The sequence below is a fragment of the Klebsiella sp. GG_Kp173 genome (genome assembly GCF_040062415.1).
GTDB classification, from domain to species: domain Bacteria; phylum Pseudomonadota; class Gammaproteobacteria; order Enterobacterales; family Enterobacteriaceae; genus Klebsiella; species Klebsiella quasipneumoniae.
The window spans coordinates 57,055-114,725 of the sequence record NZ_JBEAFZ010000087.1; the positions used below are offsets into that span (position 1 = coordinate 57,055).

Below are 57,671 nucleotides of genomic sequence, written 5' to 3' on the forward strand. Positions count from 1 at the left end.
GCAGGCGCCGCGTACGGCGTCGCATGGCCCTTGGCTTCGCTCAGGAACAGCTCCGGGTGCGCCACGGCGCGATTAATATCGCCGAGGAAAACCTGTTTGCCGTTCAGCGCGCTGTCAGTGGGCAGCGCCGACCCGAGAACAATCACCAGTTCGGCGTCGTTGGGGTTATCAATCAGTTCAAGGTGCGCTTTTGGCGCGGCGGCGCCCAGCAGGGTTTTCGCCATATAGGCGCGCGCCTGTCCGAGTCCGGCATCAATAATCAGCAGCGTTTTCATTATGCCTCTCCTGCTGTCAATTAAAGGGTTGTAAGTCGACGCGCGCCATCATCGCGGCCAACTGGGTACGGTCGGTGATCCCTACATTGCTCTGGCTGACGGCCAGGGCAGCGACAGCGGTCGCCAGGCGCAGGGTATGCTCGCTGGATTCACGCATCAGCAGGCCGTAAATCAGGCCGCCGACCATCGAATCGCCGGCGCCAACGGTGCTGACCACTTCGACTGAAGGCGGCTTGGCAATCCACTCGCCGGAGGCGTTCACCCACAGCGCGCCCTCTTCGCCCAGGGAAATCACTACGTGAGCGATCCCCTGCTCGCGCAGCGCATGGGCGGCGTCGATAACGTCTTTCATCTCCGGCAGCTTACGGCCAGCCCAGATTTCCAGCTCGCGACGGTTCGGTTTCACCAGCCACGGCGCCGCTTTCAGTCCGGCAACCAGCGCTTCGCGGCTGCTGTCGAAAATGATGCACGGGCACTGGCTGCGCAAACGGGTCATCCAGTCGGTAAAGGCCTCCGGGCTGACGCCGGACGGCAGACTGCCGCTGACGCAGACCATATCGAACTGCCCGAGCCAGCTCAGGGAGTCGTTGACGAAGCGTTCCCAGTCGCCCGGGGTCACTTCGAAGCCGGAGAAGTTGAAATCGGTCACTTCGCCATCTTTTTCCGTCAGCTTAACGTTGATACGGGTCCGGCCCTGCACCACCTGGAAACGGTTGGCGATCCCCAGCTCGCTGAACAGCTGCTGAAAGCCATCCTGGTTGTCTTTCCCCAGGAAGCCGCCGACGGTGACGTCAATGCCAAGATCTTTCAGCACTTTCGCCACGTTGATGCCTTTCCCGGCGGCGTGCAGGCCGGTGGTACGCACCAGATTCACTTCACCGCGCTCGATCTCCGGGGTGAAGCCCACCAGATCGTACGCCGGGTTTAAAGTAATGGTTGCTACACGTCTGCTCATTTATGCGCCCTCCCCAAGGCCTGCGGCGATCGCTTCGCCAATCGCATCCAGCGCTTGTTGCGCATCTTCACCCTGCGCGGTAAAGCGCAGACGGTGACCTTTTTTCACACCCAGCGCCACGACCTTCATCAGGCTACGACCGTTGGCCGGCTTGCCGGAACCGTCGAGGTTAGTGACGGTGACGTCGCTGGAAAATTGTTTAATGGTGTTGACCAGCATGGTGCCCGGACGGGCATGCAGGCCATGCTCATTGCGCACCACAAATTCGGCGCTCAGCACATCTTCGGCAATCGCGTCGTCGCTGGTCAGCAGCGCCAGCACGGTGGCGGCGTCGGCTTTCAGCAGATGGTCAGCTTTCTTGTCCAGCAGCAGCTTGCTCAGGCGGTTCAGCACCGCGGTTGGCTGCTCGTCGGTCATCGCCACCGTGACCAGCAGGGAAACCGGCTGATCGTCGCGGGTGAAGGCGGTGGCGGCGCGGCTGACCGCCACGGCGCTGCGCAGATTGCCTTCAGCGCTGTCGTTCAGCCAGATGCCCTGACCGAGGTTCAGCGGCGTATCGTTAATGACGTGGCTAACGAAGGCGGAATCCACCGCGCCTGCTTCTTTCAGACGCGCGGCGTTCAGCGCCTGCAGGGTCAGCAGATCGCTGGCCGCGACGTCGAGACTGAGGGTCTCGTTGTCCAGCTTCAGCGCTTCGCTCTGTTTCTCTCCCATCAGCAGCGCACGCAGCTCTTCCGCGGTGGTGGCGGACTGCAGCTGGGCGGCGACGGCGTCATCGCTCAGCACGTGGGTCAGCTGACGCAGCAGGCCGAGGTGTTCATCTGAGCTGGCGGCAATCCCGATCGCCACATAGGCGGTCTGCCCTTCGCCCCAGGTGACGCCCTGCGGGAACTGAAACACCTGAACGCCGGTCTTCAGCACCTGATCACGCGTATCCGTCGTGCCGTGCGGGATCGCGATCCCGTTGCCGAGGAAGGTCGAGGTCTGCTGCTCGCGGGCCAGCATGCCATTCACGTAGCCATCGGCCACGTTGCCGGCGCTGACCAGCGCGGCGGCGACCTGCCGGATGGCCTCTTCTTTATTACCGGCCTGCTGGCCGGGATGAATATCCTGCACAGATAACTGGAACATGGTTCTCCTCTCCTGCTGAATTGAATCGTTTCAGCTAACTTGAGAAAAAAGGCGCCATCTGACGGTGAACGATATGTCGAATGACGCTGAAACGTTTCAAGAATTTTGTACCTTTCTTGCTCAATGCGCAAGGTACGTCAGCGACTTGATTGCAGAACTTAGAGGTACTGCACACTTTTGCTGAAGCCCTGGCGCCTGGCTGGGGTAAGCGTCAGCTTTTTGCTGAACCTTGTATTTTGAAACGCCTTTTTAATTATTCGTGCCATACTACTGTTTATTTTCAGCCAGCAGGCGTAAACTCCGCGCCGTCTCCTGAAACTACAGAAAACCAAACACATGGAAAACCGAAGCGCCGCCCTTCCCCGACGCGGGTTCGATGTCACCTCTTCCGCCTTCCTTATCGTCGCCTTTCTGACGGGCATTGCCGGGGCGTTGCAGACGCCGACCCTGAGCCTGTTTCTGACCAATGAAGTACACGTCCGCCCGGCGATGGTGGGTTTCTTTTTTACCGGCAGCGCCGTCATAGGCATTCTGGTCAGCCAGTTCCTCGCCGGACGTTCTGACCGTCAGGGCGACCGCAAGCAGCTGATTGTAGTCTGCTGCCTGCTGGGAGTGCTGGCCTGCGTGCTGTTTGCCTGGAACCGGAACTACTTCATTTTGCTGTTCGTCGGCGTCTTCCTCAGCAGCTTTGGTTCGACCGCCAACCCACAGATGTTCGCCCTCGCGCGCGAGCATGCCGACAAAACCGGCCGCGAAGCGGTAATGTTCAGCTCCATTTTGCGCGCCCAGGTTTCCCTGGCATGGGTGATTGGTCCCCCGCTGGCCTATGCGCTGGCGATGGGGTTTGGCTTTACCGCGATGTACCTCAGCGCCGCGGCGGCGTTTATCGTCTGCGGGATAATGGTCTGGCTGTTCTTGCCCAGCATGCGCAAAGCGAAGGCGGTGGCGACCGGCCGGCTGGAAGCCCCGCGCACGCACCGCCGCGATGCGCTGTTGCTGTTCAGCATCTGCACGCTGATGTGGGGCACGAACAGCCTGTACATCATTAATATGCCGCTGTTTATCATTAACGAGCTGCATCTGCCGGAGAAGCTGGCCGGCCTGATGATGGGTACCGCCGCCGGGCTGGAAATCCCCACCATGCTGATTGCCGGTTACTATGCCCGGCGCTTCGGTAAACGCTTTCTGATGCGCCTCTCCGCGGTGGCTGGGGTGCTGTTTTATGTGGGCATGCTGACGGTGCATACGCCGGGGCTGCTGCTGGCGATGCAGGTGCTGAACGCCATCTATATTGGGATCCTCGCCGGGATTGGCATGCTTTATTTCCAGGATTTGATGCCCGGGCAGGCAGGCGCTGCCACCACCCTCTACACCAATACCACCCGCGTCGGTTGGATCATCGCCGGCTCACTGGCGGGCGTGGTGGCAGAGATCTGGAGCTATCATGCGGTGTTCTGGATTGCGCTGGTCATGGGGATCGCCACGCAGGCCTGCCTGTGGAGGATCAGGGACGTCTAGATAAGGTTGCCCGGCCGGAGCCGGGCAATGGGGATTAATGATCCAGATAGAGATAATGCAGCCAGCTGGTCATGCGCAGCAGCACTTTGCGCATAATCGACACATGGGCAAAATAATCGGTATACACCGCCGCCTGGGCGCTGACCCCGTCCGGTAAATGTTCCACTTCCGGATGGGGATCGAGGTCGATCAGCACGTAAATGCCCTCTTTCCCTGCCCCGGCGTTCAGTCCTTGCAGCGCGCCGCTGGCCTGGTAGCTGCCGTCCGGGACGGTCGGCAACACCCGCGATACCTTACCGCTGTAGACGCTGCCCGGCAGACCGTTAAACACCACCTCCGCGCTATCCCCGGCCGTCAGACGCAGGACCGAATTCTGGCGGAATACCGCCACCACCTGGCGCTTTTGCTGGGGAATAAACACCAGCACCGGCTTGAAGGGCAGACGCACCGCGGTCATCCCCGGCCGCGCCAGAAGCTGGGTGACGTAGCCGTCGCTCGGCGCGCGAATCACGGTTTGCGCCAGATTATACTCCGCTTCAAGGATCTGCGATTTCAGGCTGGCAATATTGGCATCCAGCCCGTGGTAGCGTCCGGATACCTGCTCTCGGGCGTTTTGTAATTGCGCTTTCGCCGCCTGCAGTACCGCCGACTGGATCTGCACCTGCTGCCTGGCATGAGTCACATCCTGTTCCGAAAAAGGATTCACCGGCATGGCCGCTCCCTGGGCATAGCGCTGGTAGTCGCGGGTGACCCGGTCGTACTCCGCCTGCGCCTGCTGTACTCTGGCGCTGGCATCGTCAATGGTTGCCTGCTTCGCCCGCAGCGTGGCCTCCTCGGCCGCCAGATCGGCTTTCAGCTTGTTCAGGCGTGCGCGGTAGCGGGTATCGTCGATGCGAAACAGCAGTTCGCCCTTCTTCATTAACACATTGGTTTTACTGGTCACCTCCACCACCTCGCCTGATACCTGCGGCACCATCGGAATGGAGACGACAATTTTTTGCGCTCGCATCGTATAGGGGTGGTTATAGTTCATCGTTAATATTAGCGCACCGACGATCACTATTCCGACTAATATAGCGGTGGGGATCGTCCATTTATTTACTGGAATGCGAAATATTTTAAACACGCCCCAGGCAATGGCGACATAGCAAAGGATAATTAACAGATCCATATTATTTCTCGCTATTCTCCACCGACGCCTGCTGGCTGTTTTTTAATGCCGCTTCAAGTAACGCAATGCGTTTCTCCAGTTCCGCTCGCTGCTGATGTCCTCCGGTCTGTGAGGCCATCCCCCAGCCACGATCAGGCCGGTACAACGTGGCCCAGATCCACAGAAAAGGCCAGATAGCATGCAGGGTAAACAGGCTTATCCAGCCTGCTACATGAATCGCGTCCTGATGGGGATGCTGGCGTTTTTGCGCGATGTGATAGGGAATATCGTGGATAATAATAACTCCATAAAACAATATGAGAAATACCAGTATTAATACAAACAAAGCAAAATAATTAAGCAGCATGGTGCATATACACTCAGTAAGCCAGCGGGAAGATCGTTATTTTTAATCACGTCGAGAACCACAAAAGAAGCAATAAAACGCACAGATTTCCTTAAATAAACGACTGTTCAACGCAAAGGCCATCATACGTTCAGCGGATCAATAAATCACATGGCAATTCAGCCAAACTGGTATATCATTTTTGATATACTATTAATATCAGGCAGCGATAAGATGTTGAAAGACTTTAAAATGGACGAGCTGAGGATCCTCTGCGCCATCGCCGAAACCGCCAGCGTAAGCCGGGCAGCCCAGCGCCTGAATATGCCCCAGTCTAACGTCTCACGGACGCTGACCAGCGTGGAGCGGAAAGTCGGTCTGGCTATTTTTCTGCGCACCGCCAGGGAACTGGTGCGTACCGAGTTCGGCGAGCAGTTTATTCACGCCAGCAGCGCCGTTCTTGCGCAGCATGAGCAGCTTATCAACCTCGCCGACCGTTATAAGAACACACTGCAGGGCGTTGTCACCCTTGGCGCGCCCATCGGCATCCACCAGTTTCTCGGGCGCTATATTCTGCCAGCGCTAAGAAAAACGCTGCCGGAGCTGCAGATCAATCTGGTCACCCGCAACGCCAGCGAGCGGGAACAGAAATACGGCGCCATTTTCAATAGCGACTGCGATCTGCTGATAAGCCCCTTTAAGCCACAGAATGAAAACCTCATCGCCCGCCCGTTTACCCGCTTTCGTACCGGCGTCTTCGCCTCCCCGGATTACCTCGCGCAACACCCTATCGCCGAACCGGAGGCGCTGGTGGATCATGAGTGCATCACCCTGCGTATGCTGGGCGGCAGCGACAATATCTGGACCTTCAAAAGCAAAAACGGCAAACCGCTTAATCTCACGGTAAAGGGGGGATTCGTGTGCGATAACACGCTGCCGGCGGTGGAGCTGGCGAAGCTGGGGATGGGGATCGTTTATGCGCCCTACTATTCACTCGCCACCGAGCTGGCGGCAGGACAGTTGGTTCCCTGTCTGAAAAAGGAGCGCTGTATCGATCTGCAGGCCTGGCTTATCTACCAGCGACGGGACATTCTTCCGCTGCGCGTCCAGGCGCTGCTGGACGGCCTCAGCGTCCATATCAAAAACCTGTCTCATTTGCTGCTTTAAGCTCAGGGCGCGGTGGCCAGCTCAAGCGCCAGCAGCCAGGTAATGGCTTCATCACGATGAGTCAAGCACATCTCCGGCGAGGGCTGCAGGCTGGCGCACACCTTCGGGCGCAGTGGGGAACCGAAAATGAGGCACAGATTGTGCTCGGAGAGCTGAATACAGCGAGTGTTGGCCGGCTTGCCCTGCGGCATACCGGGGATCGGCGATGATATAGAGGGGGCGATGCAACATGCGCCACAATCAGTACGACATTCCACAACCCAGCTCCCGAACGCTCATTTTGCGCCACAGCCTAAACGTTTTGCCAGAAGATAGCAAAACTCGCGAATTCCACTTGCCTGAATGCCCGGGCGCGAGTAGTTTTACGCGATATTTTTGACTCGTTAAGTGACAGGATTACTGCAATGCCAAGAGCGAATGAAATTAAAAAAGGTATGGTGCTGAATTACAACGGCAAGCTGCTGATTGTGAAAAATATCGATATTCAGTCACCCAGCGCCCGCGGTGCTGCGACACTGTATAAAATGCGCTTCTCCGATGTGCGTACCGGCCTGAAAGTAGAAGAGCGCTTCAAAGGCGACGATATCGTCGATACCGTGACCCTGACCCGCCGTTTCGTTGACTTCTCTTATGTCGATGGCAACGAATACGTGTTCATGGATAAAGAAGACTACACCCCTTACACCTTCACAAAAGAGCAGATCGAAGAAGAGCTGCAGTTTATTCCGGAAGGCGGCATGCCGGATATGCAGGTGCTGACCTGGGATGGGCAGCTGCTGGCGCTTGAGCTGCCGCAGACCGTGGACCTGGAAATTATCGAAACCGCGCCGGGGATTAAAGGGGCATCCGCCAGCTCCCGCACCAAGCCCGCCACCATGAGCACTGGCCTGGTGATTCAGGTGCCGGAATACCTGACCACCGGTGAGAAAATCCGCATTCATATCGAAGAGTGCCGCTATATGGGCCGCGCGGATTAATCTTCCGTGACGAGTTGACATAAAAAAGGACAGCCGCTGGCTGTCCTTTTTATTATCCCCATTGCCGCGATTACAGCAGTTCAGGGTATTTGGTCATCTTCAGCGCCAGCTCCACGCCGCGTACTTCCGCCATCCCCTTGAGACGGCCAATCGCCGAATAGCCTGGGTTGGTTTTCTTGCGCAGATCATCGAGCATCTGATGACCATGATCCGGACGGAAGGGGATCGGGCGCAGATCGCCGGCCTGCTTACGCCGCTGCTCTTCACGCAGAATCGCATCCACCACCGCCACCATATTAACGTCGCCGCTAAGGTGCGCCGCCTCGTGGAAGGTTTTCGGGTTCGCTTCACGGCAGGTGGAGCGCAGATGGGTAAAGTGGATACGATCGCCAAAGGTCTCCACCATCTTTACCAGATCGTTATCGGCGCGGACGCCATAGGATCCGGTGCACATGGTAAAGCCATTATTAATGCTGTCCACTGTCTCTTTCAGCCACTGCATATCTTCAATGGTCGAGACGATACGCGGCAGGCCAAGGATCGGCCGCGGCGGATCGTCCGGATGCACAGCCAGACGGATCCCCACCTCTTCGCACACCGGCACGATGGCCCGCAGGAAATAGGCCATATTTTCGCGCAGCTGCGCTTTATCGATGTGGTCATATTCCGCCAGACGCGCGCGGAACTGGTCGAGGGTGTAACCCTCTTCCGCCCCCGGCAGGCCGGCGATGATATTGCGGGTCAGTTTCTCAATGTCCGCTTCGCTCATCGCCTTGTAATACGCCTCGGCCTGGCGCTGCTCTTCTTCGCTGTAATCCGCTTCCGCCCCCGGGCGTTTGAGGATATGCAGTTCAAAGGCGGCGAAGGCGATCTGATCGAAACGCAGCGCCCGGGAGCCGTCCGGCAGCTCATATTCCAGATCGGTGCGCGTCCAGTCGAGGATCGGCATAAAGTTGTAGCATACGGTATCGATGCCGCAGGCCGCGAGGTTGCGGATGCTCTGCTGATAGTTGGCAATCCAGGTCGTATACTGCCCGCTGTGGGTTTTAATATCCTCATGCACCGGAATGCTTTCGACCACCGACCAGGTCAGCCCTTTCGCCGCTAACTGCGCCTGACGCTCTTTAATCTCGTCGACCGGCCAGACCTGGCCGTTTGCAATATGGTGCAGCGCAGTGACGACCCCGGTCGCTCCTGCCTGCCGTACATCATCAAGCGATACCGGATCGTTCGGCCCATACCACCGCCAGGTTTGCTCCATCGCTATGCCCTCACAAAAGTTGTTATACCAATAATGGCGACACTCATGACGACTACCATACATGTTTCTCAGCAGGCTGCAAACAGTGCCGGCGCATTGATTGATCCAGCTCACAGTCAGCGGATAATTTCGGCTTACCAATTTAATTTCCTGTCATATAACTTTAGACTGGCAATGTTAATAAGCAGTTAAACAGGTGTGTGAAGAATGACAACAATTGCAACCGCTACGCTACCGGAAAACGTGCAACGTCCTCAGTACGATCGCAGCCAGCTCCGCTCGCGTATTGTCCATTTCGGCTTTGGCGCGTTTCATCGCGCGCACCAGGCGCTGCTGACCGATCGCGTGCTGAATAACATCGGCGGCGACTGGGGGATCTGCGAAATCAGTCTGTTCAGCGGCGATACGCTGATGAGCCAGCTTCGCGAACAGGACCACCTGTTTACCGTACTGGAAAAAGGCGCCGACGGTAATCAGCCCATTATTATCGGCGCAGTGCACGAATGCCTGAACGCCAGGCTCGATTCGCTGGCGGCGATTATCGAGAAATTTTGCGAGCCGCAGGTGGCGATTGTCTCGCTGACCATCACGGAAAAAGGCTATTGCATCGATCCGGCGACCGGCAAGCTGGATCCGACGCATCCGCGCATCGTTCACGATCTGGAAAATCCGACGCTCCCGCAGTCGGCTCCCGGTATTTTAGTTGAAGCGCTGGCCCGCCGCCGGGAACGCGGCCTGCCGCCCTTTACCGTGCTCTCCTGCGATAACATTCCCGATAACGGCCACGTGGTGAAAAATGCCGTCCTCGGCATGGCGGAAAAACGCAGTCCGGCGCTGGCGAGCTGGATCGCCGACAACGTTAGCTTCCCGGGCACCATGGTGGATCGCATTGTTCCCGCCGCCACCGCCGAATCGCTGGCGGAAATCGCCGCCGTGCTGGGGGTGGAAGATCCCTGCGCCATCAGCTGCGAACCCTTCATTCAGTGGGTAGTCGAAGACCACTTTGTCGCCGGGCGCCCCGCCTGGGAGACGGCAGGCGTGCAGATGACCGACGACGTGCTGCCCTGGGAGCAGATGAAGCTGCGGATGCTCAACGGCAGCCACTCTTTCCTCGCCTGGCTTGGCTATCTGGCAGGTCATGCGCACGTCAGCGACTGCATGCAGGATGAGGTCTTCCGCCGCGCCGCCCGCCAGCTGATGCTCGACGAACAGGCCCCGACGCTGACCATTACCGGCGTCGACCTGGCGGCCTATGCCGACAGCCTGATCGCGCGCTTCAGCAACCCGGCGCTCAAACACCGTACCTGGCAAATCGCCATGGACGGCAGCCAGAAGCTACCCCAGCGCATGCTCGACGGTATTCGCGTGCATCTTGAGCGCGGCAGCCGCTGGCCGCTGCTGGCCCTCGGCGTGGCCGGCTGGATGCGCTACGTCAGCGGCACGGATGATGCCGGTCAGACCATCGACGTGCGCGATCCGCTGGTAGACAAGATCCAGCAGCGGGTGGCGCAGAGCGATGAGCAGCAGCGTGTTGACGCCCTGCTGGGTCTGGAGGAAATATTTGGCCGCGACCTGCCGCGCAACGCTCTGTTTGTCGCCGGGATCCGCGCCGCCTGGCAGCAGCTGGCGATGCACGGCGCCCGCGAGGCAGTTGCCCGCGCGCTCGATTCTTAACAATATTTGCGCTTATGCGGACAGAATTCCCTTCTGTCCGCCTCAGGACTTCTCTTTTCCCTCTTTTTTCGTCAGGATAGGCATAACTGTTACAACATTACATTTATCCTGGAGAAAAGAGTGACCAGAACCAATTTGATCACCGGCTTTCTCGGCAGCGGTAAGACGACCTCGATTCTTCATCTGCTGGCGCAGAAGCCTGCGGATGAAAAATGGGCCGTACTGGTTAACGAGTTTGGCGAAGTCGGGATAGACGGCGCGCTGCTGGCCGACAGCGGCGCCCTGCTCAAAGAGATCCCCGGCGGCTGCATGTGCTGTGTCAATGGCCTGCCGATGCAGGTCGGGCTGAACACCCTGCTGCGCCAGGGGAAACCCGATCGTCTGTTGATCGAACCTACCGGACTTGGCCATCCAAAGCAGATCCTCGATATTCTCACCGCGGCGGTGTATGAACCCTGGATCGATCTGCGCGCGACCCTGTGCATCCTCGATCCGCGTCAGTTACTGGACGAGAAAGCGGTCAACAACGACAACTTTCGCGACCAGCTGGCGGCGGCGGATATCATCGTGGCCAATAAAAGCGATCGGGAAACGCCCGAAAGCGCTCAGGCGTTTGCCGACTGGTGGCAACGCTGGGGTGGCGAGCGCCGCCAGGTGTCGGCGATCCAGGGGAATATCGACCTCGCCCTGCTTGATGAACCCCGGCGCAACACCGCCCCACTGCCGGCGAGCGCGGAGCACGCCCATCGCCATCCTCCAACAGCCGGTCTCGCCGCCCTTAGCCTGGCGGAACACCAGCGCTGGCGCCGCCACCTTAACAGCGGCCAGGGCTATCAGGCCTGCGGTTGGATCTTCGACGCGGAAACGGTCTTTGACACCATCGCCCTGCTGGAGTGGGCCCGGCTGGCGCCGGTGGCGCGCGTCAAAGGTGTGCTGCGCATTGCCGAAGGGGCGGTGCGGATCAACCGCCAGGGTGAGGATCTGCATATCGAGACCCTCAGCGTCGCCCCGCCCGATAGCCGCATCGAGCTTATTTCCGCTAATGAAGCCGACTGGAATGCGCTCCAGACCTCATTGTTGAGGCTTCGTTTAAGTTAAGGCGGCTAAGGTTGCCGCCGACTGTCACAAAATCGCAATGGCTATGATGAAAAACCGAATTCCTTTAATCTTGCTGCTAAACATCGCGGGTGTGGCGCTATTTTGCTCCTGGTATCTGCCAGCCAACCACGGCGCGTGGGCGCCTGTTGACTCCGCGATCTTCCATTTCTTTAACCATGGCGTCAGCGTCAGCCGCGCTTACGCCTGGCTGCTGGCGATCATCAACAATCGCGCCTTCGACGCCTGCTCGCTGCTGGCGATGGGGTGCCTGATGCTTAGCTACTGGCTCAAGGCGCCGGCGGCAGGCCGTCGTCAGATCGCCATTATGGGCCTGGTGATGCTGCTGGCGGCGGTGATCATCAACCAGCTGGCGCAGCACCTGATGCCGGTTCAGCGCGCCAGCCCGTCGTTGTTTTTCAGCGATGTGACCCGCGTCAGCGACGTCGTTAACTTCCCCACTAAGGATGCTTCCAAGGACAGCTTCCCCGGCGATCATGGGATGATGCTGCTGATCTTCGCGAGCTTTATGTGGCGCTATTTTGGTCGCCGCGCGCTGGCCGTGGCGCTGGTGATATTTGTGGTCTTTGCTTTCCCGCGGGTGATGATTGGCGCCCACTGGTTCAGCGATATTGCCGTCGGCTCGCTGACCGCCGTGCTGATTGGCGCGCCCTGGGTATTGATGACTCCCCTGAGCGATAAACTGATCGCCTTTTTCGATCGCTACTTACCCGGTGGAATATCAGCCAAATAATGTCTCCGGCAGTCGCCAGACTCATTATCTATAAGGGGACCTTTTGGGTCCCTTTTTTTCAATTGTCCTTTTTTTCTACATCACGTTCATCTTCTTGTCACATTAATCCCGTGACAAATGAAGGAATTGTCTGTTTTTTGCCCGATATTGTCGCTATTTTGGCCTTTCCCGATGATTCACTTTTTGTCACCAAAATACTTATAAGAAATCGCGCAAAACCGCTCGCCATGCGGCGTTTGATAGGGTAATCTCGTTCTCGTTTTGCCTTTTCCGCAACATTAATTCAAGGCATGAATAAAATTGTGCGTGACTGCACAAATTTAAGCTTAAGGAATTGTCTCATTGCGGATGGGTATTTAGGCTCTAACACGTTTGGCATTTTTTATAACGACATTGTCGTTAAGGACAACAAGGGAAAATAAACAGCATGGTCAAATCTCAGCCGATTTTGAGATACATCTTGCGGGTAGCCCCCGCGATTGCAGTAGCGGTTCTGCTTTCCGCGTGTAGTTCAACAAGTACCGCCAGGAATATGCATTCTGAGACGCATGCTGTGGGTAGTGGCGATTTATCATCACTGCAAGCCTCTCAGGATGAATTTGAAACGATGGTCCGTAACCTGGACGTGAAGTCCCGTTTAATGGATCAGTATGCCAGCTGGAAAGGCGTGCGTTACCGCCTCGGCGGCAGCACCCGCAAAGGTATCGACTGCTCGGCGTTCGTGCAGCGCACCTTCCGCGAACAATTTGGTCTGGAACTGCCGCGTTCAACTTCTGAACAGCAGGAAACCGGAAAATCGATTTCCCGTACCCAGCTGCGTACCGGCGATCTGGTTCTGTTCCGTGCCGGTTCTACCGGCCGCCATGTCGGGATCTACCTCGGCAACAACCAGTTTGTTCACGCCTCTACCAGCAGCGGGGTGACTATCTCCAGCATGGATGAGCCATACTGGAAAAAGCGCTACAACGAAGCGCGTCGAGTCCTGAGCCGCTCGTAAACTGTCCTCTACCGCCGCCGGTTATCCCTTGGCTGGAAGCGGGATAAAAAACACTGCCCCGGCAGTGTTTTTTTTTGCCACCTGATTCTGAACGACGCAAAATAAGCTATGTCTTTTAAGTGGGAATGAGAAAAACGACGACTGACAACCCGTTGCTGCGCATCAATAACACGGAAAGACTATAGCTATGCTGACTCGCTACTTTTCGCCCCAGCGTAAAACCTGGCTAACCAGCCTGTGCGTGGGAATTATCGTCGCGCTACTGGCCGGCAGCATTCAGTTTATGGTGATTTACCATAACCGGGCGGAGCGTTTCGACGCCATTATCAACAACGTTAATACCTATCTGAAGAGCTACTTTCACGACCTGCGGCAAACCATCGACGGCCTGCAGCCGCTGGTGGACCAGCCCTGCGAGAATATTGACTCCGGGCTCACCTCCCATGCCGCTTTCAGCCCTAACGTCCGCGCCTTTCTGCTGGTCAAAAACGGCGTGGCCTTTTGCTCCTCGGCAACCGGCGCCATGGATACCCCCCTCACCCAGCTGATCCCGGCCATTGATATCCGTAAACCCCTTGATATGGCCATTTTGCCGGGCACGCCGATGATGCCGAAGAGCGCGGCGCTGGCGTTGTGGGTAGGAAAACCTGGTGATAAAAACAGCGGCATTTTCGTGTCGATTAACGCCAATCTCACACCGTATATCCTCTATTCTGCACGGCAGAATGATTTCAGCGGCATTGCGCTGGCCATCGATCACACCGCCATCTCCACCTTCAGTAACCGGCTGGTGGATCCGCAAACGCTGCATAACGCGCCGATCCGCCAGACACAGATCGAGGGTTTACCGCTGAAGGTCTACCTGTATGCCAACAGCTGGCTGGCGGAAAATACGCAGTTTGCTCTGCTGCTCGGAGTGGTGTGCGGCCTGCTGGCGGGGCTACTCTGCTATTACGTGCTGACGATCAAATCGGATCCGCGAAAATCCATTCTCCTGGGGATCAAAAACAACCAGTTCTACGTCGTCTATCAGCCGGTGGTGAATGCCCAGACTCTGCATATCAGCGGTGTCGAGGTCCTGATGCGCTGGCGCCATCCGGTGGTGGGCGAAATCCCGCCCGACGTTTTTATTAACCTGGCCGAAACCCAGCAGATGATCGTGCCGCTAACCCATCATCTGCTGGCGCTGATCGCCCGCGATGCTGCGGTGTTGAAGCGTATTCTGCCGCGCGGCGTCAAGCTGGGGCTGAATATATCTCCTGCCCATCTGCAGGCCGACAGCTTCCGCGACGATATGCTGCGCTTCGCCGCCGCGCTGCCCGCCGGCCATTTTCACGTGGTGCTGGAGGTGACCGAGCGGGCGATGATTGATAAAGAAAAATCGATGGCTAACTTCGCCTGGCTCCACCGCCAGGGATTCGAAATCGCGATTGATGATTTTGGCACCGGGCATAGCGCGCTGATCTACCTTGAGCGCTATAACTTCGACTATCTGAAGATCGATCGCGGTTTTGTGCAGGCGATCGGCACCGAAACTGTTACCTCGCCAGTGCTGGATGCGGTACTGACCCTCAGCCGCCGGCTGAAATTAATGACCGTCGCCGAAGGGGTGGAGACCCAGGAGCAGGCGGAGTGGCTCCGCGCTCAGGGGGTTCATTTCCTGCAGGGGTACTGGATCAGCCGGCCGCTGTCGCTGGCGGCGCTGGTGGCCGCGCACGATGAACCCGCGAACTATTTCACAACGCGTTAAGTCTCACTTATGATGCGGGAACAGAAGTCGGCCATGGGGGCCGGCTATGACGGGGTATTCTGCCGCCTATGTATGCGCGACTTTTTCTGCTTCTGCTTGCTCTGTTTAGCCTGAGCGCTAACGCGCAATCCATTCAGGAAAGCGTCGCCTTCGCGATTATCGGCGAGCCCAAATACGCCGCCGGTTTCAGCCATTTTGATTATGTCAATCCGCAGGCGCCGAAAGGTGGCACGCTCACCCTGGCGGCAATCGGCACCTTCGACAACTTCAACCGCTACGCGCTGCGCGGCAATCCCGCGGTACGAACTGAGGCGCTCTACGATCCCCTGTTCACCACTTCGGATGATGAGCCCGGGAGCTATTATCCGCTGATTGCCGAGCGGGCGCGCTACGCCGGGGACTATTCATGGATGGAGATCGCTCTCAACCCCCGCGCCCGTTTTCACGACGGCACGCCAATCACCGCCCAGGATGTCGCTTTTACCTTCAAGAAGTTTATGACCGAAGGGGTTCCGCAGTTCCGCCTCTTTTATAAAGGCACCACCGTGAAGGCCATCGCGCCGTTGACTGTGCGTATCGACCTCGGCCAGCCCGGTAAAGAGAATATGCTGAGCCTGCTGAGCCTACCGGTGATGCCCGAGGCGTTCTGGCGCCATCACAAACTTAGCGACCCGCTGTCAAAGCCACCGCTGGCCAGCGGACCCTATCGCATCAGCGCCTGGCGGATGGGACAGTATATTACCTATTCCCGGGTCGCCGACTACTGGGCGGCCGACCTGCCGGTCAACCGCGGTCGCTGGAACTTCGATACGCTGCGCTATGACTATTATCTTGACGACAACGTCGCTTTTGAAGCCTTTAAAGCCGGGGCCGTTGACCGCCGGGAAGAGACGGTCGCCAAAAACTGGGCTACCCGCTACGTTGGCCGCAACTTCAGCCGCGGCTATATCATCAAAGAGGAGTATGCCAACACCTCGGCGCAGGACACCCAGTGGCTGGCGTTCAATATCCAGCGCCCGGTATTCGCCGATCGCCGGGTGCGGGAGGCCATTACCCTGGCGTTTGATTTTGAATGGATGAACAAAGCGCTGTTCTACAGCGCCTATCAGCGCGCCAATAGCTATTTCCAGAACACCGAATATGCCGCCCGCAGCCTGCCCGACGCGGCCGAACTGGCCCTGCTGACGCCGATGAAAAACGAACTACCCCCCGAGCTCTTCAGCCAGGTTTACCAGCCGCCGGTCTCCCGCGGCGATGGCTTTGACCGCGCCAACTTACTCAAAGCCGACGCCCTGCTCAACGCGGCAGGCTGGACGGTGAAGAACCAGCGCCGGGTTAACGCCGCCACCGGTAAGCCGCTGCGCTTTGAGCTGCTGATGCCGGCCGGAAGCAATGACCGCTGGGTGCTGCCGTTCCAGCACAACCTGCAGCGCCTGGGGATCGTCATGGATATTCGTCAGGTGGATAACTCGCAGTACAGCAACCGCCGCCGCAGCCGCGATTACGACATGATGCCAAGCCTGTGGCGTGCCATGCCCTGGCCGGGGACCGACCTGCAAATCTCCTGGGCGTCAGACTATATTCACTCCAGCTACAACGCGCCGGGGGTGCAGAGTCCGGTGGTAGATAAACTGATTGCGCAGATCCTGCAGTGGCAGGGTAATAAGCAGAAGCTGCTCCCGCTCGGCCGGGCGCTGGACCGCGTCCTCACCTGGAACCACTATATGTTGCCGATGTGGTATATGGCGCAGGACCGCACCGCGTGGTGGAATAAATTCTCGTTCCCGAAAACCCGCCCCATTTATTCGTCCGGCCTTGATACCTGGTGGTATGACGCGAACAAAGCGGCCACCCTCCCCGCGGACAGACGCTAAGGACATACCATGGGCAGTTACCTGATCCGCCGTTTGCTGTTAGTGATCCCCACCTTGTGGGCCATCATCACCATTAACTTTTTTATTGTGCAGATCGCCCCCGGCGGCCCGGTCGACCAGGCCATCGCCGCCATCGAATTTGGTCAGCACGGCGGAATGCCAGGCGCCGGCGACGGCGGGATGGGCGCCAGCCATGCCCGCACCGGCGCCGGCAATATCAGCGAGGGGCACTATCGCGGCGGGCGCGGCCTCGATCCGGAAGTCATCGCCGAGATCACCCACCGCTACGGCTTCGACAAACCGCTGCACGAGCGCTACCTGAAGATGCTGGGCGATTATCTGCGCTTTGATTTTGGCGACAGCCTGTTTCGCAGCGCCTCCGTGCTGCAGCTGATTAAAGACAGCCTGCCGGTCTCGGTGAGCCTCGGGCTGTGGAGCACGCTGATCATCTATCTGGTCTCCATTCCGCTGGGCATCCGCAAAGCCGTCAGCAACGGCAGCCGCTTTGACATCTGGAGCAGTACGCTGATTATCATTGGCTATGCTATCCCCGCCTTTCTGTTCGCCATCCTGCTGATCGTGATTTTCGCCGGCGGCAGCTATTTCGACCTCTTCCCGCTGCGCGGTCTGGTCTCGCCAAACTTCGACACCCTGCCGTGGTATGAAAAGATCCTCGACTATCTGTGGCACATCACCCTGCCGGTGCTGGCGACGGTGATCGGCGGCTTCGCCGCCCTGACCATGCTGACCAAAAACAGCTTCCTCGACGAGATCCGCAAACAGTATGTGGTTACCGCCCGCGCCAAAGGGGTCGGGGAGAAACAGATCCTCTGGGGACACGTGTTCCGCAACGCCATGCTGCTGGTGATCGCTGGTTTCCCGGCCACCTTTATCAGTATGTTCTTTACCGGCTCGCTGCTGATCGAAGTGATGTTCTCGTTGAATGGTCTGGGGCTGCTGGGCTATGAAGCGACGGTCTCCCGCGACTATCCGGTGATGTTCGGGACGCTCTATATTTTCACCCTGATCGGCCTGCTGCTTAATATCGTCAGCGATATCAGCTATACGCTGGTCGACCCGCGTATTGATTTTGAGGGCCGCTAATGTCGTTCTTCAGTCCCGTTAATCAGGCCCGCTGGGCGCGCTTTCGCCACAACCGTCGCGGTTACTGGTCGCTGTGGCTGTTTTTAATTCTCTTCCTCTGCAGCCTGGGGGCTGAGCTGCTGGCCAACGATCGGCCGCTGCTGGTGCAGTACCGGGGCCAGCTGTACGTCCCGGTATTAAAAAACTACACCGAGCAGACCTTCGGCGGCGCATTCGCCACCGCCGCTGACTATCAGGATCCGTGGCTGCAGCACCAGCTGGCCAGCCACGGCTGGGCGCTTTGGCCGCCGGTGCGCTTCGGCGCGACGACGATCAATTTTGCCAGCACGGTTCCTTTTCCCTCGCCGCCCTCAGCCAGCAACTGGCTCGGCACCGACGCCAACGGCGGCGATGTGCTGGCGCGGATCCTCTATGGGACGCGCATCTCGGTACTCTTTGGCCTGCTGCTGACGCTGTTCTCCAGCGTGCTGGGGGTGCTGGCCGGGGCGATCCAGGGTTATTACGGCGGTAAAATCGACCTCTGGGGGCAGCGTTTTATCGAAGTCTGGTCCGGCATGCCGACGCTGTTTCTGATCATTCTGCTCTCCAGCGTCGTGCAGCCGGGCTTCTGGTGGCTGTTGGCGATCACCGTCCTGTTTGGCTGGATGACACTGGTGGGCGTGGTGCGCGCTGAATTTCTCCGCACCCGCAACTACGACTACATCCGGGCGGCGCAGGCGTTAGGGGTCAGCGACCGGCAGATCATCCTGCGGCATATGCTGCCCAACGCGATGGTGGCGACCCTCACCTTCCTGCCTTTTATTCTTTGCAGCTCTATTACCACCCTGACGTCGCTGGATTTTCTCGGCTTCGGCCTGCCGCTTGGCTCGCCCTCACTCGGCGAGCTGCTCCTGCAGGGCAAAAACAACCTGCAGGCGCCCTGGCTGGGTATTGCCGCGTTTCTTTCCGTCGCCGTGCTGCTGACGCTGCTGATTTTCATCGGTGAAGCGGTTCGCGACGCCTTTGACCCCAGTAAGGCGGTGTAATATGACCCACCCGCTGTTAGCTATCGACAATCTCTCTATCGCCTTTCGCCAGCAGGGCGAGACGCAGACCGTCGTGCATAATCTGTCGCTCGAGGTGGCGGTCGGCGAAACGCTGGCCCTGGTGGGAGAATCCGGCTCCGGTAAGAGCGTCTCCGCCCTGTCGGTGCTGCGGCTGCTCCCTACCCCACCGGCCAGTTACCCCAGCGGCGATATCCGTTTTCATGGCCAGTCGCTGCTGCATGCGGATGAGGCGACCCTGCGCGGCGTGCGCGGCAACCGGATCGCGATGATCTTTCAGGAGCCGATGGTGTCGCTCAATCCCCTTCATACCCTGGAAAAACAGCTCTACGAGGTGCTGTCTTTACACCGGGGAATGCGCAAAGAGGCGGCGCGCGGCGAGATCCTCGACTGTCTGGAGCGCGTCGGGATCCGACAGGCGCCGCGGCGGCTGGCGGACTATCCGCACCAGCTCTCCGGCGGCGAGCGCCAGCGAGTGATGATCGCCATGGCGCTGCTGACGCGCCCTGAGCTGCTGATCGCCGACGAGCCGACCACCGCCCTCGATGTGTCAGTGCAGGCGCAAATTCTGCAGCTGCTGCGCGAGCTGAAGCGGGAGCTGAACATGGGGATGCTGTTTATCACCCATAACCTGAGCATCGTCCGCCAGCTGGCTGACCGGGTGGCGGTAATGCAGAACGGCCGCTGCGTGGAGCACAATCACTGTCGGGCGCTGTTCAGCGCGCCGGCTCATCCCTACACCCAACGCCTGCTGGATAGCGAACCGGACGGTGAGCCGGTGCCGTTGGCCGTCGATGCCCCGGTGCTGCTGCAGGTGGACGATTTAAACGTGGCATTTCCTGTTCGCAAAGGGATCCTGCGCCGGGTTGTCGATCACCATCGGGTGGTCAACAGCCTCAGTTTTCAGCTACGCGCCGGCGAGACGCTGGGGCTGGTGGGCGAATCGGGCTCGGGGAAAAGCACCACCGGTCTGGCGCTGCTGCGCCTGATCTCATCCGAGGGCAGGATAATCTTTGCCGGTCAGCCGATTCAGGGGCGTAACCGTCGACAGCTGCTGCCGCTGCGCCGACAAATGCAGGTGGTTTTTCAGGATCCGAACTCGTCGCTCAATCCGCGCCTGACGGCGCAGCAGATTATTGAAGAAGGATTGCGCGTCCACCAGCCGACGCTGACGGCAGTCGAACGCGAACAGGCGGTAATCCTTGCCATGCAGGAGGTCGGGCTCGATCCGGCCAGCCGCCAGCGCTACCCGGCGGCATTCTCCGGCGGCCAGCGCCAGCGTATCGCCATCGCCAGAGCGTTAATCGTCAAGCCGCAACTGATCGTCCTCGACGAGCCGACTTCTTCGCTGGATAAAACCGTTCAGGCGCAGATCCTGAATCTGTTGAAAGCATTACAGCTGAAGCATCAGCTGGCCTATATTTTTATCAGCCATGATTTAGGCGTGGTGCGCGCGCTGTGTCACCAGGTGATGGTGCTGCGGCAGGGAGTGGTGGTTGAACAGGGCGAGTGCCAGTCCGTCTTCAGCGCGCCCCGGCATGAGTATACCCGCCAGCTGCTGGCGCTAAGCTGACGGTCAGAAAGGGTTATTGCCGGAGAAGGGCTCGGCGATCGCCACGCCAAAATTTTTCAGACGACAGGTGGCGGCAAACTCATCCTGCAGATTAACGAACAGGCAGGGTTCGCCTTCGCACTCAAGAACGGAACAGTCGACTTCGATGTCGCTTAACGCCTGGCTGAGCTTATGCATCACCGGCCAGGCTTTTTCACCGTCCGGACTCAGCAGTTTCAGGGCGACGAGACTGTTTTCGTTCTGCGCGCCGTTTTGCGGAATCGGTTCAACTCTGGAACCCGCAAAACCGGCCAGCCAGCGATAGCTCTGCGGCAGACGGTGTACGATAGAGAGTTGTTGTGTATTCACGTGGTTTCCCCGGAAGCAAAAGGCTTCACAATAAATTTACATCAATATTAACACACTGTTGACAAATAGTCCTGCTCAGACGCAGAAAACGTTTACAGCCGCGTCGGACCAGGGTTAAGCGCTTATATTCCAGCGTGTTATTTTTTAACCCGGCAAGCCGATTGGCGCTATATGTACCCGTTTCTGTGATCCAAAACAACTTTTTTATCGCAACAATGCGACTTTTTACACTAATTGATTTTACATAAAGGAAACAAATCACAGAACCCTGAAGCCCATTGCGGTTGACATGCATCAAGAAAGGGGCGATTTCGCCCCTGAAAATGTGACCTAGCGTGCGATTTTTCGCCGGCGTGAAGCGTAAAGCGAGAAGAAAATAGAGCTGGTGGCGCAGAAGGCGATAGAGATCAGCATCGGCCAGGCGGTGGTAAAGGTGGCCATCGACAGCAGCGCGCCGATAATCGCCCCGATACCAAAGCGGAAAGTCCCCGCCAGCGACGAAGCGGTGCCCGCCATATGCGGAAACTCATCGAGGATCACCGCCATAGCGTTAGACGACACCATCGATACGCAGCCAACGAAGGCCGCCACGCCGATCACCAGCGACCAGAAACCGACGTCGAGCAGCGCGCAAACCACCATCCACACCGCCATGGCAAACTGGATCCACAGCCCGGCGCGGAACATGCGCAACGCCCCTACCCGCCGCACAAACCGGCTGTTGAACATGGTCATCAGGAATAAAAAGACAATGTTCAGCGCAAAATAGTAGCCAAAGTGCTGAGGCGCAACGTGGTTAATATTGATATAGACGAAAGGCCCGGCGCTTAGGAAAGAGAACATGCCCGCGAAGCTAAAGCCGCTCGCCAGCATATAGCTCAGGACCCGCTTATGGCGGAACAGGGTGGCAAAGTTACCCAGCGTGGTCCGCAGGTGGAACGGCTGACGCCTTTCAGCCGGTAGCGTTTCGCGGATAAACAGGCCGATCATCAGCGAGGCCAGCAGGGCCACCAGGGCAAGGATCCAGAAAATGGCATGCCAGCTGAACCAGACCAGCACCGCCCCGCCGACCATCGGCGCCACCAGCGGCGCAATGGTCGTCACCAGCATGACAAACGACATCATCCGCGAAAACTCATCTTTCGGATAGATGTCGCGCATCAGGGCGTTAATCACCACGCTGGCCGCCGCGGCCGCCAGACCGTGGAAGAAGCGCATGGCGATCAGCATCTCGATGGTCTGCGACAGGGCGCAGGCCACCGCCGCCGCTGCGAAGACCAGCGTTCCGCCGAGGATCACCGGCTTGCGGCCGAGGCTGTCAGCCATCGGACCGTACAGCAGCTGACCCAACGCAAAGCCGAGGATATAGGTGCTGAGGGTCATCTGCGCGCTACCGTCCGGCACGTGGTACTGGGCAGCGATCACCGGCAGGGCCGGGAGGTACATATCGATCGACAGCGGCATCAGCATGGCCAGCAGGCCAAGGATAAACACAATCCCCAGTGAAGAATTCTGCTTCAGCGTCACGTTTTACTCCGTGGCTGCGGGGCGCCCACGCTGGCGATTTCCGCTTCCGTCAGCGGGCGATATTCACCCGGCGCCAGCGATTCATCCAGCTGGATGTCGCCGATGCGTTCCCGATGCAGGCCAACCACGTGGTTACCCACGGCGGCAAACATGCGTTTCACCTGATGGTAGCGGCCTTCGCTGATGGTGAGGCGCACTTCGGTCGGAGTGATAATTTCCAGCACCGCCGGTTTGGTGAGATCTTTTTCGTTATGCAGTTGGACGCCTTTGGCGAACAGCTCCGCGGTCCCTTCCGCCAGCGGGCTTTCCAGCGCCACCAGATAGGTTTTTTCACAATGGTGGCGTGGCGAGGTAATGCGGTGCGACCACTGGCCGTCATCGGTCATCAGCACCAGTCCGGTGGTGTCGATATCCAGCCGTCCGGCGGCGTGCAGCTTATGCGCCACCGGCTCGTCGAGGAAATAAAGGATAGTCGGATGATCGGGATCGTCGGTGGAACAGACGTACCCTTGCGGCTTGTTGAGCATAAAATAGCGCGGGCCGATCTGCTGGGTCAGCGTGTTCCCGTCATACTCCACCTCGTGCTCCGGCTGAAGCTTAAAGGAAGCATCTTTTACAATGTCGCCGTCCACGGTAACGCGGCTGCCGCGGATTTCACGCCCGGCAATAGCCCGGCTGACGCCAAGCTGCTGAGCGATAAACTTATCAAGTCGCATGAGATTTTTTTAGCCTGTCAAAGTGCTGGAGCGGGCAAATCGCCCGAAAAAGAAGAATTTCACTGGCTAGTATAACGGGCTCTTAACACCACTCAAGGGAAAAGATTCATGGCATACTATTCGCGAGTTAATTAGCCCCGTGAATTCATGACTTTTACATTACGTCCTTACCAACAAGAAGCCGTCGATGCCACCCTCGCCTGGTTCCGTCGCCATACCGAGCCGGCGGCGATTGTCCTGCCCACCGGCGCGGGCAAAAGCCTGGTGATCGCCGAGCTTGCCCGCCTGGCCCGCGGCCGCGTGCTGGTGCTGGCCCACGTCAAAGAGCTGGTGGCGCAGAATCATGCCAAATACTGCGCCCTTGGCCTCGAGGCGGATATCTTTGCCGCCGGTCTGCAGCGAAAAGAGAGCCACGGCAAAGTGGTGTTCGGTAGCGTGCAGTCGGTGGCGCGCAATCTCGACCAGTTTCGCAGCGAATTTTCGCTACTCATCGTCGATGAATGCCACCGCATCAGCGATGATGACGACAGCCAGTATCAGCAGATCATCGGCCACCTGCGGCAGGTTAATCCGCAGATCCGGCTGCTCGGCCTGACGGCCACTCCGTTCCGCCTTGGCAAGGGCTGGATCTATCAGTTCCACTACCACGGGATGGTGCGCGGCGATGAAAAGGCCCTGTTCCGCGACTGCATCTATGAGCTACCGCTGCGCTATATGATTAAGCACGGCTACCTGACGCCGCCGGAGCGCCTCGATATGCCGGTGGTGCAGTACGATTTCAGTCGCCTGCAGGCGCAAAGCAACGGCCTGTTCAGCGAAGCCGATCTTAACCATGAGCTGAAAAAACAGCAGCGTATCACCCCACATATCGTCAGCCAGATCGTGGAGTTCGCCGAAAGCCGCAAAGGGGTGATGATCTTCGCCGCCACCGTGGAGCACGCCCGGGAAGTGACCGGCCTGCTACCGGCAGGCCAGGCGACGCTGATCACCGGGGAAACCCCGGGTCCGGAACGGGATCGCATCATCGAGGCGTTTAAAGCGCAGGAGTATCGCTATCTGGTGAACGTCGCGGTGCTGACCACCGGCTTCGACGCCCCGCACGTCGACCTGATCGCCATCCTCCGCCCCACCGAGTCGGTGAGTCTTTACCAACAGATCGTTGGCCGCGGCCTGCGCCTGGCGCCGGGAAAAACCGACTGCCTGATCCTCGACTACGCCGGCAACCCGCACGACCTGTACGCCCCGGAAGTGGGAACGCCGAAGGGTAAAAGCGACAACGTGCCGGTGCAGGTCTTCTGCCCGGCCTGCGGCTTCGCCAATACCTTCTGGGGCAAAACCACCGCCGACGGCACCTTGATTGAGCATTTTGGCCGCCGCTGCCAGGGGTGGTTCGAAGATGACGACGGCCACCGCGAACAGTGCGACTTCCGCTTTCGCTTCAAAAACTGTCCGCAGTGCAACGCGGAAAACGATATCGCCGCCCGCCGCTGCAGGGAGTGCGACACCATTCTGGTTGACCCGGACGATATGCTGAAGGCGGCGCTGAAGCTGAAGGACGCGCTGGTGCTACGCTGCAGCGGCATGGCCCTGCAGCACGGCGGCGACGAGAAAGGCCCGTGGCTGAAAATCACCTACTACGATGAAGACGGCGCCGACGTCAGTGAGCGCTTCCGTCTGCAGACGCCCGCCCAGCGCACCGCCTTCGAACAACTATTTATTCGCCCGCATACCCGCACCCCCGGGGTGCCGCTGCGCTGGATAACGCCGGCGGATATCGTGGCCCAGCAGGCGCTGCTGCGCCATCCGGACTTTGTCGTCGCCCGCATGAAAGGCCAGTACTGGCAGGTGCGGGAAAAAGTGTTCGATTATCAGGGGCGTTTTCGCCGCGCCAACGAGCTGCGTTAATCACCCGAAAGCTGAGGTTTTGATTGCCCGGGTGTCGTTTGGCGGCTATAATGCCGCCCGCTTTTGCATTCGCAAAGCAGATAATCCGCCTGTTGCTGGGTCGCCTGTAGCAGGCTTTATATATAGAGAGACATCAATGTTTACTATCAACGCAGAAGTACGTAAAGAGCAGGGTAAGGGTGCGAGCCGCCGCCTGCGCGCAGCTAACAAGTTCCCGGCAATCATCTACGGTGGCGAAGCTGCTCCGGTTGCTATCGAACTGGACCACGACAAAGTATGGAACATGCAGGACAAAGCTGAGTTTTACGGCGAAGTTCTGACCGTCGTGGTTGATGGCAAAGAAGAAAAAGTCAAAGTTCAGGCTGTTCAGCGCCACGCGTTCAAGCCGAAACTGACTCACATCGACTTCGTTCGCGCGTAATCGCCGATAGCAAGTTGTATGGCAAGCGCCCCGGGGTCTTCGGCTCCGGGGCGTTTTGTTATCCGCGCCGCCAAAGCTCCGGCGCCTCGTCCACGATGTCGCTAAGCATCCGGTGCTTATTCATTCCGGGCAGCCAGAGCATCACCATGGTGACGTTCAGCCCCTGACTGCCGACCTCCGTCGCGATTTCACTGACTCCCTGCCACTCGCCTGGCCGCAAATGGTCCGGTAAAAACCCCCAGCCCCTCCCCTGCTCCAGCGCATGGCGCAGCAGGGTAATTTCGTTCATATACAGCGTATGGCCGGAGATCTGCAGCCGGCGGGCAATCTGATCGTCACTGCGCCGGTGCATCACTAACTGCGGCGTCAACGAAAGATTCAATAGCGTCAGCGGCCGCGGAGCGTCGTGGAACAGGCTGTCCGCCGCGTAGAAACGCAGATCCACGGTGCCGAGCGCCCGCCACTCCATTTCGCTCCCCAGCGTGCGGTTGTTAGCCTGGCACAGCGCCATATCCGCCACGCCATCGCTCAGCGCCTGCTCGGCTTCGCGCCGCGAGGCGCTCCAGCAGCTCAGGCGGATCTGCCGCCGGGCCAGCGTATCGGCCAGCGCGCAGAGAAAATCACGTGGGATAAAGGGATCGTACACCAGACGCAGCGCCTGTCCGGTGGTTTGCGGCAGCGTTTGCGCAAAAGACTCGAAAGCCTGCGCCTGGCGCAACAGCAGATGCGCCTGACGAAAAAGCTGCTCGCCTTCGGCGGTTAAGATCAGGGTACGCCCTTCCCGGCTGAACAGATGGTAACCCAGCGCGTCTTCCAGATAGTCCAGCAGATCGCGCAGCGTGGTTCGGTCTTTACCTAACCGAATGGCCGCCCGCGACAGGCTGCCGGTCTCGGCGATGGTGGCGAATGCTTCAATCTGCGCGAAAGAATATTGCAGGGTTTTCATCCTTCTCTCCCTTACGGGGGAAAATCCCCCCTGTGCTGATTTTAGCCGGCGCGCGCCGATTTATATACTGCGCAGCGAATCTATGGCAAACGAGGAAAGGAAGATGATAAGAAAACCACTGGCCCTGGCGTTAATCCTGGCGGCGCTGCCGGCGGCGGCAATGGCGCAAAACTGCGGCGGCCTGACGCTGGATGTCTGCCCAACGCCTTACGATCAAACGCTACCCGCGGCCAAAGACATGCTCAGCTGGGATCAGACTTCACGCGTGATTGGCTTTCGCAATGACTATCGCAACTATGCCGGGGATGTCTTCCGCCACGGCGCCTCAGTGCCGCTGGAACGCGCTGAAAAACAATTGACCGATGCCCGCTATACCCTTAACGGCCACACCTGGACCCTGCAGGATTACCTGAAGCGCGAGAACGTCAGCGGTATGCTGGTGCTGAAAGACGGCAAAGTCGCCTGGAAATATCTTGGCGACGGCAACACCGATACCACCCTGTGGACCTCACGCTCGGTGGGAAAATCGGTGGTCTCGACGCTGGTGGGTATCGCCATTCAGCAGGGTAAGATCCACTCCCTCGATGATCTGATTACCGTTTATGAGCCCGAACTGAAAGGCACCGCCTGGGACGGCGTGACGCTGAAGCAGTTGATGCAGCACACCAGCGGTGTGGAATGGAATGAAGACTACACCGACCCGCAGTCGCACTTCGCCCGCCTGACCCAGTGCGAGGCGCAGCCCGGCGCCTATGCCTGCGTGCGCAAGATCGTCACCGGCCTGGCGCGCCAGCATCCGGCGGGGGAGCAGTGGTCCTACTCTTCCGGCGGCGCCTGGCTGCTGGGCGATATCCTGGAGCGCGCCACCGGCATGTCGCTGGCCGCCTGGCTTGAGCAGTCGCTGTGGCAGCCCGCCGGGATGGCCCACGACGGCGTATGGCATGCTTATCAGCAAGGGAAGCACGATGTCGGCGCCCACGGCTTTAACGCCACCCTCGAAGACTGGGGCCGCTTCGGCGAATTCGTCGCCCGCGATGGTCGGTTAAGCAACGGCAAACAGCTGGTGCCTGCGGGCTGGTTCGATCAGGCCGCAAGCTGGACCACAGCGCTGAACTCGGTCTCGGCGGCGCATCCGGAAGGTATCTACGGCTATCAGTGGTGGAATAACGCCATTCCGGCGAATGCGCAAAACGTCCAGCCGACGCCGCAGGAAGGGCTGAAGGACTCGCTGTGGGCGCTGGGTATCTACGGCCAGGTGATCATGGTGAACCGCGCGGAACACCTGGTGATCGTCCAGTGGTCGACCTGGCCGCAGGCGGAACCCTCCTTTAACGCCCAGCCGCTGGAAGCGGCGCTGATGTACAGCGCCATTGCCCGCGAGCTGCGTTAACCCCCCCCCAGCTCCTTGCCGCTCAGCCGGCGAGGAGCGTGTCGGCATTCAGCGCCAGGTGCTGCAGCAGGATAATGGTTTTGGCATCCATGATCTCGCCATCGCGAATGGCCTGCAGCGCCCGCGCCAGCGGCCACTCCAGCACTTCAATGTCCTCACCTTCCGCCGCCAGCCCGCCGCCCTCTCCCTGCCGGTCATCGGCCTGATATTCGGCGATAAAAAAGTAGAGTTTTTCGGTGACAGATCCGGGGCTCATAAAGACGGTGAAGACGGGCTCGATGCGCGTCACCCGAAAGCCGGTCTCCTCTTCCGCTTCGGCAACGATCCTCGCCTCCGGCGAGGCGTTATCCAACAGCCCGGCCGCCGCTTCAATGAGATATCCGTCGTGACCGTGAGTAAACACCGGAAAACGGAACTGACGAGTCAGGACCACCGTTCGCTTTTCCCGGTTGTAGAGTAAAATGACCGCGCCGTTGCCGCGATCGTAGGCCTCGCGGCTCTGCTCCTGCCAGCGTCCGTCCCGGCGCTGCAGTTCAAAGGTATATTTTTTCAGCGTGTACCAGTTATCAGAGAGCAGCGTCTCGCGAATGTGGCGGACGTGCGGTGCATGAGTTTGCATGTTATATCCCCTTTAAGATGACAGCAGGCACCATAACATGCATAATCGTGCACAAACAAGATCACTCGTGAAGGAAAAATCATGCTCGCCAGTCAACGAAAACAGCAAATCCTGCAGATTCTTGCGGAGGAAAAACAGGTGATGTCCGGGGAGCTGAGCCAGCGGTTTAACGTCTCAGAGGACTCCATTCGCCGCGACCTGCGCGAGCTGGCGGCGGAAGGAAAACTGCAGCGGGTCCACGGCGGGGCGCTGCCGGTCTCCGCTGCCATCGCCCCTATTGAAACACGCAAAAGCGTGCAAATCGCCTCCAAGCAGGCGGTGGCGCGCGCCGCCGCCGCCCTGATCCAGCCTGGACAGGTGGTGATTGTCGATGGCGGCACCACCACCGCGGCGATGATCGGCTTCTTACCCGCCGACCTCAGCTGCACGGTGGTCACCCATAGCCCCGGCATCGCCGTGGCGCTGGTCGATCACCCGCGAATCGAGGTGATCCTGCTTGGCGGCAAAGTGTTTAAGCATTCAGTTGTCGCCGTCGGCCCCGAAACGCTGGAAGCAATGGCGCGGATCAACGCCGATGTGTTCTTTATGGGGGTGACCGGCGTCCACCCGCGAGCGGGTTTTACCACCGGTGATTATGAAGAGGCAGGCATCAAGCGCGCGCTGGCGGCCAGGGCCGCGGAAACCGTGGTGATGGCCTCCCGGGAAAAGCTCAACGCCGCGTCGGCCTTTGCCATCGGCGAGCTGAACCTCGCCAGTACGCTTATCGTCGATGGGGATCCCGACGCCGCGCTGCGCCAGCAGCTGGTGCAGCGCGGCGTGGAGATCGTCCCCGTTCAGCGGTCGCGCTGAACGGGGCGCGGCGCTTAGTTGCCGCCGGAGGTCCGGCGCTGCAGCTGGTCGCGCAGGTTCGGCGGGGTGCCCTTAATGGTCAGAGTATCGGTGGCGGGATCCCAGAATACGCGTTCGCCCAGCAGCATCGCGTCGAAGTTAATGGTTAAACCGCCGCCGCTGCCGGCAAACTTGGTCAGCTGACGTAAGGTGCTGCGATCCGCCGGGAAGCTCTCTTCCAGTTCGTAACCCTGTTCGGCGGTGAATTCCTGGAAGCTCTTTTCGCTGACGCCGGCCAGCTCTTTGGACAGCGATTCCAGCTCAATCTCTTCCCCGGCCTGCAGCTGTTCGTTGCAGTACGCATAGACCTGCTGACGCACATTCTGTCGCTCGGATTTATCAAGCTGCGCGTCGGCGGCGAAGTCGTCCACCGCCTGCAGCAGGCCGCGGTTCTGCGCTTTGGCGTTGAGGCCTTCGCTGGCGCCGAGGAAATCCATAAAGAAATCGGCCACTTTGCGCCCCACCCGCCCTTTCAGGAAGGTTAAGTAGCGGGTCGACTCCGGGTTGGTTTCCCACTCGGTCAGATCGATGCGCGCGACGATATCGGCATGGTTAATATCCAGATAATGGGTCGAGCGGATATCCAGCTCTTCGTTGACGCGCATACTGCTCAGGTTATTGAGCACCGCCACCAGCAGATACTCGACCGCCAGGTAACGATACTGGCAGAAGAGGACAATGCCCCCTTCGGCGAACGGGTATTTCGCCAGCTCATCGCGTAGGCGGCCGGTCGCCGCGCGGCTGAACGCCAGAAACTCCTCTTCGCCCTGACGCTGCAGGCGCAGCGCCTGCGCCAGTTCGCTCTCTTCATTGAACAGCCCATAGGCTTTGCTTTTGGCGCTATAAACCCGGTGCAGTTCAGCCATCATCTCGACGACCGTCGCGTTCGGCTCCAGCAGTGACTCGCGCAGCACCAGCTCCAGATTTTGTTCATCACGTTTGATTAACTGATGCAGGGCAATCTGGTCGATATCCAGACTCATGTTAAACTCTCCTTTTAGACCGGGTGGTATTCAACCACCGCCGGGTAGCCGACGCAACTGGCGCTACACATTTCGACGTCATGACTGACGATCGGTGCGCTTTTGCGCCGCGGCGAAAAAATGCGGAAAAAAAGCTGCTGCTACGGTAATATGTTGCCCTTTCACGAACAAACAGATTTTGAGTTTATGCCGCAAATTTCCCGCTATAGCGATCAACAGGTCGAACAGTTGCTCAGCGAGCTGACGAACGTCCTGGAATCACACAAAGCCCCGGTTGACCTTTCACTGATGGTGTTAGGCAATATGGTGACCAACCTGATCAACAGTAGCGTCGCGCCGGCGCAGCGTCAGGCCATCGCCCGTTCTTTCGCGCAGGCTTTGCAATCTTCGATTAACGACGATCCAGCGCATTAAGGATAACAGCAACAGTATATGGTGACTCTACGTCAGCCCTACCGAGAAAAAGTCTCCCAGATGGTTAGCTGGGGGCACTGGTTCGCCCTGTTCAACATGTTGTTGGCCATGGTGCTCGGCAGCCGCTACCTTTTTGTCGCCGACTGGCCGACGACGCTTGCCGGACGACTCTTTTCGTACGTCAGTCTCGTCGGGCACTTCAGCTTCCTGGTGTTTACCAGCTATGTGCTGATCCTCTTTCCGTTGACCTTTATCGTGGTCTCGCAGCGCCTGATGCGCTTCTTGTCGGTGATCCTTGCCACCGCCGGGATGACGCTGTTGCTGATAGACAGCGAGGTCTTTACCCGCTTCCATCTTCATTTAAATCCGGTGGTCTGGGAGCTGGTCATCAACCCTGACCAGAATGAGATGGCGCGCGACTGGCAGCTGATGTTTATCAGCGTCCCGGTCATCTTTTTGATTGAAATGCTCTTCGCCACCTGGAGCTGGCAAAAGCTGCGCAGCCTGACGCGCCGCCGCCATTACGCCCGCCCGGTCGCCTGGTTCTTCTTTTTGTCGTTCGTCAGCAGCCACCTGGTCTATATCTGGGCGGATGCCAACTTCTATCGCCCGATCACCATGCAGCGAGCGAATCTACCGCTTTCCTATCCGATGACCGCCCGTCGTTTCCTTGAGAAACATGGCCTGCTCGACGCCCAGGATTATCAGCGTCGCCTGGTGGAACAAGGGGCGCCGGAGGCGGTATCGGTCCAGTATCCGCTCAGTAACCTGCGCTACCGCGACCTCGGCGCGGGCTATAACGTGTTGCTGATCACCGTCGACAACCTGAACTACTCGCGGTTTGAAAAGACGATGCCGGCGCTGGCGGCGTTTGCCAAAGAAAACGTCAACTTTACCCAGCATATGAGCTCGGGCAATACCGCCGACAGCGGCCTGTTTGGCCTGTTCTACGGCATTTCGCCAGCCTATATGGACGGTGTCCTCTCGGCGCGTATTCCCGCAGCGCTGATCACCGCCCTCAACCAGCAGGGCTACCAGCTGGGGCTGTTCTCTTCCGATGGGTTTAGCAGCCCGCTGTATCGCCAGGCGCTGCTCTCCGACTTCTCGCTGCCGAGCGCGAAGACCCAGAGCGACGAGCAGACCGCCAATCAGTGGATCAGTTGGCTGGACCGTTACGCGCAGGATGAGAATCGCTGGTTCTCGTGGATCTCGCTGAATGGCACCACTCTCGACGACACGCAGCAGCAGAACTTTGTCCGCCGTTATAGCAAGGCGGCAGGCGATGTTGATGCCCAGATCGATCGGGTGCTGACCGCGCTGCGCGAAGCCGGCAAGCTCGATAATACGGTGGTGATTATCACCGGCGGCCACGGCAAGCCGCTTAACGTCAAACACGACTCATTCGACTGGTCGCGCGAGCAGCTGCAGGTGCCGCTGGTTATTCACTGGCCGGGCACGCCGGCCCAGGAAATTGCCACCCTGACCGATAACAAAGATGTGATGACCACGCTGATGCAGCGCCTGCTTCACGTTTCGACGCCGGCCAATGAGTATTCGCAGGGTGAAGATCTGTTCAGCGCCGCGCGGCGTCGGAACTGGGTCACCGCGGCCAACGGCGATACGCTGGCCATTACCACCCCGACCATCACCGTGGTCCTCAACCATAACGGCACCTACACCACCTGGAGCCGCGACGGCGAGAAAATCAAAGATCAGAAACCGCAGCTCAGCCTGTTGCTGCAGGTCCTGACCGACGAAAAACGCTTTATCGCTAACTGATTGATTAATTATGAATCAATCGCGCGCGACCCGCTTGCATTCGCCTGGGGAACGGGTAATATTGTTCCCCACGCGTCGGCACGTAGCGCAGCCTGGTAGCGCACCGTCATGGGGTGTCGGGGGTCGGAGGTTCAAATCCTCTCGTGCCGACCAAAAATCCCAGAGAAACCAGCCTTTTAAGGCTGGTTTTTTTATGTCTCTCCTTTACGCCCGTCCCCCACCTCGTTGAATTTGTGCCCTTTCCGCGCCACAGCGTATAGAGTACGACTATCCTGATGGTAAATTACGTCGTAGCATCTATTATTCGACCGTATGACTCATAAGCAGGAGCGGATGACATGAGAGTTAATGGACTTACCAAAGGATTTTTCATCCTTATCGTCTTCATTGTAACCCTGGCCTTTTTTGATGTTCTCTCACCCTACTATTCCGCCATTCTCTGGGCCGCGATCCTCGCGGTGATTTTTAATCCGGTCAAAAACAAAATTCGCACCCGCCTCGGCGAGCGTAATGGCCTCGCGGCGCTGATGACCATCGTCATTATCTGCCTTATCGTGTTTACGCCGCTGGCGATTATCCTGTCGTCACTGGCCTACGAGCTGAACGTGGTGTACAGCAAACTGCAGCATAACGATACCCAGTTCCCGACGGTGGTCGCCAGCCTGATTGCCCACCTCCCCGGCTGGGCCAGAAGCTTCCTGGCAGAACATAACCTTGATAGCGCGCAGCAGATCCAGCAGCAGCTCTCCGATGTCGCCCTGAAAGGTGGCCAGTATCTGGCCGGCAGTGCGTTTCTGATTGGCAAAGGGACCTTTGGCTTTACCGTCAGCTTCGGCATCATGCTGTACCTACTGTTTTTCCTGCTGAAGGATGGACCTTACCTGGTGCTGTTGATCCTCGAATCTCTGCCGTTATCCAGCTATGTGAAGCAGCACCTGTTCGCTAAGTTCGCCGCAGTGGCCCGCGCCACGGTAAAAGGCACCGTCGCCGTGGCGCTGGCGCAGGGGGCGCTGGGCGGCTTAGCCTTCTGGATCGCCGGTCTGGACGGCAGCATTCTCTGGGGGGCGCTGATGGCGTTCCTGTCGCTTATCCCGGCGGTGGGCTCGGCTATTATCTGGGTGCCGGCGGCTATTTACCTTTTTGCTACCGGCCAGTTGTGGCAGGGCGCCTTTATCGTGGGCTTCTTTGTCGTTGTGATTGGTCTGGTGGACAATATTCTGCGTCCGCTGCTGGTGGGCAAGGATACCAAGATGCCGGACTACCTGATCCTGATCGCCACTTTAGGCGGCATGGAGATCTACGGTATCAATGGATTCGTGATCGGGCCACTGATCGCCGCCTTGTTTATCGCCTGCTGGAATTTGCTGTCGGGACGGGAACATGCTGGCAACACCGATGAAATCGATGAAGAGTTTATTGAGGAAGCGAAAAATAGCCGTACTGAATAGCTTCTCCGGCAGGCGTCTGGCGGCCCGCCAGCGCCTCTGTTGCGCTCTGAACGCTGCCCTTTTGCCAGTAGATAACACTGTTCACTTTGCAAAAAATGGTAAATAAATCTTAACATTCAGCTAAGTGATGATAGGCTATCCCTGTCAGGAACGAAAATAAAGGATGATCAACCGTGAAAAAAATCACTACGCTAGCCGTTTCTCTGCTCACCGCCGCCTGCATGTCTGCCGGCGCCCTGGCCGCAGACCAGCCGCTGGAAAAAGTCGCGCCGTTCCCGAAAGCGGAAAAAGGCATGAAGCGTCAGGTTATTCAGCTGCCGCAGCAGCAGGATGAGTCGGCGTTGAAGGTTGAGCTGATGATCGGCCAGACGCTGGAAGTAGACTGTAACCACCATCGTTTTGGCGGGCAGCTGGAAAGCAAAACCCTGGAAGGCTGGGGTTATGACTACTATGTCTTTGATAAGCTGAGCGGCCCGGTATCCACCATGATGGCCTGCCCGGACGGCAAGAAAACGAAGAAATTTGTTACTGCCGGCCTCGGCGATGACGCTATGCTGCGCTACAACAGTAAGCTGCCGATCGTCATCTACACGCCGACTAATGTCGATGTAAAATATCGCATCTGGCGCGCCGACGAGACTATCGGCAACGCCGAGATCCGCTAAGGCGCGCAATTAAATCAGCAATAAAACAACGGCAGCCCGCAGGCTGCCGTTTTTGTCAGAGCGCGATGTCCGCCATCGGCTTGCCGCCACTCAGCGGCTTCAGCTCCGCCTGCGGAACTTCATCCGCCGCCGCGGCCGGCTCATATTTCAGCTCCAGCACTTCACTGGTCCACGCCAGCGCTTTCTCAATCTCCGCCGGGTTGCCATCAAGGCGAATACCGTAGGTCGGGATGATCGCCTTCAGCCTGGCCTGCCATTCCGGCGAATTCACTTTGTCTTTAAACACTTTTTCCATCAGCTGCAGCATGATAGGCGCCGCGGTGGAGGCGCCTGGCGATGCGCCGAGCAGCGCCGCGACGGTGCCTTCGTCATCGCTGACCACTTCGGTGCCCAGGCGCAGTACCCCGCCCTTCTTCGCATCGCGCTTGATGATCTGCACGCGCTGGCCGGCCTGCCACAACCGCCAGTCCTCTTTCCGCGCTTCCGGATAGTATTCGCACAGCGCGGCCAGACGATCTTTATCTTTCTGCATCACCTGGCTAATCAGATATTTCACCAGATCAAAGTTGTCCAGGCCGACGTTGAGCATCGGCAGGATATTCGAGGTATTGGTCGAGGCCAGCAGATCCCACAGCGAACCGTTCTTCAGGAAGCGGGTCGAGAAGGTCGCGAACGGCCCGAACAGCACCACGCGTTTACCGTCGATAATACGGGTATCGATGTGCGGCACCGACATCGGCGGCGCGCCCACTTCGGCCTGGCCGTAAACCTTCGCCAGATGGTGGTTTACTACCTCCGGATTTTCGCAGACCAGGAACTGGCCGCCGACCGGGAAGCCGGCATACTCTTTGGCCTGCGGAATGCCGGTTTCCTGCAGCAGGGTCAGCGCTGCACCGCCGGCGCCAATAAAGATAAATTTGGCTTTAATGACCCGCTTCTGACGACGGTTGTCGGCATCCGCGAGGGTCACCGTCCAGGTCTTGTCGGCGTTGCGCTTGAAGCGACGCACCACAGTGCCCAGCTGCAGGGAGAAATTATCATGCTTTTGCAGGCTGGCGATCAGCTGGCGGGTGATTTCGCCATAGTTGACGTCGGTTCCCATTTCCGTACGGGTGGCGGCGACCTTTTGCAGCGGGTCGCGGCCTTCCATCACCAGCGGCGCCCAGGCTTTGATCTGCTGATGGTCTTCAGAATAACGAATGCCGCGGAACAGTTCGCTCTGCTGCAGCGCCGCATAGCGCGCGCGCAGGAAGTTGACGTTATCTTCGCCCCACACAAAGCTCATGTGCGGCACGCTGTTAATGAATGATTTTGGTTTGTTCAGGACGCCGCGCGTCACCTGATGCGCCCAGAACTGACGCGAGATGTGGAAGGCTTCGTTGATGTCGACCGCTTTGTCGATATTGATGCCGTTGGCGGTCTGCGGCGTATAGTTCAGCTCCATCAGCGCCGCGTGGCCGGTACCCGCATTGTTCCACCCGTTTGAGCTCTCTTCCGCCACGCTGGACATCTGCTCAACCATGGTAATAGACCAGTCTGGCTCAAGCTCCTGCAGCCAGGTTCCCAGTGTGGCGCTCATAATGCCGCCGCCAATCAACAATACATCCGTCTCTTGCTCATGGCGGGTGTTGGTCCGAGTGCTGTTGGGACCAACCGCCTGTGAGCGTGGTACGGCCATCTTTTTATTCATCGGATTTGAGCCTTACTTTACTCGCTGTTTTATTTAGCGCAGGTGATACGATTGTCACCCCTCACGTTACCACCGAAGCTCAAAAATTTAAATATTGTTTAAATTTTAAGTTCTGTTTTGAGATCCGTTATAAAAATGTTTAATAAATGTATACACCAAATCACTTTTTGTACTGGTGCCCTGGCAGATTCCGCGCTATCATCCCTGGTTTTGTGACAGACCGCACGGAAGCAGGGCCTGACACCGCTCCTCCTTTTTTTATAATCTGCGAACTTTTTTTATGCCCCCAGTTTCAGACCCCGCCGCTTCCGGCAACCTGCGTCCAATCCTTCGTTCTCCGTCGCTGCTGACGCGCGAAGTCCTGGCCGGCGTGCTCACCGCCCTGGCGTTAATTCCTGAAGTGATTTCGTTTTCGGTTATTGCCGGCGTTGACCCGCAGGTGAGCCTGATTGCTTCCGTCGTGCTCTGTCTGGCGATGTCGCTACTCGGCGGACGCCCGGCGATGGTCACCGCCGCCGCGGGATCAGTGGCGCTGGTCATTGGCCCGATGGTGCATCAGCACGGCGTGGGTTACATTCTGCCAGCCATCATTCTGGCGGGTATGATTCAAATTTTGTTTGGTCTGTTCGGCATGGCGCGCCTGATGCGCTTTATTCCCCCGGCGGTGATGACCGGGTTCGTCAACGCCCTCGGGATCCTGATTTTCTTCGCCCAGGTGCCGCACTTCTGGAGCCGCCAGCCGCTGATCGTCGGCCTGTTCGTCCTGACGCTGCTTATCGTTCTGTGGGCGCCGCGCTTTATTAAGACTATCCCAGCGCCGCTGATCGCCATCGTCGCGCTCACTCTCTATACCGCGACCACCGGCCAGCTGCTGCCGACCGTGGGTGATGAAGGGTCAATGAGCGGCGGCCTGCCGGGGTTCACCGCCCTGACCGTTCCCCTGAACCTGACCACCCTGCAGATAATCTGGCCGTGCGCCCTCAGCATCGCCTTTGTCGGCCTGATGGAGTCCTTGCTAACGGCTAAGCTGGTGGATGACCTGACCCATACGCCGTCGAATAAATCGCGGGAGAGCGCCGGGCTGGGGATCGCCAACATCCTCGCCGGCTGTTATGGCGGTATCGCCGGCTGCGCGATGATCGGCCAGACTATCGTTAACGTGGAAATGGGCAAAGCCCGTAGCCGTCTCTCAACGGTTATCGCCGGCCTGGTGCTGCTCCTGCTGGTGACAGCGCTCAGCCAGGTGATGGCGAAGATCCCGATGGCGGTCCTGGCCGGGGTGATGGTGATCGTGGCGGTGAAGACCTTTAGCTGGCACAGCATTCTCCCGGGCGAGCTGGCGCGCAATCCGTGGCCGGAAACGCTGGTGATGCTGGTGACCGTCGCCGCGACGGTGGGAACCAGCAATCTGGCGATTGGCGTGCTGGCGGGGATTGTCGCGATGGCGATCATCCCCCGCCGCCTGAGGGCAAAAGCGCAGGCTACATCAGAAACAGCGTCGCCAGACCCAGAAAAATAAAGAAGCCGCCGGTGTCGGTGATAGCGGTGATCATTACGCTGGAGCCGACCGCCGGGTCACGCCCCAGCTTCACCATGACCATCGGGATTATCACGCCCATCATCGCCGCCATCAGCAGGTTGAGCATCATGGCGAGCGTCATCACCCCGCCAAGCTGTGGATCGTCATACAGCCACCAGGTGATGGCCCCCATGATCCCGCCCCACACCAGGCCATTAATCAGTGCAACGCCCATTTCACGCAGGATCAGAAAGGTAAAGCTGCCGGGCTGGATCTGCTGCAGCGCCATCGCCCGAACGATCATGGTGATCGTCTGGTTGCCGGTATTGCCGCCGATCCCGGCGACGATCGGCATCAGCGAGGCCAGCGCCACCAGCTGTGAAATGGTATGTTCGAAGCCGTCGATGACCCTGGAAGCGATAAACGCCGTACACAGGTTCACCGCCAGCCATGCCCAGCGCGTTTTCACCGCTTTGCTGACCGGGGCGAAGACATCTTCTTCATCGCTCAGGCCGCCCATCCGCCGCAGATCGTTGTCGGTCTCTTCATAGACCACATCGACGATCTCATCGATGGTCAGACGGCCGATCAGTTTGCCATCGGCATCGATAACGGCGGCGCTGAGCAAGTCATCACGCTCGAAGGTGCGCGCCACCTTCTCCGCTTCTTCATGCGGCTGAAAGGTGACCGGATCGCCCTCCATCACCTCCCCCACCCGCTTCTGCGCATCGTTGAGCAGAATGGTCTGCAGCTCCAGCTCGCCAAGCAGCAGCTTATTGCGGGTGGTGACGAACAGTTTATCGGTGTTCTCCGGCATTTTCCCGAGACGCCGCAGATAGCGCTGGACCGCCGCCAGGGTGGCCTCCGGCCGCACCGTAATGACCTCAAACTCCATGATCGACCCGACGCTGTTGTCGGCGTAGCGCATAATCTGGCGAATACGGGCGCGCTTCTCAGCCGGCAGGGTCGCCAGCAACCGTCCGGTCAGATTGCGCGGCAGATGCTGCAGCAGGTAAACCTGTTCATCGATATCCAGCGGCTGCATCGCCTGCAGCAGCTCGGGGTCGCTCATCTTATCGATGAGGTCGCCCCAGACGTTTTCTGAAGCTTCCAGCAGCACTTCGCCGCGTTTATCGTCGGGCACCAGGCACCACAGCGCGGTGCGGGCGTCATAGGGGAGCGCTTCCAGCGCATCGGCGAGATCCGGCGGCGGCAGATGCGAGACCAGCATTTCCACTTCAGCCAGGTCATCGGCCAGCGTCCCTTCATCGTAACGTTCGGCCAGCGTCAGTTTGCCCAGCAGCGCGGAGGTCACCGCTTTATCGGTGCTCAAGAGCCAAATCAGACGGGCGCGCTCTTCGTCACGCAAGCGGGCGCTTTTTTTATGCAAAACGGACATCGGTCAGGCAATCCTTTTGAGAATAGTGAGCCGGCCTGCGGGCCGGAAGCCTTAAGCATAGCGCGAGGAGGGGGAAATAATAACCGTCAGCACTGTAGACGCTGAAAATTTCAGCGGCGCCCGGCTTTCCCCGGGCGCGCAGCGTGAATCAGGCCGTGCGGGCCACCGCATCGCGGGAGGCCTGCGCCCGCTCTTCGCCAGTGAGCTCGGACAGCTGCCCGGCACGCATCTCCAGCAGGCGATCGGCGTGCTGGAAGTAGTGATCGTCATGGCTGATGGCAAACACGGTTTTCCCCATCTGCTTCATCAGCGGCAGCAGGACCTGGTAGAACTCGCGGCGGAAATGCGGATCCTGATCCGCCGCCCATTCATCCAGCAGAATGATATCCCGGGACTCGGCCAGCGCCAGCAGGAGCGCCACGCGCTTCTTCTGCCCTTTCGACAGCCGCAGGTCGCCGATCTTACCGTTTTCCAGCTGCAGCTTGTGGGCCATTTGCAGACGCTCCAGCCACGTTGCCACCAGCGCCGGATCGGCCTCCTCGCCCTGCGGCCCGAGCAGACGGTCGAACAACCAGACGTCAGTAAACACCGCGGAGAACAGTTTGCGGTACGCCTCCGGTTTATCCGCCGCCAGCGGCTGGCCGTCCACCAGAATCTGACCGGAAATCGGCTGATACAGGCCGGTCAGGAGCATCGCCAGGGTTGATTTGCCGCTGCCGTTGCCGCCGATGAGAAACACCAGCTCGCCGCGTTTTAGCGTCAGATTAAGCGGCCCTACCGCAAAGCGCTGGTCCGGATAATGGAAGGTGACATCGCGCAGCTCCAGCGTCTGCCAGTCAGCCTGCGGCTGCGGCCGGGGGAAATCCGCCCGGTAAGGGGCGAGCGAGAACTGGCGCAGCTTGTTGAACGCCACCTGGGCGCTAAGCAGCGTGGGCAGCGCGCCGACGGCGGAGAGCAGCGGCGTGCGCAAAAACAGCAGCGTCAGGGAGTAGGTCGCCGCCACGGCGGTATCGGCCCAGCCGAGGCTGTTGGCCATCCAGAACACCAGCCCGATGGCGCCAAGCATCATAATATTCGACCAGTTGACCGCGCTGAGATGGAAGGTATCGGCGCGAACGATGTGGTGCCGGTAGTCGCGGGCATCCGGGAGATAGAGCTGATTAAACACATACTCCGCGCGCTCCCGGTTGAGGGTCAGCTCTTTACGCCCTTCCAGCACCGTCTGGTAGTCGTGATAGAGCTTATCTTCCGTTTCGCGCAGGCTGGCCATATGTTTGTACACCCGCGACACCAGCACAAAGCCGCCCCAGATGGTGAGCGCCATCCACAGCGCCGTCACCAGCATCATTTTTCCTGACAGCCAGGCCAGATAAGCGGCGGAGCCGAAGGTGAGAATGATCCCCTGCACCAGCTCAGGGAGGCGTACAAAGGCGATGGTAATATTGCGGATATCGCTGGTCAGCCCGGCAAGCAGCGACGCGCTGCCGATCTTCTCCACCTGTTCAATCTGGGTATCGAGGATGCGTTTCACAAACTCGCCGCGCAGGCGAAAAACAAAATGGTGGCCGAGGGTGGTCAGCGCCAGCTGCGAGCCCAGGGTCACCGCCATTAACAGCCCCAGCAGGCCAAGAAATTCCGGCAGCACCCGCAGCGAGGTATCGACAGTGGCGATCAGGCGCATGTTAATAAAAGCGATTAAGCCGATACCCAGCGCGGCGCTGAGCAGGCTAAGGGCAATAACGCCCAGAAACGGCCAGCGATACTGGCGCCAGACGAGAGAAAGAAGTTCCATAACAGGCTATCCGGAAAAGCAAAACAGCCAGCAGTTTAAACGGCTCGCCGGTGACATCAAGAATAATTCTTATTTTAATCGCCGGGACGGCCCGCCTGCCGAAAGGTGAGGTTATATCGACAGTCGCCGGTCTCGGGATGATGGCCCGCTTTCAGCGGCTGAATGCCATGATAAAACAGGCGCGACTCCCCGCCCCAGACCACCACATCGCCATGCTCCAGCAACAGCCGCTGCAGCGGGTCGCTGCGCTGCAACCCGCCAAACTGAAAGATGGCCGGCAGGCCCAGGGAGACCGAGACGATCGGCGCCCGTAGATCCTGTTCATCTTTATCCTGATGCAACGACAGCTTTGCGCCGGGCTGGTAGCGGTTAATCAGACAGGCGTCGGGGGAAAAGCCCGGATAGCCGCCGGCCGCGGCTGCCGCCAGCGCCAGTTCATGGAACACGGCCGGCATCGGCGGCCAGGTGTGACGGGTGACCGGATCGACCGGGGCGTAGAGGTAGCCGTGGCGATCGGTGGTCCAGCCCAGCCGGCCGCAGTTGGTCATCGCCACCGACATGGTGTACCCGCCCGGCGTGACCATCTGGCGAAACGGCGACTGGCGGGCGACGTCGGCAATCGCCTGCAGCAGCCCTGGGGCACGCTCGCGGGCAAAGCGGCGAAGCACCACCGCGCCGGGGGCCAGCGGCTCCTGCCACGGTGGGGTATCGCTAAACAGATCGAGCATTACTCCTCCTCTCGTTGCGCCTCGCGCGCCAGCAGCTGCGCTTTTCGCGCCGTTCCCCAGCGATAACCGGATAGTGCGCCATCTTCACGCACCACCCGATGGCAGGGAACGATCACCGCCAGCGAATTCGCCGCGCAGGCGCCGGCCACGGCTCTTACCGCCCGCGGCTGGCCAATATGCTCGGCCACCTGGCGGTAGCTGCGGGTCTCACCCGCCGGGATCTGCCGCAGCGCCTGCCAGACCTGCAGCTGGAACGCGGTGCCCCGCAGATCCAGCGGCAGCGACACCGGCCGCCGGCTGTCGTCGAGGTGGGCGAAAATCTCCGCCATCTGACGACGAAACTCAGGATCGCCCTGGCGCAGCTCGGCGTGGGGAAAGCGCTGGCGCAGATCGTCGAGCAAAGCAGCATCGTTATCACCCGGCAGCACAGCGCAGACGCCGCGTTCACTTTGCGCTACCAGGCAGCGGCCCAGCGCGCAGTCGCCCGTCGTCCAGGTCACCACGGTGGCGGCGCCGCCGCGGCGAAACTGGCTGGCGGTCATCCCTAATGCGGCATCGGCCTGGCGATAATAGCTGCTGCTGTCGGGAAAGCCGGCCGCCAGCGCGGCGCGGGTCACCGGTTTCCCCTGCTCCAGCGCCTCCCGCAGGCGTCGCGCGCGCCACGCCTGCTGCCAGGCTTTCGGGGTCATGCCGGTGACGGATTTGAATAAACGGTGGAAATGAAACGGGCTGACCGCCAGCTCGCGCGCCAGCGCCTCGAGGGTCAGGGGCGCCTCCTGCTCCAGCAGCCGACAGGCCTGCGCCACCTTGTCGATCCTTTGCTGCTGCGGAGAGTCTTTATCCGGCTGGCAGCGTTTGCAGGGGCGGAATCCCGCCGCCACGGCAGCAGCGACGTCGGCAAAAAAGCGCACGTTTTCCCGCCGCGCGCGCCGCGAGCGGCAGGAGGGACGGCAGCAGACGCCGGTGGTCAGTACCGCAAAGACGAACTGACCATCGGCCCGGGTATCACGCTCGCAGACCGCCAGCCAGCGGCGGTCATCGGTATCGGCAACTATCGGTTTCATCACGGGTCTCCTGCTGTAAGTGTATCCTCAGTCTGCGGTAAAGCCCGCAGCAAAAAACCCGCAATCTTGCTTTTTAATTTTTTTCGCCGACGAGGAAGGTACGGAACTGCGGCGACATCCAGGTTTTAAAGCCCTCCCCCTCTTTGACGATCATGTAGACCGCCAGGCCCTGCTCGCGCACCACCTGCTGCGCTTTTTCCGGCCCCAGCACCATCAGCCCGGTATCCCAGCCGTCCGCCTCCAGCGCCGTTGGCGCAATGACGGTCACGGAGACCAGCTTATGGGTTATCGGCTGCCCGGTCTGCGGATCGATGACGTGCGAGATACGTTTGCCATCGAGTTCATAGTAGTTGCGATAGCTGCCGGAGGTGCTGATGCCGTGACCATTGATGTCGACAATCGCCTGAACGGCGTTTTCCTGGTCGGTCGGTTTCTGGATCGCCACCCGCCAGGGCTTGCCTTCGCCGTTCATCCCGCGGCTCACCAGCGCCCCGCCCACCGACACCAGATAGCGGGAGATCCCTTCCTGCTCCATCAAGCGCGCGAGGTGGTCGGCGGCATAGCCTTCCCCCACGGTGGAGAGGTCGACAAACAGATCGGGAATATCTTTTTGCAGGAACTGCCTGCCGCTCTGATTGATAACCTGCAGATGCTGCAGGCCGGTGCGCGCTTTCGCCGCGGCGATCGCCTGCGCATCCGGAGTGGCGACCGGCTGTTTATCCGGGCCAAAGCCCCACAGATTGACCAGCGGCCCGACGGTGATATCCATCGCGCCATGCGTTTTGGCGCCAATCCGCAGCGACAGGGTCACGATGTCCGCCATCGCTTCGCTCACCGGCCAGGGCCGGGTATCCGCCGCGTGGTTGAAACGCATCAGCGCCGAGTCGTTTTTCCAGGTCGACAGCAGGCGATCGTCGGCGTCCAGCTGGGCCTGAACCTTGGCGCGCAGCGCCTGCGCCTTTGCCTCATCCACGCCGATAACGCTGACCCGCCAGAAGGTGCCCATTGTTTTACCATCCAGTACGGTGGCCGTTGATGCAGGTGTCGCGGGAGTGGTGGCTGAATCGCAGCCAGAGAACAGTACGCAGGCGCCCAACAGCGCGGCGCGAAAGAAAGTCATATCCATTAATCGAGGCTCCTCTTACCAGGGCGACAAGAGTATACCAGCGAGGTTAAACCAGACATAAAAAAAGGCGCCGGAGGCGCCTTTTTGTTATGCAGCTTGCGACTTAGAACTGGTAAACCAGGCCCAGTGCAACCACGTCGTCGGTAGAGATACCGGCGTTGCGGGTGAAGCTGTTGTCGTCCAGCAGGTTGATTTTGTAGTCAACATAGGTGGACATGTTTTTGTTGAAGTAGTAGGTCGCGCCCACGTCAACATATTTCAGGATGTCCTGGTCGCCGTAGCCTTCCAGATCCTTACCTTTAGACTGCAGGTAAGCCACGGACGGACGCAGACCGAAGTCGAACTGGTACTGAGCAACCACTTCGAAGTTCTGCGCTTTGTTAGCAAAACCTTGGTTGCCAGCGCGGGTCGCGTTGTAGGTCTGGGTGTACTGAGTGGCCAGGTAGATGTTGTTCGCGTCGTATTTCAGACCGCCGGTGTAGGTTTCAGCGTTGTCGCCGTTACCCAGAACCAGGTTGTTCTGATCGTCGGTACGTTTAGAGTGAGAGTACGCGAAACCAGCGCTGATGCCATCAAAGATGTCATAAGTTACAGAGGTACCGAAGCCGTCGCCGTTCTGTTTCTGAGCGCCACGACCGTTGTTGGTCGCGCCTTCGCCGCTGACGCTGCCGTTTTTACCCTGGTACTGCAGAGCAAAGTTCAGGCCGTCAACCAGACCGAAGAAGTCAGAGTTACGGTAGGTTGCAACGCCGTTAGCACGGGACTGCAGGAAGTTGTCAGAACCGTAGGTGTCGCCGCCGAATTCCGGCAGAACGTCGGTCCAGGACGTTACGTCGTATACTACGCCGTAGTTACGACCGTAGTCGAAAGAGCCCGCGTCGCCAAATTTCAGACCGGCGAATGCCAGACGAGTCCATGCCTGATCGCTGGAGCTTTCAGTGTTGTTCGCCTGAACGTTGTATTCCCACTGGCCGTAACCGGTCAGCTGGTCGTTGATCTGAGTTTCGCCTTTTACGCCTACACGCATGTAGGTCTGGTCGCCGTCGACGCTCTTGTCGTCAGAGAAGTAGTGCAGACCGTCAATTTTACCGTACAGGTCTAATTTGTTGCCGTCTTTGTTATAAATTTCAGCCGCATTTGCTGCGCCTGCTACCAGCAGAGCCGGTACCAGGAGGGACAGTACTTTAACTTTCATGTTATTAACCCTCTGTTTGTTATATGCCTTTTATTATGCCACTGCTTACTGATTACCCTTCTAATCAGTCGGCTATTTCATTGTGCTGCAAAATGCAGAATAATCCAACAAGAATATGATACTAAAACTTCTAAGATGTTTCAAAGTTCCCACAAGATGTTTCAATTTGTAAATATGGCGGAACTTTTTTTTACCCCAAAATGGCCAGGGAAATACGCACTAATAATCAAAAAAATTATTTAGCCATTTAAAATCAACATGATATACAAAACCAAGCTTATAGCACTGAATGGTAAAACAAAATGATCATCGGTGACTAAAATAACAGTCGCTATCATCATTAACTTTATTTATTACCGTCATTCAGTTCTGAATGTCTGTTTACCCCTATTTCAACCGGATGCCTCGCATCCGGTTTTTTTTACCCTTCTTTACACAACTTTAATTTATCTGTGCTACAGCCAATGATTCCCTAACGACTATTAATCAATCAATTAGGCCGTCTTTTACGCTTATTCTGCCAATGTCTTGTTATTTCGTGCGATTCCTGGCTTTTGTTTCTGTCAATATCGTCACTGGTTAGTCTTGCGGACGCGGTTTCATTTACGCTTCGTTTCTAAGATAATTCCTGGGCGGTATCGCGCCGCTGGCACCAATCTGTAGTATGGATTTACGCCATTAGCCTTTATACTGCCTGCAGCATCTGCTTTGTTGCCAGTTACTCTGGTGCTACATCCTGTTTACAAACAATGATGAGTCGTTCAGCCACAAGATGACCCCGAAAAAATTCTCTCTGATCCCCGGCAACATCAGCCGCTTCTTCATTTTGATGGTTATTGTCCTGCTGGCGACGATGGGGGTGATGATTCAAAGCGCCGTCAATGCCTGGCTGAAAGAGAAGAGCTATCAGGTAGTTGATGTCTCCCATGCCCTGCACCAACGCATTGATACCTGGCGCTATGCCACCTGGCAGATCTACGACAATATCGCCGCCACCTCCGCCAACACCGCCAGCGGCGGTCTGCAGGAGACGCGTTTAAAGCAGGACGTGTACTATCTGGAGAAGCCCCGGCGTAAAACCGAAGCCCTGATCTTTGGCTCCCACGACAGTTCGACCCTCGAGATGACGCAGAAAATGTCCGATTATCTGGATATTTTGTGGGGCGCGGAGACCATTCCGTGGTCGATGTACTATCTCAATGGGCTGGACAATAGCCTGATCCTTATCTCCACCCTGCCGTTGAAGGACCTCTCCTCAAGCTTTAAAGAGTCAACGATCAGCAGCGTGGTGGAATCCCGGCGCGCGGAAATGCTGCTGCAGGCCAATACCCTTGATGAGCGCGAGACCTTCTCGCCGCTGCGCCATCTTGCCTGGCAGAACGCGCACTACTTTACGTTACGTACTACCTTCAATCAGCCAGGACACCTGGCAACGGTGGTCGCCTTCGACCTGCCGATTAACGATCTGATCCCGCCGGGCATGGCGCTGGATAGCTTTCGTATCGAGCCTGATCCCACGCAAAATGTGGCCGCCAGCCCCGAGAAAGAGGCTAGCGATCATATCGGGATCACCTTCAACGGCATGCAGATTGACATCGCCACCGACATCAGCACCACCGGTATGCAGTTAGTGTGGACGGTACCGATGAGCACCATGCTGCTGGAATCCCTGCAAAACATTCTTCTGCCGCTGCTGCTTAACATTGGCCTGCTGGCGCTGGCGCTGTTCGGTTTCACGACCTTTCGGCATTATAAAGGTCGCAGCAGCGCCTCGGGCGCCGGGCTCCCCTCCGCCGCCAATAGCGAACTGCGTTTACTGCGTGCCCTTAATGAAGAAATTGTTTCTTTGCTGCCGCTGGGGCTGCTGGTCCACGATCAGGAAGCCAACCGAACGGTGATCAGCAACCCGATTGCCGACCATCTGCTTCCGCACCTGAATCTGCAGAACATCACTAACATGGCGGACCAGCATCAGGGGGTGATCCAGGCCACCGTCAACAACGAACAGTATGAGATCCGCCAGTATCGCAGCCAGGTCGCGCCGCGCACGCAGATCCTGATTATCCGAGACCAGGACCGCGAAGTGCTGGTCAATAAAAAGCTCAAACAGGCCCAGCGCTTGTATGAGAAAAACCAGCAGGGCCGGACGACCTTTATGCGGCATATCGGCAGCGCCCTGAAGCAGCCAGCCCTTAACCTGGCGGCTGAGGCAGCGGCGCTCGACGGCGCGGAGAGCCGGACGCTGGCGCAGCATGCCGATGAGCTGGTCAAACTGATCGATGATATTCAGCTCGCCAACCTGCTGGAAAGTGATGCCTGGAAAACCAGCCAGTCGCTGTTCTCGGTGCAGGAGCTGATCGACGACGTCGTACCGGAGGTGCTGCCGGCGATGAAGCGCAAGGGGCTGCAGTTGCTTATCAATAACGCGCTGCCTGCCGGCGAGCAACGCTATGGCGACCGTGAAGCCCTGCGGCGCACGCTGATACTGCTGATCCAGTATTCCATCACCACCACGCCTATCGGCAAGATCACCCTCGACGTCTGCCAGGAAGAGTCGGCCAGCGATCGCCTGACCTTCCGCATACTGGATACTGGCAACGGGGTCTCGGCAAACGAGATCGACAATATGCACTTCCCGTATCTCAATGAGACTCAGAGCGATCTGTACGGCAAAGCGAACGCCCTTACCTTCTGGTTATGTGACCGCATGACGCGCAAGCTGGGCGGGCAGTTGACCATCAAAGCGCGGGAGTCGCTGGGGACTCGCTATAGCCTGCATCTGAAAATGCCGGCCAGCGAAGAGGCGCCAGAGGCGGGAGAACATCTGCTGGATGACGTTATCGTCCTGCTGGATGTGACCTCCAGCGAAGTACGGCGGATTGTCACCCGCCAGCTGGAGAGCTGGGGGGCGTCCTGCATCACGCCGGACGATCGAGCGACAAGTCAAGCGTTCGATCTGTATTTAACGGATAATCCGTCTAATCTTACTGCTTCGGGCTTGCTTTTAAGCGATGATGAGGTTGGGATACGCAAAATCGGCCCGGGCCAACTGCGGGTCAACTTTAATATTAGCACGGCGATGCAGGAGGCTATCCTGCAGCTTATTGAGCAGCAGCTGGCGGAGGAGGCGGTTCAACCCGCCACCTCAGGAAACGAGAGTAACGCCGAACTCCATGCCAGCGGCTATTACGCACTGTTTGCCGATACGGTACCGGATGATGTTCAGAGATTGTATACTGAAAACGAAGCGGGTGATTTTGCTGCTCTGGCGCAAACCGCCCACCGCCTCAAAGGGGCATTTGCTATGCTTAATCTGATACCCGGCAAGCAGTTATGTGAAACGCTTGAGCATCTGATTCGCGAAAAGGATGCGCAAGGCATAGAAAAATATATCAGCGACATTGACGCTTACGTCAAGAGCTTGCTGTAGAAGGTAGCCTTATACATGAACACTATGAACGTAATTATTGCCGATGACCATCCGATCGTACTGTTCGGTATTCGTAAGTCACTTGAGCAAATTGAGTGGGTGAACGTCGTTGGCGAGTTTGAAGACTCCACGGCCCTTATCAACAATCTTCCGAAGCTGGACGCCCATGTGCTGATCACCGATCTGTCCATGCCCGGTGATAAATACGGCGACGGGATCACGCTGATCAAATACATCAAGCGCCACTTCCCGGATCTGTCGATCATTGTTCTGACCATGAACAATAACCCGGCGATCCTCAGCGCGGTGCTGGATCTGGATATCGAAGGGATCGTCCTCAAGCAGGGGGCGCCGACCGATCTGCCTAAAGCGCTGGCCGCGCTGCAGAAAGGGAAGAAATTCACCCCGGAAAGCGTCTCTCGTCTGCTGGAAAAAATCAGCGCCAGCGGCTATGGCGATAAACGCCTGTCGCCGAAAGAGAGCGAAGTGCTGCGTCTGTTCGCCGAAGGCTTCCTGGTGACCGAGATCGCCAAAAAGCTGAACCGCAGCATCAAAACCATCAGTAGCCAGAAAAAGTCGGCGATGATGAAGCTGGGCGTCGAAAACGACATCGCCCTGCTGAACTACCTCTCCTCCGTCTCGCTGAGCTCGACGGACAAAGAGTAATCCCAACGCGCTCTCCGTCTCGCCCCGGCGAGACGGAGCTCCCGATTATTCCCGCCCTTTACGTACCCGCGCCGCATATACCGTCAGCGTTTGCTTCAGCACGTCAAGCGTCACCGGCTTGGACAGACAGCTGTCCATCCCCGATTCCAGACAGCGCTGCTTCTCTTCCGCCAGGGCATTGGCCGTTACGCCAATCACTGGCAGCGTCAGGCCAAGCTGACGAATGCGCTGCGTCAGGCGATAACCATCCATATTAGGCATGTTGACGTCGCTGAGCACAATATCGATGTGCTGCTTGCTGAGAACGTTGAGCGCGTCGACCCCGTCGTTGGCGGTCACGCACTGGTAGCCGAGCGATCCCAGCTGATCCGCCAGCAGGCGGCGGTTGATCGGATGATCGTCGACCACGAGAATCATCATGTCGTCGTTATTGCCGACCTGCGCCTCCGGCGCCATCAGCGCCCGGCTATTCTCCGCACTGGCCAGCGCGACGTGGAAAATACGTCCCAACAGCGGCAGCAGTTCATGCGGCGTCGTCACGCTATGCAGCCACTCGCCGGCGGCCCGCTCCTGCGGAATACCGATATGACGACGGCAGAAGATGACCATCGCCCTTCCCTGCCAGCCGCTCAGCGCTTCATCGTCAGTGAGTAAGACATCCTCGGCGTCCGGGGTTTCTCCGGCATGGCGGCGTACCGTCAGGCCGTGATAGCTGAGCAGCGAGGTGACGAACATCGCCAACGAGGTGTTGTGGATGGCCAGCCAGCAGGTCTTGCCAGCGAAACCGTCCGCCGTCACCTGCGGCGTGTTCTGCACGCCATACAGCGGGATGCGGATGGTAAAGCGGCTGCCCATTCCCGGCTCCGTTTCCACGGCGATATCGCCATCCATCATGCTGATCAGTTTTTCGCAGATCGCCAGGCCAAGGCCGGTGCCCTGGAAGTTGCGCTGCACGCCGGTCCCCACCTGGAAGAAAGGGTCGAAGAGGCGCAATACCTCTTTCGCCGGGATCCCCTCCCCGGTGTCGCGGACGCTAATCTGCAGATAATCTCCTGCGCACTGAACGTGCAGGATAATGCAGCCGGTGTCGGTGAACTTGATCGCATTGCTCAGCAGGTTTGAGATCACCTGCTGCAGACGCATCGGGTCGCCGGACATCTGTTCCGGAACGTCCGGTTCGATAAAGCAGTACAGACCCAGCTGCTTGCGCACCACCAGCGGCAGATAGTTGGCGGAGATATGGTTCATGACCTCGCGCGGGGAAAATTCCCGCGGCTCGATCTTCAACTGCTCGGACTCGATTTTGGAGAAATCGAGAATATCGCTGATGATTTTCAGCAGCAGGCTCGAGGAGTTGTTCATCGCCGTCACCAGGCGATCGACGCCTTTCGGCAAGGCTTTAGTCTGCAGCAGATCGAGGTTACCGATGATGCCATACAGCGGGGTACGCAGCTCATGGCTGACGGTGGCAAGGAACATCGATTTCGACTGGCTGGCCTGCTCCGCCGCCTGGGCCATCTCCTGCAGCGACTCCTCCATCTTCACGCGGGCGGAAACGTCCACCAGCACGCAAATCGCCACGTTTTCATTGCGATAGCGCGAGTGGACAAAGCTAATCTGCAGGTTGGTATGGTTGCTGGTCAGCACATCGACAAAGTTGACCTGCTGGCCGCAGATAATCTGCGTCAGCCGCTGGCGGTCCTCGTGGGTCAGCATGTTCAGATAGTTGTGCGCCAGCTCGTTACTGAGAATGTTGGTCCCGTCGAGGGTGCGCAGAATACAGATCCCCACCGGGGCGGAGGCCACGATTTTGCGGTTGAACTGCTCATGTTCTTCCAGCCGTTGAGCGTCATTTTCCGCCGGGATAAAAATGCGCCGCTCATACATCCGCGCCAGCGCAAACAGCATCGCACCGCTGAGGATATTGAGAACGATGGCGTTGATGATCAGCATGCGGATCCGCTCCAGCACCTGGTCTACCGAGACGGAATAGACGATGCTCAGGGAGGACGGCGCGAGGCTTTTCTTCAGCACCAGCTCGCGGAAACCCGTGCTGTAGCCAAACCACATTCGCTCCTGCATCCACTTCGCTTCGCTCTGGACTTTGCCTTCCGCGCCGGCCAGCGAGATCAGCGGCTGGCCGTTATCGTCGAAGATCGTCACGCTCATCGGCAGGCTGCCCGGCGTAAAGAAGCTTTCCATGCGGATGGTCTGCTCCACGCCGAGCATCGCCTGCAGGCGATTGGCCATATAGATCGGCGTCAGGGCGTAAAAGTAGCCCACCCCGGGGCGCACGCCCTGGCTTATCCAGAAGAGATTGTTGCCGCGCTCGTTTTGCGGCGCATTGCGGTATTGCTCAATGCGTTGATGCAGGACTTTCAGCGCCTGATCGCGCTCAATCGGCACGTCCCGCAGGCCAAAGTTGGCCATACAGAGATTATCGCTGCCGATGAGAAAGATGCGGTTAAGGTCGTAGGCGGCGGTAAAATTATCCCGCCAGTAGCGCATAAACCACGCCAGCGACTGGAGCGAATTACGCCAGGCACTACTCATTGCGCTGCAGTCGGAGTCAGGATACAGGGGTTCAAAGCTGGGGATCGCAATATCGCCGCTTTGCCCTTGCGCTACCGCATCCCCTGCCGACAGCCGGTTACCGGCGACATACTTGAGCTCTTTAATCACGTCCGCCGTACGCTGGATGTAGCGCTGGGCCTGATCGGCATTGAGATTGAGCTCCTGATGGATCTCGGCTTCCCGCTCGTGTAGCGCGTTGACGATATAAAACACAGAGACAAACGCAATCAGCAGCCACAGCAATACCGCCAGCGCTCTGAACAGATAACGTGAAACCTTCAGGGTTGTGTGGAAAGAGGCAAGATATTTCAATGTGGCGATGCTCGGCCGTCAGGGACTCAACAGAATGGGGTTAAAGTAGCGGTAAACCGGCTTTGCCGCAATGTTAATGCAAAAAGGGCCGGGAGAATACCCGGCCCTTTCAGAACATTTACCTGGGACGATTACTCTTCGTCTTCGGCGATGTCGTCATCGGTATCCGCTTCCGGGGCGATATCATCATCGCCTTCCGCCGCGCTACCGTCGATGGCGTCCAGCTCTTCATCGTCTACCGGCTCAGCGACGCGCTGCAGGCCCACCACGTTTTCATCTTCTGCGGTGCGGATGAGGATCACGCCCTGGGTATTACGGCCCACAATGCTCACTTCGGAAACGCGGGTACGCACCAGCGTCCCGGCGTCGGTGATCATCATGATCTGATCGCAATCATCCACCTGTACGGCGCCGACCACGGAACCGTTACGCTCGGTGACTTTGATCGAGATAACGCCCTGGGTGGCACGCGACTTGGTCGGATACTCAGCCGCGGCGGTACGTTTACCGTAACCGTTTTGCGTCACCGTCAGGATCGCGCCTTCGCCGCGCGGAATAATCAGCGAGACGACACTGTCGTTTTCCGCCAGCTTAATGCCGCGTACGCCGGTGGCGGTACGGCCCATGGCGCGAACGGCATCTTCTTTGAAGCGCACGACCTTGCCGGCCGCGGAGAACAGCATCACTTCGTCCTGACCAGAGGTCAGATCGACGCCGATCAGCTCATCGCCTTCGTTCAGGTTCACCGCGATGATGCCAGCGGAACGCGGACGGCTGAACTCGGTCAGCGCGGTTTTCTTCACGGTACCGCTGGCGGTGGCCATAAAGACGTTAACGCCCTCTTCGTACTCGCGGACCGGCAGGATAGCGGTGATACGCTCATCGGCTTCCAGCGGCAGCAGGTTGACGATCGGACGACCGCGCGCGCCGCGGCTGGCTTCCGGCAGCTGATAGACCTTCATCCAGTACAGACGACCGCGGCTTGAGAAGCAGAGGATAGTGTCATGGGTGTTGGCCACCAGCAGGCGGTCAATAAAGTCTTCTTCTTTAATGCGCGCTGCCGATTTGCCTTTACCGCCACGACGCTGTGCTTCGTAGTCGGTCAACGGCTGATACTTCACATAGCCCTGATGCGACAGGGTGACCACCACGTCTTCCTGGTTGATCAGATCTTCGATGTTGATATCAGCGCTGTTGGCGGTGATTTCGGTACGACGTTCGTCGCCGAACTGGTCGCGGATCAGCTCCAGCTCTTCGCGAATCACTTCCATCAGACGGTCGGCGCTGCCGAGGATGTGCAGCAGTTCCGCGATCTGTTCCAGCAGCTCTTTATATTCGTCGAGCAGTTTTTCATGCTCAAGGCCGGTCAGTTTCTGCAGACGCAGATCCAGAATCGCCTGAGCCTGCTGCTCGGTCAGGTAGTATTTACCCTCGCGCACGCCGAACTCTGGCTCCAGCCATTCCGGACGCGCGGCGTCATCACCGGCACGTTCCAGCATCGCCGCGACATTACCGAGATCCCACGCCTGGGCAACCAGCGCCGCTTTCGCTTCAGCCGGGGTCGGCGCGCGACGGATCAGTTCGATAATCGGGTCGATGTTGGCCAGCGCCACGGCCAGCGCTTCGAGGATATGCGCCCGGTCGCGCGCTTTGCGCAGTTCAAAAATCGTACGACGGGTCACCACTTCGCGGCGGTGGCGCACGAAGGCGGCGATGATGTCTTTCAGGTTCATGATCTTCGGCTGGCCATGGTGCAGCGCAACCATGTTGATACCGAAGGAGACCTGCAGCTGGGTCTGGGAATAGAGGTTGTTGAGCACCACTTCCCCTACCGCGTCGCGCTTCACTTCAATCACGATGCGCATCCCGTCTTTATCAGACTCATCACGCAGCGCGCTGATGCCTTCCACGCGTTTTTCTTTTACCAGCTCGGCGATTTTCTCAATCAGGCGCGCTTTGTTCACCTGATAAGGAATTTCATGCACGATGATGGTTTCGCGGCCGGATTTGGCGTCCACTTCCACTTCCGCGCGCGCGCGGATGTAGACTTTACCGCGACCGGTGCGGTAGGCCTCTTCAATGCCGCGACGGCCGTTGATAATGGCGGCGGTCGGGAAATCAGGGCCAGGAATATGCGCCATCAGCCCTTCAATGCTGATGTCTTCGTCGTCGACATAGGCCAGACAGCCGTTGATCACTTCCGTCAGGTTATGCGGCGGTATGTTGGTGGCCATCCCGACGGCGATCCCGGAGGCGCCGTTTACCAGCAGGTTAGGAATTTTGGTCGGCATGACGTCCGGAATACGCTCCGTACCGTCATAGTTGTCAACGAAATCGACCGTCTCTTTTTCAAGATCGGCCATCAGCTCATGAGCGATTTTCGCCAGACGAATTTCGGTATAACGCATCGCCGCGGCGGAGTCGCCGTCGATGGAACCAAAGTTACCCTGGCCGTCCACCAGCATGTAACGCAGCGAGAACGGCTGCGCCATACGGACGATGGTGTCGTATACCGCGGAGTCGCCGTGCGGGTGGTATTTACCGATTACGTCACCAACGACACGGGCTGATTTTTTATAGGCTTTGTTCCAGTCATTGCCCAATACGTTCATGGCGTAAAGTACGCGACGGTGTACCGGCTTCAGGCCATCTCGGACATCCGGCAGCGCACGGCCAACAATGACCGACATCGCATAATCCAGATAAGAGTTCTTAAGCTCTTCCTCAATGTTGACCGGTGTAATTTCTCTCGCAAGGTCGCTCATCTAACCGCTATCCCTCTACTGTATCCCGGATTCAAAGGTCGCAAATTATAACACAGCCGCGCTAAGAGAGGTAAAGCAATACGGTTTATTCATGGCGCGCTGCTGATATACTCCCAGGTCTGAACAGAAAAGGAGTAAAAGCGCCCATGAATGCCGAAAAAACGTCGGTAGCCCCTAACGTCGATCATGCTGAAATCGCCAAATTCGAAGCCGTCGCCTCGCGCTGGTGGGATCTGGAGGGCGAGTTCAAACCGCTCCACCGCATTAATCCCCTGCGGCTGGGCTATATCGCCGAACGCTCAGGCGGCCTGTTCGGTAAAAAAGTCCTCGATGTCGGCTGCGGCGGCGGCATCCTCGCCGAGAGTATGGCGCGCGAAGGCGCGACGGTCACCGGACTGGACATGGGCGCAGAGCCGCTGCAGGTGGCGAAACTGCACGCCCTGGAGAGCGGTATTCAGGTGGAATATGTTCAGGAAACGGTTGAGGAACATGCCGCGAAGCACGCGCAGCAATACGATGTCGTCACCTGCATGGAGATGCTGGAGCACGTCCCTGACCCACAGTCGGTAGTCCACGCCTGCGCGCGGCTGGTGAAGCCTGGCGGTCAGGTCTTCTTCTCCACCATCAACCGCAACGGTAAAGCGTGGCTGATGGCGGTGGTCGGCGCGGAATATGTCATGAAGATGGTGCCCAAAGGCACCCATGATGTGAAAAAGTTTATCAAGCCGGCCGAACTGCTGGGCTGGGTAGATCAGACTACTCTGAAAGAGCAGCATATCATCGGTCTGCATTACAATCCGTTGACCAACACCTTCAAGTTGGCGCCGGGGGTTGATGTTAACTATATGTTGCATACCAGCGCCAGAAAAGCGTGACGTCAGCAGCTGCGCTTATGATGATTGCGCGGCATCAAGCCGCGTGATTATTTCTTCCGATGAAGAAATCAGCACTCGATCAAATTTTCATTTTTTTTTCTGTTTTATTGACTTCTTCTCCAGGCCTTATGCGACGTGGACTTGCGGATTATTACCCTTCCGCAACCTCAATTTAACGTCAAAATCAACCCTTGTACTCAAAAGATTCCTTACTAAAATACTCACCATATAGCGTTCCTTTTATCGACAACCCCCTACATATAGTATTTATCCACAGAGTTAGTCACAACGGCCTTCTGTGGATAAACGGGGGATATTTTCTTTCACGGACAGGTAAAATCCACATGAATCAGAGTCTGCTGGTGACAAAGCGCGACGGGACCACCGAGCGCATCAATCTCGACAAAATCCATCGAGTACTGGATTGGGCGGCAGAAGGACTGAATAACGTTTCGATTTCCCAGGTAGAGCTGCGCTCGCATATCCAGTTCTATGACGGCATTAAAACCGCGGACATCCACGAAACCATTATTAAAGCCGCTGCGGACCTGATCTCCCGCGAGGCGCCGGATTACCAGTACCTCGCCGCGCGTCTGGCGATCTTCCACTTGCGTAAAAAAGCCTTCGGCCAGTTTGAGCCGCCGGCGCTTTACGATCACGTGGTGAAGATGGTCGAGAAGGGTAAATACGATCATCATCTGCTGGAAGACTACACGGAAGAAGAGTTCCAGCAGATGGACGGTTTCCTCGACCACTGGCGCGACATGAACTTCTCCTATGCTGCCGTGAAGCAGCTGGAAGGCAAGTATCTGGTACAGAACCGCGTCACCGGCGAAATTTATGAGAGCGCGCAGTTCCTTTATATTCTGGTGGCTGCCTGCCTGTTCTCTAACTACCCGCGCGAAACGCGTCTGGACTACATCAAGCGTTTCTACGACGCGGTGTCGACCTTTAAAATCTCGCTGCCGACGCCGATCATGTCCGGCGTGCGTACCCCGACCCGTCAGTTCAGCTCCTGCGTGCTGATCGAGTGCGGCGACAGCCTGGATTCCATCAACGCCACCTCCAGCGCGATTGTGAAATACGTTTCCCAGCGCGCCGGCATCGGCATCAACGCCGGCCGCATTCGCGCGCTGGGCAGCCCGATCCGCGGCGGCGAAGCCTTCCACACCGGCTGCATTCCGTTCTACAAACATTTCCAGACTGCGGTGAAGTCCTGCTCGCAGGGCGGCGTTCGCGGCGGCGCGGCGACCCTCTTCTACCCAATGTGGCATCTGGAAGTGGAAAGCCTGTTGGTGCTGAAAAACAACCGCGGTACCGACGCCAACCGCGTTCGTCACATGGACTACGGGGTGCAGATCAATAAGCTGATGTACACCCGTCTGCTGAAGGGCGGCGACATTACCCTGTTCAGCCCTTCCGACGTCCCGGGCCTGTATGACGCCTTCTTCGCCGATCAGGACGAGTTTGAGCGCCTGTACACCCAGTACGAGCAGGACGACAGCATTCGCAAGCAGCGCATTAAAGCGGTTGAGCTGTTCTCGCTGATGATGCAGGAGCGCGCCTCCACCGGCCGCATCTACATCCAGAACGTCGACCACTGCAACACCCACAGCCCGTTCGATCCGGTGGTCGCCCCGGTGCGCCAGTCTAACCTGTGCCTGGAGATCGCTCTGCCGACTAAACCGCTGGAAGACGTCAACGACGAAAACGGCGAAATCGCGCTGTGCACCCTGTCGGCCTTCAACCTCGGGGCTATCGACAGCCTCGACGAGCTGGAAGAGCTGGCGGTGCTGGCGGTGCGTGCCCTGGACGCGCTGCTGGACTATCAGGATTACCCCAT

Annotated in this window: 47 protein-coding genes and 1 tRNA gene (2 of these 48 only partly in view); 26 read left to right on the top strand and 22 right to left on the bottom strand. The window is 58.3% G+C overall.

Annotated features, from left to right (window positions below; translation table 11 throughout):
- The 3 genes in view from fruA to fruB are tightly spaced (at most 16 nt apart) and all read right to left on the bottom strand, a layout consistent with a single transcriptional unit that may run on beyond the window.
- Positions 1-275 carry the 5' end (the start) of a PTS fructose transporter subunit IIBC gene (fruA, locus tag ABLU50_RS22265; RefSeq protein ID WP_004201641.1) on the bottom strand. 1,420 nt of this gene lie to the left of the window's left edge, so 275 of the gene's 1,695 nt are visible here — the first part of the coding sequence; its start codon is at positions 273-275; the stop codon falls past the left edge of the window.
- A gap of 16 nt (positions 276-291) precedes the next feature.
- A complete protein-coding gene (gene fruK / locus ABLU50_RS22270; protein ID WP_002912941.1) occupies positions 292-1,230 on the bottom strand; it encodes a 1-phosphofructokinase in 939 nt (312 codons plus the stop codon).
- On the bottom strand, positions 1,231-2,361 hold the full coding sequence (gene fruB / locus ABLU50_RS22275) for a fused PTS fructose transporter subunit IIA/HPr protein (RefSeq protein WP_004201642.1): 1,131 nt from the start codon (positions 2,359-2,361) through the stop codon (positions 1,231-1,233).
- A gap of 336 nt (positions 2,362-2,697) precedes the next feature.
- Between fruB and setB the strand changes: the two genes are divergently transcribed.
- On the top strand, positions 2,698-3,879 hold the full coding sequence (gene setB / locus ABLU50_RS22280) for a sugar efflux transporter SetB (protein ID WP_048325162.1): 1,182 nt from the start codon (positions 2,698-2,700) through the stop codon (positions 3,877-3,879).
- 34 nt (positions 3,880-3,913) lie between these two features.
- Here setB and ABLU50_RS22285 read toward each other — a convergent pair whose 3' ends face one another.
- Both ABLU50_RS22285 and ABLU50_RS22290 read right to left on the bottom strand, forming a co-directional pair.
- Positions 3,914-5,050, bottom strand: a complete 1,137-nt coding sequence (locus ABLU50_RS22285; RefSeq protein WP_087832083.1) for an HlyD family secretion protein — start codon at positions 5,048-5,050, stop codon at positions 3,914-3,916.
- 1 nt (position 5,051) lies between these two features.
- Positions 5,052-5,396, bottom strand: a complete 345-nt coding sequence (locus ABLU50_RS22290) for a DUF3302 domain-containing protein (protein WP_049093647.1) — start codon at positions 5,394-5,396, stop codon at positions 5,052-5,054.
- 213 nt (positions 5,397-5,609) lie between these two features.
- Between ABLU50_RS22290 and ABLU50_RS22295 the strand changes: the two genes are divergently transcribed.
- Positions 5,610-6,542 carry a LysR family transcriptional regulator gene (locus ABLU50_RS22295; RefSeq protein WP_017899320.1) on the top strand — a complete coding sequence of 311 codons (933 nt, stop codon included), beginning with the start codon at positions 5,610-5,612 and terminating at the stop codon, positions 6,540-6,542.
- Positions 6,543-6,544: 2 nt separating this feature from the next.
- Here the strand turns inward: ABLU50_RS22295 and ABLU50_RS22300 are convergent, their stop codons facing one another.
- Positions 6,545-6,799, bottom strand: a complete 255-nt coding sequence (locus ABLU50_RS22300; RefSeq protein WP_004201647.1) for a YkgJ family cysteine cluster protein — start codon at positions 6,797-6,799, stop codon at positions 6,545-6,547.
- Positions 6,800-6,946: 147 nt separating this feature from the next.
- Between ABLU50_RS22300 and yeiP the strand changes: the two genes are divergently transcribed.
- Positions 6,947-7,519, top strand: a complete 573-nt coding sequence (yeiP, locus tag ABLU50_RS22305; protein ID WP_002912951.1) for an elongation factor P-like protein YeiP — start codon at positions 6,947-6,949, stop codon at positions 7,517-7,519.
- Positions 7,520-7,589: 70 nt separating this feature from the next.
- On the opposite strand, the gene uxuA is transcribed toward yeiP, so the two are convergent.
- The gene (gene uxuA, locus ABLU50_RS22310; protein WP_087832081.1) at positions 7,590-8,780 is read right to left on the bottom strand and encodes a mannonate dehydratase; all 1,191 of its coding nucleotides are present in this window, start codon (positions 8,778-8,780) and stop codon (positions 7,590-7,592) included.
- 207 nt (positions 8,781-8,987) lie between these two features.
- On the opposite strand from uxuA, the gene ABLU50_RS22315 reads away from it, so the two are divergent.
- From ABLU50_RS22315 to yejF, 9 genes are all read left to right on the top strand, one after another.
- Positions 8,988-10,454, top strand: coding sequence for a fructuronate reductase (locus tag ABLU50_RS22315; RefSeq protein ID WP_004201649.1), 1,467 nt, complete (start codon positions 8,988-8,990; stop codon positions 10,452-10,454).
- Between the two features lie 120 nt (positions 10,455-10,574).
- Positions 10,575-11,552: a GTP-binding protein gene (locus tag ABLU50_RS22320; RefSeq protein WP_004201650.1), complete on the top strand. Its 978-nt coding sequence runs from the start codon at positions 10,575-10,577 to the stop codon at positions 11,550-11,552.
- A gap of 37 nt (positions 11,553-11,589) precedes the next feature.
- Positions 11,590-12,303 (top strand): phosphatase PAP2 family protein, encoded by a 714-nt coding sequence (locus tag ABLU50_RS22325; protein WP_004201651.1) that lies wholly within the window; start codon positions 11,590-11,592, stop codon positions 12,301-12,303.
- Positions 12,304-12,730: 427 nt separating this feature from the next.
- A complete protein-coding gene (gene mepS, locus ABLU50_RS22330) occupies positions 12,731-13,300 on the top strand; it encodes a bifunctional murein DD-endopeptidase/murein LD-carboxypeptidase (RefSeq protein ID WP_004201653.1) in 570 nt (189 codons plus the stop codon).
- Between the two features lie 187 nt (positions 13,301-13,487).
- Complete coding sequence (locus ABLU50_RS22335) at positions 13,488-15,050, top strand: cyclic di-GMP phosphodiesterase (RefSeq protein ID WP_057216287.1); 1,563 nt, start codon at positions 13,488-13,490, stop codon at positions 15,048-15,050.
- A 68-nt stretch (positions 15,051-15,118) separates the two neighbouring features.
- The gene (locus ABLU50_RS22340) at positions 15,119-16,924 is read left to right on the top strand and encodes an extracellular solute-binding protein (protein ID WP_065697561.1); all 1,806 of its coding nucleotides are present in this window, start codon (positions 15,119-15,121) and stop codon (positions 16,922-16,924) included.
- Between the two features lie 9 nt (positions 16,925-16,933).
- A complete protein-coding gene (locus ABLU50_RS22345) occupies positions 16,934-18,028 on the top strand; it encodes a microcin C ABC transporter permease YejB (protein ID WP_004201658.1) in 1,095 nt (364 codons plus the stop codon).
- Complete coding sequence (locus tag ABLU50_RS22350; protein ID WP_017899313.1) at positions 18,028-19,053, top strand: microcin C ABC transporter permease; 1,026 nt, start codon at positions 18,028-18,030, stop codon at positions 19,051-19,053. The genes ABLU50_RS22345 and ABLU50_RS22350 overlap by 1 nt, the downstream gene beginning before the upstream one ends.
- Before the next feature lies 1 nt (position 19,054).
- Positions 19,055-20,644: a microcin C ABC transporter ATP-binding protein YejF gene (gene yejF / locus ABLU50_RS22355; RefSeq protein WP_087832080.1), complete on the top strand. Its 1,590-nt coding sequence runs from the start codon at positions 19,055-19,057 to the stop codon at positions 20,642-20,644.
- 3 nt (positions 20,645-20,647) lie between these two features.
- Here the strand turns inward: yejF and ABLU50_RS22360 are convergent, their stop codons facing one another.
- From ABLU50_RS22360 to rsuA, 3 genes are all read right to left on the bottom strand, one after another.
- Positions 20,648-20,992, bottom strand: a complete 345-nt coding sequence (locus tag ABLU50_RS22360) for a YejG family protein (protein ID WP_002912974.1) — start codon at positions 20,990-20,992, stop codon at positions 20,648-20,650.
- 330 nt (positions 20,993-21,322) lie between these two features.
- On the bottom strand, positions 21,323-22,519 hold the full coding sequence (locus ABLU50_RS22365) for a Bcr/CflA family multidrug efflux MFS transporter (RefSeq protein WP_004201661.1): 1,197 nt from the start codon (positions 22,517-22,519) through the stop codon (positions 21,323-21,325).
- Positions 22,516-23,235, bottom strand: a complete 720-nt coding sequence (gene rsuA, locus ABLU50_RS22370; protein ID WP_087832079.1) for a 16S rRNA pseudouridine(516) synthase RsuA — start codon at positions 23,233-23,235, stop codon at positions 22,516-22,518. Before rsuA ends, ABLU50_RS22365 begins: the two co-directional genes overlap by 4 nt.
- Positions 23,236-23,382: 147 nt before the next feature.
- Here rsuA and ABLU50_RS22375 point away from each other — a divergent pair, with 147 nt between their 5' ends.
- Both ABLU50_RS22375 and rplY read left to right on the top strand, forming a co-directional pair.
- Positions 23,383-25,140, top strand: coding sequence for a DEAD/DEAH box helicase (locus ABLU50_RS22375; protein ID WP_087832078.1), 1,758 nt, complete (start codon positions 23,383-23,385; stop codon positions 25,138-25,140).
- Between the two features lie 136 nt (positions 25,141-25,276).
- Positions 25,277-25,561 (top strand): 50S ribosomal protein L25, encoded by a 285-nt coding sequence (rplY, locus tag ABLU50_RS22380; protein WP_004201664.1) that lies wholly within the window; start codon positions 25,277-25,279, stop codon positions 25,559-25,561.
- A gap of 58 nt (positions 25,562-25,619) precedes the next feature.
- On the opposite strand, the gene ABLU50_RS22385 is transcribed toward rplY, so the two are convergent.
- The gene (locus ABLU50_RS22385; RefSeq protein ID WP_080828021.1) at positions 25,620-26,507 is read right to left on the bottom strand and encodes a LysR family transcriptional regulator; all 888 of its coding nucleotides are present in this window, start codon (positions 26,505-26,507) and stop codon (positions 25,620-25,622) included.
- A 103-nt stretch (positions 26,508-26,610) separates the two neighbouring features.
- Here ABLU50_RS22385 and ABLU50_RS22390 point away from each other — a divergent pair, with 103 nt between their 5' ends.
- On the top strand, positions 26,611-27,897 hold the full coding sequence (locus tag ABLU50_RS22390) for a serine hydrolase (RefSeq protein ID WP_085845924.1): 1,287 nt from the start codon (positions 26,611-26,613) through the stop codon (positions 27,895-27,897).
- Between the two features lie 22 nt (positions 27,898-27,919).
- On the opposite strand, the gene ABLU50_RS22395 is transcribed toward ABLU50_RS22390, so the two are convergent.
- On the bottom strand, positions 27,920-28,516 hold the full coding sequence (locus ABLU50_RS22395; RefSeq protein ID WP_048295223.1) for an NUDIX domain-containing protein: 597 nt from the start codon (positions 28,514-28,516) through the stop codon (positions 27,920-27,922).
- Between the two features lie 81 nt (positions 28,517-28,597).
- Between ABLU50_RS22395 and ABLU50_RS22400 the strand changes: the two genes are divergently transcribed.
- The gene (locus ABLU50_RS22400; protein ID WP_062914176.1) at positions 28,598-29,365 is read left to right on the top strand and encodes a DeoR/GlpR family DNA-binding transcription regulator; all 768 of its coding nucleotides are present in this window, start codon (positions 28,598-28,600) and stop codon (positions 29,363-29,365) included.
- Between the two features lie 14 nt (positions 29,366-29,379).
- Here ABLU50_RS22400 and yejK read toward each other — a convergent pair whose 3' ends face one another.
- On the bottom strand, positions 29,380-30,387 hold the full coding sequence (yejK, locus tag ABLU50_RS22405; RefSeq protein WP_004144267.1) for a nucleoid-associated protein YejK: 1,008 nt from the start codon (positions 30,385-30,387) through the stop codon (positions 29,380-29,382).
- 186 nt (positions 30,388-30,573) lie between these two features.
- On the opposite strand from yejK, the gene ABLU50_RS22410 reads away from it, so the two are divergent.
- The 5 genes from ABLU50_RS22410 (at position 30,574) to eco (ending at position 34,693) form a co-directional block, all read left to right on the top strand.
- Entirely contained in the window at positions 30,574-30,801 is a 228-nt protein-coding gene (locus ABLU50_RS22410; protein WP_004195346.1) for a YejL family protein, read from the top strand.
- 18 nt (positions 30,802-30,819) lie between these two features.
- On the top strand, positions 30,820-32,580 hold the full coding sequence (yejM, locus tag ABLU50_RS22415; protein WP_004201669.1) for an LPS biosynthesis-modulating metalloenzyme YejM: 1,761 nt from the start codon (positions 30,820-30,822) through the stop codon (positions 32,578-32,580).
- Between the two features lie 76 nt (positions 32,581-32,656).
- Positions 32,657-32,733 (top strand) — tRNA-Pro (locus ABLU50_RS22420).
- 185 nt (positions 32,734-32,918) lie between these two features.
- A complete protein-coding gene (locus ABLU50_RS22425; RefSeq protein ID WP_004201670.1) occupies positions 32,919-34,028 on the top strand; it encodes an AI-2E family transporter in 1,110 nt (369 codons plus the stop codon).
- A 173-nt stretch (positions 34,029-34,201) separates the two neighbouring features.
- Positions 34,202-34,693, top strand: a complete 492-nt coding sequence (gene eco, locus ABLU50_RS22430) for a serine protease inhibitor ecotin (RefSeq protein ID WP_004201671.1) — start codon at positions 34,202-34,204, stop codon at positions 34,691-34,693.
- A 55-nt stretch (positions 34,694-34,748) separates the two neighbouring features.
- Here the strand turns inward: eco and mqo are convergent, their stop codons facing one another.
- Positions 34,749-36,383 carry a malate dehydrogenase (quinone) gene (gene mqo / locus ABLU50_RS22435; protein ID WP_087832077.1) on the bottom strand — a complete coding sequence of 545 codons (1,635 nt, stop codon included), beginning with the start codon at positions 36,381-36,383 and terminating at the stop codon, positions 34,749-34,751.
- Between the two features lie 280 nt (positions 36,384-36,663).
- Between mqo and ABLU50_RS22440 the strand changes: the two genes are divergently transcribed.
- Positions 36,664-37,902 carry a SulP family inorganic anion transporter gene (locus ABLU50_RS22440; protein ID WP_227665592.1) on the top strand — a complete coding sequence of 413 codons (1,239 nt, stop codon included), beginning with the start codon at positions 36,664-36,666 and terminating at the stop codon, positions 37,900-37,902.
- Here the strand turns inward: ABLU50_RS22440 and mgtE are convergent.
- From mgtE to ompK36, 6 genes are all read right to left on the bottom strand, one after another.
- Entirely contained in the window at positions 37,865-39,301 is a 1,437-nt protein-coding gene (gene mgtE / locus ABLU50_RS22445) for a magnesium transporter (protein WP_002912996.1), read from the bottom strand. The genes ABLU50_RS22440 and mgtE overlap by 38 nt on opposite strands.
- A gap of 148 nt (positions 39,302-39,449) precedes the next feature.
- Positions 39,450-41,093 (bottom strand): multidrug ABC transporter permease/ATP-binding protein, encoded by a 1,644-nt coding sequence (locus tag ABLU50_RS22450; protein WP_043520285.1) that lies wholly within the window; start codon positions 41,091-41,093, stop codon positions 39,450-39,452.
- Between the two features lie 74 nt (positions 41,094-41,167).
- Entirely contained in the window at positions 41,168-41,821 is a 654-nt protein-coding gene (gene alkB, locus ABLU50_RS22455; RefSeq protein WP_017899302.1) for a DNA oxidative demethylase AlkB, read from the bottom strand.
- Positions 41,821-42,885, bottom strand: coding sequence for a bifunctional DNA-binding transcriptional regulator/O6-methylguanine-DNA methyltransferase Ada (gene ada, locus ABLU50_RS22460; RefSeq protein ID WP_087832076.1), 1,065 nt, complete (start codon positions 42,883-42,885; stop codon positions 41,821-41,823). The genes alkB and ada overlap by 1 nt, the downstream gene beginning before the upstream one ends.
- 73 nt (positions 42,886-42,958) lie before the next feature.
- Positions 42,959-44,011, bottom strand: a complete 1,053-nt coding sequence (apbE, locus tag ABLU50_RS22465; RefSeq protein WP_049116721.1) for an FAD:protein FMN transferase ApbE — start codon at positions 44,009-44,011, stop codon at positions 42,959-42,961.
- Between the two features lie 103 nt (positions 44,012-44,114).
- Complete coding sequence (gene ompK36, locus ABLU50_RS22470) at positions 44,115-45,206, bottom strand: porin OmpK36 (protein WP_062914183.1); 1,092 nt, start codon at positions 45,204-45,206, stop codon at positions 44,115-44,117.
- 772 nt (positions 45,207-45,978) lie between these two features.
- Between ompK36 and rcsD the strand changes: the two genes are divergently transcribed.
- Entirely contained in the window at positions 45,979-48,636 is a 2,658-nt protein-coding gene (rcsD, locus tag ABLU50_RS22475) for a phosphotransferase RcsD (RefSeq protein WP_087832075.1), read from the top strand.
- Positions 48,637-48,651: 15 nt separating this feature from the next.
- Positions 48,652-49,302, top strand: a complete 651-nt coding sequence (gene rcsB / locus ABLU50_RS22480; RefSeq protein ID WP_004201684.1) for a response regulator transcription factor RcsB — start codon at positions 48,652-48,654, stop codon at positions 49,300-49,302.
- A gap of 45 nt (positions 49,303-49,347) precedes the next feature.
- On the opposite strand, the gene rcsC is transcribed toward rcsB, so the two are convergent.
- The gene (gene rcsC, locus ABLU50_RS22485; protein ID WP_017899297.1) at positions 49,348-52,188 is read right to left on the bottom strand and encodes a two-component system sensor histidine kinase RcsC; all 2,841 of its coding nucleotides are present in this window, start codon (positions 52,186-52,188) and stop codon (positions 49,348-49,350) included.
- A 131-nt stretch (positions 52,189-52,319) separates the two neighbouring features.
- Complete coding sequence (gyrA, locus tag ABLU50_RS22490) at positions 52,320-54,953, bottom strand: DNA topoisomerase (ATP-hydrolyzing) subunit A (RefSeq protein WP_004201688.1); 2,634 nt, start codon at positions 54,951-54,953, stop codon at positions 52,320-52,322.
- A gap of 146 nt (positions 54,954-55,099) precedes the next feature.
- Between gyrA and ubiG the strand changes: the two genes are divergently transcribed.
- Complete coding sequence (ubiG, locus tag ABLU50_RS22495) at positions 55,100-55,828, top strand: bifunctional 2-polyprenyl-6-hydroxyphenol methylase/3-demethylubiquinol 3-O-methyltransferase UbiG (RefSeq protein ID WP_087832074.1); 729 nt, start codon at positions 55,100-55,102, stop codon at positions 55,826-55,828.
- Positions 55,829-56,172: 344 nt separating this feature from the next.
- Positions 56,173-57,671: the 5' portion of a class 1a ribonucleoside-diphosphate reductase subunit alpha gene (nrdA, locus tag ABLU50_RS22500; RefSeq protein ID WP_043520274.1), read on the top strand. Its footprint extends 787 nt past the window's final position; only the first 1,499 of its 2,286 coding nucleotides appear in the window; it begins with the start codon at positions 56,173-56,175; its stop codon lies beyond the right edge, outside the window.

Coding starts and splice junctions, on each gene's coding strand:
- fruK (WP_002912941.1), bottom strand. CDS start 1,230: ATGAGCAGACGTGTAGCAACCATTACTTTAAACCCGGCGTACGATCTG.
- fruB (WP_004201642.1), bottom strand. CDS start 2,361: ATGTTCCAGTTATCTGTGCAGGATATTCATCCCGGCCAGCAGGCCGGT.
- setB (WP_048325162.1), top strand. CDS start 2,698: ATGGAAAACCGAAGCGCCGCCCTTCCCCGACGCGGGTTCGATGTCACC.
- ABLU50_RS22285 (WP_087832083.1), bottom strand. CDS start 5,050: ATGGATCTGTTAATTATCCTTTGCTATGTCGCCATTGCCTGGGGCGTG.
- ABLU50_RS22290 (WP_049093647.1), bottom strand. CDS start 5,396: ATGCTGCTTAATTATTTTGCTTTGTTTGTATTAATACTGGTATTTCTC.
- ABLU50_RS22295 (WP_017899320.1), top strand. CDS start 5,610: ATGTTGAAAGACTTTAAAATGGACGAGCTGAGGATCCTCTGCGCCATC.
- yeiP (WP_002912951.1), top strand. CDS start 6,947: ATGCCAAGAGCGAATGAAATTAAAAAAGGTATGGTGCTGAATTACAAC.
- uxuA (WP_087832081.1), bottom strand. CDS start 8,780: ATGGAGCAAACCTGGCGGTGGTATGGGCCGAACGATCCGGTATCGCTT.
- ABLU50_RS22315 (WP_004201649.1), top strand. CDS start 8,988: ATGACAACAATTGCAACCGCTACGCTACCGGAAAACGTGCAACGTCCT.
- ABLU50_RS22325 (WP_004201651.1), top strand. CDS start 11,590: ATGGCTATGATGAAAAACCGAATTCCTTTAATCTTGCTGCTAAACATC.
- mepS (WP_004201653.1), top strand. CDS start 12,731: ATGGTCAAATCTCAGCCGATTTTGAGATACATCTTGCGGGTAGCCCCC.
- ABLU50_RS22335 (WP_057216287.1), top strand. CDS start 13,488: ATGCTGACTCGCTACTTTTCGCCCCAGCGTAAAACCTGGCTAACCAGC.
- ABLU50_RS22340 (WP_065697561.1), top strand. CDS start 15,119: ATGTATGCGCGACTTTTTCTGCTTCTGCTTGCTCTGTTTAGCCTGAGC.
- ABLU50_RS22345 (WP_004201658.1), top strand. CDS start 16,934: ATGGGCAGTTACCTGATCCGCCGTTTGCTGTTAGTGATCCCCACCTTG.
- ABLU50_RS22350 (WP_017899313.1), top strand. CDS start 18,028: ATGTCGTTCTTCAGTCCCGTTAATCAGGCCCGCTGGGCGCGCTTTCGC.
- yejF (WP_087832080.1), top strand. CDS start 19,055: ATGACCCACCCGCTGTTAGCTATCGACAATCTCTCTATCGCCTTTCGC.
- rsuA (WP_087832079.1), bottom strand. CDS start 23,235: ATGCGACTTGATAAGTTTATCGCTCAGCAGCTTGGCGTCAGCCGGGCT.
- ABLU50_RS22375 (WP_087832078.1), top strand. CDS start 23,383: ATGACTTTTACATTACGTCCTTACCAACAAGAAGCCGTCGATGCCACC.
- rplY (WP_004201664.1), top strand. CDS start 25,277: ATGTTTACTATCAACGCAGAAGTACGTAAAGAGCAGGGTAAGGGTGCG.
- ABLU50_RS22385 (WP_080828021.1), bottom strand. CDS start 26,507: ATGAAAACCCTGCAATATTCTTTCGCGCAGATTGAAGCATTCGCCACC.
- ABLU50_RS22390 (WP_085845924.1), top strand. CDS start 26,611: ATGATAAGAAAACCACTGGCCCTGGCGTTAATCCTGGCGGCGCTGCCG.
- ABLU50_RS22395 (WP_048295223.1), bottom strand. CDS start 28,516: ATGCAAACTCATGCACCGCACGTCCGCCACATTCGCGAGACGCTGCTC.
- ABLU50_RS22400 (WP_062914176.1), top strand. CDS start 28,598: ATGCTCGCCAGTCAACGAAAACAGCAAATCCTGCAGATTCTTGCGGAG.
- yejK (WP_004144267.1), bottom strand. CDS start 30,387: ATGAGTCTGGATATCGACCAGATTGCCCTGCATCAGTTAATCAAACGT.
- ABLU50_RS22410 (WP_004195346.1), top strand. CDS start 30,574: ATGCCGCAAATTTCCCGCTATAGCGATCAACAGGTCGAACAGTTGCTC.
- yejM (WP_004201669.1), top strand. CDS start 30,820: ATGGTGACTCTACGTCAGCCCTACCGAGAAAAAGTCTCCCAGATGGTT.
- ABLU50_RS22425 (WP_004201670.1), top strand. CDS start 32,919: ATGAGAGTTAATGGACTTACCAAAGGATTTTTCATCCTTATCGTCTTC.
- mqo (WP_087832077.1), bottom strand. CDS start 36,383: ATGAATAAAAAGATGGCCGTACCACGCTCACAGGCGGTTGGTCCCAAC.
- ABLU50_RS22440 (WP_227665592.1), top strand. CDS start 36,664: ATGCCCCCAGTTTCAGACCCCGCCGCTTCCGGCAACCTGCGTCCAATC.
- mgtE (WP_002912996.1), bottom strand. CDS start 39,301: ATGTCCGTTTTGCATAAAAAAAGCGCCCGCTTGCGTGACGAAGAGCGC.
- ABLU50_RS22450 (WP_043520285.1), bottom strand. CDS start 41,093: ATGGAACTTCTTTCTCTCGTCTGGCGCCAGTATCGCTGGCCGTTTCTG.
- alkB (WP_017899302.1), bottom strand. CDS start 41,821: ATGCTCGATCTGTTTAGCGATACCCCACCGTGGCAGGAGCCGCTGGCC.
- ada (WP_087832076.1), bottom strand. CDS start 42,885: ATGAAACCGATAGTTGCCGATACCGATGACCGCCGCTGGCTGGCGGTC.
- apbE (WP_049116721.1), bottom strand. CDS start 44,011: ATGGATATGACTTTCTTTCGCGCCGCGCTGTTGGGCGCCTGCGTACTG.
- ompK36 (WP_062914183.1), bottom strand. CDS start 45,206: ATGAAAGTTAAAGTACTGTCCCTCCTGGTACCGGCTCTGCTGGTAGCA.
- rcsD (WP_087832075.1), top strand. CDS start 45,979: ATGACCCCGAAAAAATTCTCTCTGATCCCCGGCAACATCAGCCGCTTC.
- rcsB (WP_004201684.1), top strand. CDS start 48,652: ATGAACACTATGAACGTAATTATTGCCGATGACCATCCGATCGTACTG.
- gyrA (WP_004201688.1), bottom strand. CDS start 54,953: ATGAGCGACCTTGCGAGAGAAATTACACCGGTCAACATTGAGGAAGAG.
- ubiG (WP_087832074.1), top strand. CDS start 55,100: ATGAATGCCGAAAAAACGTCGGTAGCCCCTAACGTCGATCATGCTGAA.